The sequence below is a fragment of the Enterococcus durans NBRC 100479 = LMG 10746 genome (genome assembly GCF_001544215.1).
Lineage (GTDB): Bacteria > Bacillota > Bacilli > Lactobacillales > Enterococcaceae > Enterococcus_B > Enterococcus_B durans.
Genome location: NZ_BCQB01000005.1, coordinates 1 through 57,671, shown reverse-complemented (window position 1 = coordinate 57,671; position 57,671 = coordinate 1). Strand labels below are relative to the sequence as shown.

Annotated in this window: 53 protein-coding genes, 1 tRNA gene, 4 pseudogenes and 1 other annotated feature; of the genes and pseudogenes, 48 read left to right on the top strand and 10 right to left on the bottom strand. The window is 37.9% G+C overall.

From position 1 onward, the window contains the following. Positions 1–60: 60 nt before the first annotated feature. Both ED2_RS15595 and ED2_RS02545 read right to left on the bottom strand, forming a co-directional pair. The gene (locus tag ED2_RS15595) at positions 61–222 is read right to left on the bottom strand and encodes a hypothetical protein (protein ID WP_005879324.1); all 162 of its coding nucleotides are present in this window, start codon (positions 220–222) and stop codon (positions 61–63) included. 15 nt (positions 223–237) lie between these two features. Continuing rightward, the gene (locus ED2_RS02545; protein ID WP_016176938.1) at positions 238–1,260 is read right to left on the bottom strand and encodes a lactonase family protein; all 1,023 of its coding nucleotides are present in this window, start codon (positions 1,258–1,260) and stop codon (positions 238–240) included. 139 nt (positions 1,261–1,399) lie between these two features. On the opposite strand from ED2_RS02545, the gene ED2_RS02540 reads away from it, so the two are divergent. Both ED2_RS02540 and ED2_RS02535 read left to right on the top strand, forming a co-directional pair. Next, on the top strand, positions 1,400–1,753 hold the full coding sequence (locus tag ED2_RS02540; protein WP_060789687.1) for a PTS glucitol/sorbitol transporter subunit IIA: 354 nt from the start codon (positions 1,400–1,402) through the stop codon (positions 1,751–1,753). An 8-nt stretch (positions 1,754–1,761) separates the two neighbouring features. Beyond that, the gene (locus ED2_RS02535) at positions 1,762–2,919 is read left to right on the top strand and encodes an AI-2E family transporter (RefSeq protein WP_005879317.1); all 1,158 of its coding nucleotides are present in this window, start codon (positions 1,762–1,764) and stop codon (positions 2,917–2,919) included. Positions 2,920–3,042: 123 nt separating this feature from the next. On the opposite strand, the gene ED2_RS02530 is transcribed toward ED2_RS02535, so the two are convergent. Then, entirely contained in the window at positions 3,043–3,663 is a 621-nt protein-coding gene (locus ED2_RS02530) for an NAD(P)H-dependent oxidoreductase (protein ID WP_016176939.1), read from the bottom strand. A 222-nt stretch (positions 3,664–3,885) separates the two neighbouring features. On the opposite strand from ED2_RS02530, the gene ED2_RS02525 reads away from it, so the two are divergent. The 22 genes and pseudogenes from ED2_RS02525 (at position 3,886) to ED2_RS02415 (ending at position 27,090) form a co-directional block, all read left to right on the top strand. Next, positions 3,886–4,530: a TetR/AcrR family transcriptional regulator gene (locus ED2_RS02525; RefSeq protein ID WP_005879313.1), complete on the top strand. Its 645-nt coding sequence runs from the start codon at positions 3,886–3,888 to the stop codon at positions 4,528–4,530. Between the two features lie 15 nt (positions 4,531–4,545). Beyond that, positions 4,546–6,276: an ABC transporter ATP-binding protein gene (locus ED2_RS02520; RefSeq protein WP_005879310.1), complete on the top strand. Its 1,731-nt coding sequence runs from the start codon at positions 4,546–4,548 to the stop codon at positions 6,274–6,276. Further along, positions 6,269–8,155, top strand: a complete 1,887-nt coding sequence (locus tag ED2_RS02515) for an ABC transporter ATP-binding protein (RefSeq protein ID WP_005879308.1) — start codon at positions 6,269–6,271, stop codon at positions 8,153–8,155. The genes ED2_RS02520 and ED2_RS02515 overlap by 8 nt, the downstream gene beginning before the upstream one ends. A gap of 195 nt (positions 8,156–8,350) precedes the next feature. Next, positions 8,351–9,223, top strand: a pseudogene (locus tag ED2_RS02510) (VOC family protein). A gap of 164 nt (positions 9,224–9,387) precedes the next feature. Continuing rightward, positions 9,388–10,413 (top strand): serine hydrolase domain-containing protein, encoded by a 1,026-nt coding sequence (locus ED2_RS02505; RefSeq protein ID WP_005879304.1) that lies wholly within the window; start codon positions 9,388–9,390, stop codon positions 10,411–10,413. 38 nt (positions 10,414–10,451) lie between these two features. Continuing rightward, entirely contained in the window at positions 10,452–11,402 is a 951-nt protein-coding gene (gene manA / locus ED2_RS02500; protein WP_005879302.1) for a mannose-6-phosphate isomerase, class I, read from the top strand. Between the two features lie 391 nt (positions 11,403–11,793). Further along, complete coding sequence (gene rbsK / locus ED2_RS02495) at positions 11,794–12,702, top strand: ribokinase (RefSeq protein ID WP_005879299.1); 909 nt, start codon at positions 11,794–11,796, stop codon at positions 12,700–12,702. 18 nt (positions 12,703–12,720) lie between these two features. Then, complete coding sequence (gene rbsD / locus ED2_RS02490) at positions 12,721–13,116, top strand: D-ribose pyranase (protein WP_060789686.1); 396 nt, start codon at positions 12,721–12,723, stop codon at positions 13,114–13,116. Between the two features lie 21 nt (positions 13,117–13,137). Beyond that, positions 13,138–14,025 carry a ribose/proton symporter RbsU gene (rbsU, locus tag ED2_RS02485; protein WP_016176942.1) on the top strand — a complete coding sequence of 296 codons (888 nt, stop codon included), beginning with the start codon at positions 13,138–13,140 and terminating at the stop codon, positions 14,023–14,025. A 129-nt stretch (positions 14,026–14,154) separates the two neighbouring features. Then, positions 14,155–14,409, top strand: coding sequence for a hypothetical protein (locus ED2_RS02480; protein ID WP_005879293.1), 255 nt, complete (start codon positions 14,155–14,157; stop codon positions 14,407–14,409). A gap of 332 nt (positions 14,410–14,741) precedes the next feature. Further along, a complete protein-coding gene (locus ED2_RS02475; protein ID WP_005879291.1) occupies positions 14,742–14,942 on the top strand; it encodes a hypothetical protein in 201 nt (66 codons plus the stop codon). Positions 14,943–15,021: 79 nt separating this feature from the next. After that, positions 15,022–18,036, top strand: a pseudogene (locus ED2_RS15935) (SpaA isopeptide-forming pilin-related protein). A gap of 144 nt (positions 18,037–18,180) precedes the next feature. Continuing rightward, positions 18,181–19,383, top strand: a complete 1,203-nt coding sequence (locus tag ED2_RS02460; RefSeq protein WP_016252603.1) for an immunoglobulin-like domain-containing protein — start codon at positions 18,181–18,183, stop codon at positions 19,381–19,383. After that, positions 19,355–19,723, top strand: coding sequence for a hypothetical protein (locus ED2_RS02455; protein WP_016176946.1), 369 nt, complete (start codon positions 19,355–19,357; stop codon positions 19,721–19,723). Before ED2_RS02460 ends, ED2_RS02455 begins: the two co-directional genes overlap by 29 nt. 1 nt (position 19,724) lies before the next feature. Then, positions 19,725–19,928 carry a hypothetical protein gene (locus tag ED2_RS02450; protein ID WP_016176947.1) on the top strand — a complete coding sequence of 68 codons (204 nt, stop codon included), beginning with the start codon at positions 19,725–19,727 and terminating at the stop codon, positions 19,926–19,928. A 22-nt stretch (positions 19,929–19,950) separates the two neighbouring features. Beyond that, the gene (locus ED2_RS02445; protein ID WP_005879284.1) at positions 19,951–20,784 is read left to right on the top strand and encodes a VirB6/TrbL-like conjugal transfer protein, CD1112 family; all 834 of its coding nucleotides are present in this window, start codon (positions 19,951–19,953) and stop codon (positions 20,782–20,784) included. A 22-nt stretch (positions 20,785–20,806) separates the two neighbouring features. Next, the gene (locus ED2_RS02440) at positions 20,807–21,190 is read left to right on the top strand and encodes a PrgI family protein (RefSeq protein ID WP_005879282.1); all 384 of its coding nucleotides are present in this window, start codon (positions 20,807–20,809) and stop codon (positions 21,188–21,190) included. Then, on the top strand, positions 21,129–23,624 hold the full coding sequence (locus tag ED2_RS02435) for a VirB4-like conjugal transfer ATPase, CD1110 family (protein WP_016176948.1): 2,496 nt from the start codon (positions 21,129–21,131) through the stop codon (positions 23,622–23,624). Before ED2_RS02440 ends, ED2_RS02435 begins: the two co-directional genes overlap by 62 nt. A 181-nt stretch (positions 23,625–23,805) precedes the next feature. Then, the gene (locus tag ED2_RS02430; RefSeq protein WP_231373184.1) at positions 23,806–25,338 is read left to right on the top strand and encodes a peptidoglycan amidohydrolase family protein; all 1,533 of its coding nucleotides are present in this window, start codon (positions 23,806–23,808) and stop codon (positions 25,336–25,338) included. Beyond that, positions 25,307–25,486 carry a hypothetical protein gene (locus tag ED2_RS02425; protein WP_005879275.1) on the top strand — a complete coding sequence of 60 codons (180 nt, stop codon included), beginning with the start codon at positions 25,307–25,309 and terminating at the stop codon, positions 25,484–25,486. Before ED2_RS02430 ends, ED2_RS02425 begins: the two co-directional genes overlap by 32 nt. Before the next feature lie 101 nt (positions 25,487–25,587). Next, positions 25,588–26,010, top strand: a complete 423-nt coding sequence (locus tag ED2_RS02420) for a hypothetical protein (RefSeq protein WP_229090050.1) — start codon at positions 25,588–25,590, stop codon at positions 26,008–26,010. A 48-nt stretch (positions 26,011–26,058) separates the two neighbouring features. Then, on the top strand, positions 26,059–27,090 hold the full coding sequence (locus ED2_RS02415; RefSeq protein ID WP_016176951.1) for a hypothetical protein: 1,032 nt from the start codon (positions 26,059–26,061) through the stop codon (positions 27,088–27,090). A gap of 274 nt (positions 27,091–27,364) precedes the next feature. Here the strand turns inward: ED2_RS02415 and ED2_RS02410 are convergent, their stop codons facing one another. Next, the gene (locus ED2_RS02410; protein ID WP_005879270.1) at positions 27,365–28,063 is read right to left on the bottom strand and encodes a type 1 glutamine amidotransferase; all 699 of its coding nucleotides are present in this window, start codon (positions 28,061–28,063) and stop codon (positions 27,365–27,367) included. Next, the gene (locus ED2_RS02405; RefSeq protein WP_005879268.1) at positions 28,056–29,408 is read right to left on the bottom strand and encodes a Mur ligase family protein; all 1,353 of its coding nucleotides are present in this window, start codon (positions 29,406–29,408) and stop codon (positions 28,056–28,058) included. The genes ED2_RS02410 and ED2_RS02405 overlap by 8 nt, the downstream gene beginning before the upstream one ends. Positions 29,409–29,697: 289 nt before the next feature. Between ED2_RS02405 and ED2_RS16260 the strand changes: the two are divergent. Continuing rightward, a pseudogene (locus tag ED2_RS16260) lies at positions 29,698–29,832 on the top strand (DUF3788 family protein); the annotation flags it as partial. 71 nt (positions 29,833–29,903) lie between these two features. Here the strand turns inward: ED2_RS16260 and ED2_RS02400 are convergent. After that, positions 29,904–31,298, bottom strand: coding sequence for a TrkH family potassium uptake protein (locus tag ED2_RS02400; protein WP_408582047.1), 1,395 nt, complete (start codon positions 31,296–31,298; stop codon positions 29,904–29,906). 157 nt (positions 31,299–31,455) lie between these two features. Between ED2_RS02400 and ED2_RS02395 the strand changes: the two genes are divergently transcribed. The 11 genes and pseudogenes from ED2_RS02395 (at position 31,456) to upp (ending at position 41,769) form a co-directional block, all read left to right on the top strand. After that, positions 31,456–32,187: an epoxyqueuosine reductase QueH gene (locus ED2_RS02395; protein ID WP_016176953.1), complete on the top strand. Its 732-nt coding sequence runs from the start codon at positions 31,456–31,458 to the stop codon at positions 32,185–32,187. Positions 32,188–32,341: 154 nt separating this feature from the next. Then, on the top strand, positions 32,342–32,833 hold the full coding sequence (locus tag ED2_RS02390; RefSeq protein WP_005879262.1) for a hypothetical protein: 492 nt from the start codon (positions 32,342–32,344) through the stop codon (positions 32,831–32,833). Further along, complete coding sequence (locus tag ED2_RS02385; RefSeq protein ID WP_005879261.1) at positions 32,830–33,612, top strand: DUF6681 family protein; 783 nt, start codon at positions 32,830–32,832, stop codon at positions 33,610–33,612. The genes ED2_RS02390 and ED2_RS02385 overlap by 4 nt, the downstream gene beginning before the upstream one ends. 176 nt (positions 33,613–33,788) lie before the next feature. Further along, positions 33,789–34,358, top strand: a complete 570-nt coding sequence (gene lepB, locus ED2_RS02380; RefSeq protein WP_005879259.1) for a signal peptidase I — start codon at positions 33,789–33,791, stop codon at positions 34,356–34,358. A 233-nt stretch (positions 34,359–34,591) separates the two neighbouring features. Beyond that, entirely contained in the window at positions 34,592–35,176 is a 585-nt protein-coding gene (locus ED2_RS02375) for a thymidine kinase (protein WP_005879257.1), read from the top strand. 2 nt (positions 35,177–35,178) lie between these two features. Next, complete coding sequence (gene prfA / locus ED2_RS02370) at positions 35,179–36,252, top strand: peptide chain release factor 1 (RefSeq protein ID WP_005879255.1); 1,074 nt, start codon at positions 35,179–35,181, stop codon at positions 36,250–36,252. Continuing rightward, positions 36,245–37,084: a peptide chain release factor N(5)-glutamine methyltransferase gene (gene prmC, locus ED2_RS02365; protein WP_005879253.1), complete on the top strand. Its 840-nt coding sequence runs from the start codon at positions 36,245–36,247 to the stop codon at positions 37,082–37,084. Before prfA ends, prmC begins: the two co-directional genes overlap by 8 nt. 191 nt (positions 37,085–37,275) lie before the next feature. Then, positions 37,276–38,301: an L-threonylcarbamoyladenylate synthase gene (locus tag ED2_RS02360; RefSeq protein ID WP_016176955.1), complete on the top strand. Its 1,026-nt coding sequence runs from the start codon at positions 37,276–37,278 to the stop codon at positions 38,299–38,301. Between the two features lie 145 nt (positions 38,302–38,446). After that, positions 38,447–39,691, top strand: a complete 1,245-nt coding sequence (glyA, locus tag ED2_RS02355; protein ID WP_005879248.1) for a serine hydroxymethyltransferase — start codon at positions 38,447–38,449, stop codon at positions 39,689–39,691. Positions 39,692–39,968: 277 nt separating this feature from the next. Further along, a pseudogene (locus tag ED2_RS02345) lies at positions 39,969–40,902 on the top strand (alpha/beta hydrolase). A gap of 237 nt (positions 40,903–41,139) precedes the next feature. Then, on the top strand, positions 41,140–41,769 hold the full coding sequence (gene upp, locus ED2_RS02340) for a uracil phosphoribosyltransferase (protein ID WP_005879244.1): 630 nt from the start codon (positions 41,140–41,142) through the stop codon (positions 41,767–41,769). A 182-nt stretch (positions 41,770–41,951) separates the two neighbouring features. On the opposite strand, the gene ED2_RS02335 is transcribed toward upp, so the two are convergent. After that, positions 41,952–42,194, bottom strand: coding sequence for a hypothetical protein (locus ED2_RS02335; protein ID WP_005879241.1), 243 nt, complete (start codon positions 42,192–42,194; stop codon positions 41,952–41,954). Between the two features lie 119 nt (positions 42,195–42,313). On the opposite strand from ED2_RS02335, the gene ED2_RS02330 reads away from it, so the two are divergent. From ED2_RS02330 to ED2_RS02315, 4 genes are all read left to right on the top strand, one after another. Beyond that, positions 42,314–42,386 (top strand) — tRNA-Thr (locus ED2_RS02330). A 493-nt stretch (positions 42,387–42,879) separates the two neighbouring features. Further along, positions 42,880–43,653, top strand: a complete 774-nt coding sequence (locus ED2_RS02325; protein ID WP_016176958.1) for a MurR/RpiR family transcriptional regulator — start codon at positions 42,880–42,882, stop codon at positions 43,651–43,653. A 100-nt stretch (positions 43,654–43,753) separates the two neighbouring features. Further along, entirely contained in the window at positions 43,754–45,319 is a 1,566-nt protein-coding gene (malX, locus tag ED2_RS02320; protein ID WP_025481356.1) for a maltose/glucose-specific PTS transporter subunit IIBC, read from the top strand. Positions 45,320–45,341: 22 nt separating this feature from the next. Continuing rightward, positions 45,342–46,571: a MalY/PatB family protein gene (locus tag ED2_RS02315; RefSeq protein WP_016176960.1), complete on the top strand. Its 1,230-nt coding sequence runs from the start codon at positions 45,342–45,344 to the stop codon at positions 46,569–46,571. Between the two features lie 44 nt (positions 46,572–46,615). Here the strand turns inward: ED2_RS02315 and ED2_RS02310 are convergent, their stop codons facing one another. Next, positions 46,616–47,560, bottom strand: coding sequence for a glycosyltransferase family 2 protein (locus ED2_RS02310; RefSeq protein ID WP_005879232.1), 945 nt, complete (start codon positions 47,558–47,560; stop codon positions 46,616–46,618). Between the two features lie 235 nt (positions 47,561–47,795). Between ED2_RS02310 and ED2_RS02305 the strand changes: the two genes are divergently transcribed. Continuing rightward, entirely contained in the window at positions 47,796–48,281 is a 486-nt protein-coding gene (locus tag ED2_RS02305) for a methylated-DNA--[protein]-cysteine S-methyltransferase (RefSeq protein ID WP_025481357.1), read from the top strand. Positions 48,282–49,079: 798 nt separating this feature from the next. On the opposite strand, the gene ED2_RS02300 is transcribed toward ED2_RS02305, so the two are convergent. Further along, the gene (locus ED2_RS02300) at positions 49,080–50,120 is read right to left on the bottom strand and encodes a YeiH family protein (RefSeq protein ID WP_005879228.1); all 1,041 of its coding nucleotides are present in this window, start codon (positions 50,118–50,120) and stop codon (positions 49,080–49,082) included. A gap of 159 nt (positions 50,121–50,279) precedes the next feature. Beyond that, positions 50,280–51,242 (bottom strand): TDT family transporter, encoded by a 963-nt coding sequence (locus ED2_RS02295; protein ID WP_016176962.1) that lies wholly within the window; start codon positions 51,240–51,242, stop codon positions 50,280–50,282. 477 nt (positions 51,243–51,719) lie between these two features. Here ED2_RS02295 and ED2_RS02290 point away from each other — a divergent pair, with 477 nt between their 5' ends. From ED2_RS02290 to ED2_RS02260, 7 genes are all read left to right on the top strand, one after another. Next, positions 51,720–52,559 (top strand): LysR family transcriptional regulator, encoded by an 840-nt coding sequence (locus ED2_RS02290; protein ID WP_016176963.1) that lies wholly within the window; start codon positions 51,720–51,722, stop codon positions 52,557–52,559. Positions 52,560–52,727: 168 nt separating this feature from the next. Continuing rightward, the gene (locus ED2_RS02285) at positions 52,728–53,915 is read left to right on the top strand and encodes an FtsW/RodA/SpoVE family cell cycle protein (protein ID WP_005879222.1); all 1,188 of its coding nucleotides are present in this window, start codon (positions 52,728–52,730) and stop codon (positions 53,913–53,915) included. Positions 53,916–53,921: 6 nt separating this feature from the next. Beyond that, positions 53,922–54,278: an arsenate reductase family protein gene (locus ED2_RS02280; RefSeq protein ID WP_005879220.1), complete on the top strand. Its 357-nt coding sequence runs from the start codon at positions 53,922–53,924 to the stop codon at positions 54,276–54,278. A gap of 1 nt (position 54,279) precedes the next feature. After that, positions 54,280–54,618 (top strand): glycine cleavage system H family protein, encoded by a 339-nt coding sequence (locus tag ED2_RS02275; protein ID WP_060789685.1) that lies wholly within the window; start codon positions 54,280–54,282, stop codon positions 54,616–54,618. A gap of 85 nt (positions 54,619–54,703) precedes the next feature. Next, positions 54,704–54,969 (top strand) — a binding site (T-box leader). A 65-nt stretch (positions 54,970–55,034) separates the two neighbouring features. Next, positions 55,035–56,069 (top strand): methionine ABC transporter ATP-binding protein, encoded by a 1,035-nt coding sequence (locus ED2_RS02270; RefSeq protein ID WP_060789684.1) that lies wholly within the window; start codon positions 55,035–55,037, stop codon positions 56,067–56,069. Continuing rightward, positions 56,062–56,748, top strand: a complete 687-nt coding sequence (locus ED2_RS02265; RefSeq protein WP_005879214.1) for a methionine ABC transporter permease — start codon at positions 56,062–56,064, stop codon at positions 56,746–56,748. Before ED2_RS02270 ends, ED2_RS02265 begins: the two co-directional genes overlap by 8 nt. A 23-nt stretch (positions 56,749–56,771) precedes the next feature. Continuing rightward, positions 56,772–57,626 carry a MetQ/NlpA family ABC transporter substrate-binding protein gene (locus ED2_RS02260; protein ID WP_005879211.1) on the top strand — a complete coding sequence of 285 codons (855 nt, stop codon included), beginning with the start codon at positions 56,772–56,774 and terminating at the stop codon, positions 57,624–57,626. The last annotated feature ends 45 nt before the right edge of the window (positions 57,627–57,671 follow it).

The window sequence follows — 57,671 nt, the reverse complement described above, 5'->3', positions numbered from 1 at the left end:
CCATCCCCGTTCGTTTTAATTATGGTTTTGATTCAGTGTGACTCAAATCAACACGCTTTTTTAATTTTCCACATTTCTTACATAATCATCAAAATACTTGATCAAATCATTTTTTATTTTCTGATAGTCTTCTTCACTGTAGACTTTGTCCTCAAGTTTTCCTTGAAAAAAAGGAATCTCCAAGTCTTCTCGTAGACGATCTAAAACTTCTTCTTTATCCATTTCGTTCCTCCATGATCAGTCAAAATAAACGCAGACACATTCTGGCGCATAAATATCTTTTTGGCGTACTGACAGTAAACCAGTAGCTGCATCACGAGAATAAAGAGTAAGATTATCCGTGTTTTGGTTTGCACATACTAGATAGTTATTCTCTGGATCCAGTGCAAAATCTCTTGGAAAATCCCCTTCAGTTGAAATGATTTGAATGTTTTCTAAGGTGTACTCATCAGGCGAAACAGCAAACACCGCAATTGAATTATGCCCACGATTTGAAGCATAGACATAATTGCCATCTTTAGAGATACGGATCGCAGCGCCACCGTTTTCTCCTTGGAAATCTTCGGGTAAAGTACTGATTTTTTGTTTTTCAGTAAAGCTTCCGTGTGCTGCATCATATTGTAGTACGCGGACTGTACTATCTAATTCGCCAAATAAATAAGCAATCTTTTGATTTGTCGGATGAAAAACAAGATGACGTGGGCCAGTTCCGGGTTCTGCAACGAATTCAGCCACAACAGTCAATTTTCCTTCTTTTGACACATCGTACGTATAGACACGATCTGTTCCCAGATCACAAACAACTAATCGATCATCAGGCGTCAAGTCTGTGTAGTGGACATGAGCATGGTCTTGATTTTTGTGCGGACCAGTTTCTTCTTGATGAAACACTGCATCTGTAGCTTCTAATCCACCATTCTCAAGAATACGGTAAACATTTACTTCACCTTTGTGGTAATTTGCGCCGTAAACAAGCTGTCTTGTTTCATCAACGGCTACATAGCACAAAGGAGCTCCTGATTCTGTTACCGCATTCAAAAACTGAAATTCATGATCGTATGCACCAGCTCCGCCTAGTCCATCGATACTTGTGACAGTGTAAAGATTACCAGCCTTGCTTTTCGTCAAATAAGTAGGGCTATTTTCTTTCGTTGCTAATTCTAGACCTGTCAATTCACCCTTTTCGTTATCCAGATTGATTGTATAAATTCCTTCACTGACACGTCTTGTATATGTCCCTAAAATGATTTTTTCCATCATTTTATCCCTCCTGAAATTTTATGAAATAGGTTTCTTTTTTTATTTTAGCACATAACTATTCATGGCGGTTAAACAAAAAGAATATGTTATACTTGTTTTGTACGCAAAGAAATTTTTTTGTAGTGAGGGAGAGAATGTTATGATTCATGCAACGATAAAAGAAATTGGCGCCAAAGCAGTGAGCGTTCAAGAACCGATCTTGATTCTATTCGATCAAACAGCGACATCTGCCTTGCGGAATTATTCAATTATTCAAGAAATCAGTTCAAAAGAAGCCTTTCAATTGAAGAAAGGTGGAATGATCTCTTTTGATCAGCAAGAATATACAATCGATTATGTGGGAACGATGGCGAATGAAAATTTGACTTCTGTTGGACACGTTACGTTGATTTTTGAGAGTCATACGGAAGACAGTGGTATTGCAAATGGTATCTATTTATCACCACATCAACTTCCTGAACTCCATGTAGGTACAGAGATTAAATACAGGTAGGTGGAAAAATGGAAGAAAAAAATAAAAAATCAAGACCTATTTCTTGGTTCTGGCGTTGGTTCTTGAATAATCAGGTCGTGACGTCATTACTAGTGGTGCTTTTAGTCTTACTTATCGTTTTTCTATTTACGAAAGTATCCTATTTATTTGAACCAATCTGGCAGTTTTTAGCGATCGTTGGCTTGCCGATTATTTTAGCGGGTATTTTGTACTATTTGATGAATCCAGTGGTCGATTATTTAGAGAAACAACGAATACCGCGAATCTACAGTATCATTGGATTATTTGTTCTCGTTGTGGCTTTGATCGTTTGGGGATCAGTGGTTATCATTCCTAAAATCCAAGAGCAAACAGTCAGTTTTGTCGGTAATTTTCCTAAATATGTAGATACGATCGATAATAAATTGACGGAGATTTTAAGGGATCCGCTATTTAATCAGTTTAGAGATCAATTGGAATCTGCGGGAGAAAAGTTCGTAAGTTCAGCTGGAGATATGTTACAAGATATCTCTAAAAGTACCGTTCAAAGTTTGGGTAGTTTTGTCGGGGCTGTAGCGACGGTCTTGGTTGCTGTGTTGACGATGCCATTTATTCTCTTCTATCTATTGAAGGATGGGAAACAGCTTGCACCGTATTTTGTTAAATTCTTGCCAACTCGTATGCGGAAACCCACATTAAAAGTGTTAGGGGAAATGAATGATCAAGTGTCTTCTTATATCCGTGGGCAATTAACTGTTGCGTTTGCTGTAGCCATCATGTTTATGATCGGTTTTGCGATTATTGGTCTGGATTATGCAGTTACTCTAGGGATAGTCGCAGGATTTTTAAACCTTATTCCTTATCTAGGATCATTCTTAGCAATGATTCCAGCAGTGTTTTTAGCAATCGTTGCAGGGCCAGTGATGTTAGTGAAAGTGCTGATCGTCTTTGCTGTGGAGCAAACAATCGAAGGGCGTTTGATTTCTCCACTTGTTCTAGGAAATCAGCTAGCAATTCATCCTGTCACCATTTTACTAGTGTTGTTGACTTCTGGTAAATTATTTGGGATCATCGGTGTGATTTTAGGGATTCCGGTATATGCTGCTGCGAAAGTGATCATTTCACATGTCTTCGAATGGTACACTACTATTTCTAATTTGTATGAAGAAAAAAACAACGAGTTATAAAAAAAGATTCAAAAATAGGCTGTAATGATCTTTAAAAGCTAGTCCACTAACTTTTTAGAGATCGGTTCAGAAATTCCTATTTTTGAATCTTTTTTCTTTTAAAAATTTTTTTTGCTGATCGATTTAGAACGTTTTACCAAATTCTGTGGCTTTATCCAAAGCTGATTGCATCAATTCTTCAGCACGATCAGGCGCATAGTCGATACCTTCAATAAATAATTGATCGACTTGATCGATACCGACAAAGTTCAAAATCCCTTTGACATATTGTGAAGCAAAGTCTTGACCATTGTAAACTCCTCCGTTTGATTGGATATGCAATGCTTTCTTACCAGAAACTAATCCTTCTGGACCATTTTCAGTGTAGCGGAATGTTTTACCAGCTACATTGACAGTATCGAACCAAGCTTTTAGTTTTGTAGGAATATTCAAATTCCATAAAGCATTGGCGATAACGATTTTATCTGAAGCAAGAAATTGATCCGTCAATTCATTGAAACGAGCAATTTTGTGTTGTTGGCTTTCGGATAAAGTAGAGAATTCAGCGCCTGCACGAAGCGCTTCCCAACCTGAAAGTAATTCCTCATCGATTTCTGGGATATCATCATGGTAAAGTTCTAGGACGGTAACTTCATCGTCCGGATGATTTTCTTTGTAACTATCTAAAAAAGCAGATAATGCTTTAACTGAACGAGATTCTTGTGCAGTTAAAGGGTGACCTTTTACTACTAATACTGATGCCATAATATCTCTCCTTTTATAATTGTTGTTATGTGGCTAACAAAATAAGTTTACTTGAAAGGGAAAAGGCTATCAAGCTTTTTTATAAAGGTTCCATTTCAAATAAAAAAAACAGTTGTTTTCATGAAAAAAATCATGCAAATCACTTGCAAAACAATTACCTGGTGTTATAATGACATAGTGTCATATGACAGTGTGTCATTTTTAGAAGGAAGGAGGCTACCTATGCCTAAGCAGACTTTTTTTCATTTACCTGAAGAAAAAAAGAAACGACTGTTAGAAGCAGCAAGAGTTGAGTTCTCAAGAGTCCCGTTAAAAGATGCTTCTATCGCAAATATCGTGAAGATAGCTGAAATCCCTCGCGGTAGTTTTTATCAATATTTTGAGGACAAAGAAGATCTTTATTTCTATTACTTTGAAACAGTGCGACGTGATAGTTCTAGAGATATGATCCAATTGATGAAAGAAGCCGATGGTGATTTGTTCAAGGGATTCGAACTTTATTTTACAAAGATGATCCGCGATATCTTAGTGGGAGAAAATGCTGCTTTTTATCGAAATTTGTTCATGAATATGGATTATCGTGCTTCCCGTAAAGTGGTGCCCCATGCTAGAGGGGATCAGCATCACTCCCATGAAGAGCATAAACAAGATGCGAAAGAACTGGTTGAGTTGATCGATCGCACTACACTAAAAATCAAAAATGACCATGAGATGGAATTACTGATCCAAGTAGTGATGAGTACATTTTTTACGACAATCGCTCATTCTTATAAAACATTCTCAAAATCCAAAGATTACTCTGTTGAACAAGCAATCGAAGAATTCAAATTGAAATTGTCTTGGTTGAAAAATGGAGTGTATAAATAGAAAGAAGGGTACTACATGCTAAAAGTTTTTAAACGGATATCATTGACTTCGGCGATTGCTGCTACGATATTTATGGTTATCCAAGTCTTCGCAGATCTTTACTTGCCGACACTGACCTCTAATATTATTGATAAAGGGGTAGCAAAAGGAGATGTCGATTATATCTGGCAGACTGGTTTTGTTATGATCGGCTTTTCTTTGATCAGTATTTTTGCGGCAATTGCAAATACCTATTTTGCAACACGAGAATCACAGAAATTAGGAAAACAATTACGTACAGATGTTTATAAAAAATCAGAAAGCTTGACCAAAGACGCCTTTGATAAATATGGAACAGCTTCTTTGATTACACGAACAACCAATGATGTGACCCAGATCCAAATGGTTACGCAAATGTTTCTAAGAATGATGATCAATGCACCGATTACATTGGTGGGTGCAAGTTTCTTAGCTTATCAAAAAGACCATGAATTAACGAAAATTTTCTTAGTTGTTATCCCTGTCATGATCGTTTTGATTGGTGGGATCATGTTTTTTGCTGTTCCATTGTTCAAGAGTATGCAGAAAAAGACAGACCGCTTGAACTTGGTATTTCGTGAAGGACTGACAGGCGTACGTGTTATTCGTGCCTTTGATAAAACACGATTTGAAGAAAATCGTTTTGATTTAGCGAATAAAGATTATACGAATACAGCGATTAAAGTAAATACGATCGTTGCATTGATGATGCCGATGATGACATTGATCATGAGTGGTACAAATGTAGCAATTACCTGGTTTGGTGGTCACTACATAGCAGATATGACTTTAGAAGTAGGGAACCTAATTGCATTCATGACATATGCGATGCAGATTTTGATTAGCTTCATGATGCTGTCAGCCATTTTTATCATGGTGCCTAGAGCACAAGCATCTGCTGATCGTATCAATGAAGTACTAGATGAAGAAGTAGGGATCAATGACCCTAAAGATCCTAAAAAATTGGCTCTTGCAGGAAAAAATGCCACACTTGCTTTTGAGCATGTCAATTATCGCTATCATGGGGCGGAGAAATTAGCCTTAGAAGATATTGATTTTTCTGCCAAATCTGGGGAGATCGTTGCAATCATTGGAGGTACTGGTTCAGGGAAAACGACTTTAGTCAATCTTATCCCACGCTTGTATGATATTGAATCTGGTGCCATCAAGATCAATGGAACAAGTATCAGTGAAGTGACACAATACAACTTGAGAGAATTGATGGGCTTTGTTCCGCAAAAAGCGATGCTCTTTTCTGGAACGATCAGAGAAAATATGCAATATGGTAAAGCAGATGCAACGGATGAAATGATTTGGAAAGCATTAGAAATTGCTCAAGCGAAAGAATTTGTCTCAGAATTAGAAGATGGGTTAGATAGCCACGTAGAACAAGGTGGCGGGAACTTCTCTGGTGGTCAAAGACAACGACTGGCTATTGCACGGGCTTTAGTCAAACCAGCAGATGTCTATGTCTTCGATGATTCATTTTCAGCTTTAGACTTTAAAACAGATGCAAATCTTCGTCAAGCATTGAAACAAAATATGACACAAAGCATTACGGTATTAGTTGCTCAACGTGTAAGTACTGTTATGGACGCTGATACGATCTTAGTATTAGATGAAGGAAAATTAGTCGGTAAAGGAACACATGATGAACTACTTAAAACAAATGAAACGTATCAAGAGATCGTTCATTCGCAATTGAGAGAGGAGGATCTACATGAGTAAAGAAAATACGAAACCTTCTCGTGGACCAATGGGTGGCGGACATGGACCTGGACGCAACATTGGCGTTAAAGGAGAAAAACCTAAGAATTTTTGGGGAACAGTTAGACGATTATTTGGGTATATGTCCAAACGGTTAGTTGCGATCATTGCCGTTTTTGTGTTGGCGATTGCAGCTGTAATCTTCCAAATCCAAACACCTAAAGTATTAGGGAAAGCGACAACGGAAATATTCAATGGTGTCATGGCAGGTGCTAAACAGATGCAAGCAGGCCAACAGATATCAAAATTTCCGATTGATTTTGACAAAATTGCACAAATCATTGCGACAGTTATCGTAATGTATTTGATTTCTGCGGTATTCAACTTTTTACAACAATTTATCATGACTAGAGTTTCACAACGAACAGTGTATGAACTACGACATGATCTAGAAGCAAAAATGAACCGAGTACCTATTTCTTACTATGATACACATACAAATGGGGACATCATGTCTAGAGCCATCAATGACATGGATAACATTGCAAGTACGCTTCAACAAAACTTGACGCAATTTGTAACGAGTGCCGTCACATTGATCGGGGTTATCGTCATGATGCTTTCTATCAGTTGGCAGTTAACGTTGGTCGCATTATTGATGATTCCTTTAAGTTTGATCATCGTCATGATCATTGCGCCAAAATCACAAATATTCTTTGCTGATCAACAAAAGAGTCTAGGACTTTTAAATAATCAGGTAGAAGAAACGTATAGTGGACATACGATCGTTAAAACATTTAACCATACAGCAAAAGACCAAGAAGTCTTTGAAGAAGAAAATCAAAAACTATACGCGGCAGGCTGGAAAGCTCAGTTCATTTCAGCAATCATCATGCCTTTGATGAACTTTGTTAAAAACTTGGGTTATGTATTTGTTGCTGTTCTTGGGGGTGTCAAAGTTGCGAATGGGAATATGTCCCTTGGTGATGTTCAAGCCTTCTTGCAATATACGACACAATTTTCACAACCAATCACGCAGTTAGCGAGTTTGATGAACACGATCCAATCAACAGTTGCTTCTGCAGAACGTGTTTTTGAAGTCTTAGATGAAGCAGAGATGACAGAGGAAAAATCAGGATTGCCAGTAGAAAAAGATACACCTTACAAAGTACGTTTTGAAAATGTACAATTTGGCTATTCTCCAGATAGTTTATTGATGACTGATTTCAGTTTAGATGTAAAACCGGGAGAAATGGTTGCTATCGTAGGACCTACAGGGGCAGGGAAAACCACCTTGATCAACCTGTTAGAACGATTCTATGATGTTTCGGGCGGAAGCATTCGTTACGATGGTGTTGACACGAGAGATCTTTCACGAGATGTCTTACGTGCACAGTTCTCTATGGTACTTCAAGATACTTGGTTATTCACAGGGACGATCTATGACAATATCAAGTATGGGAACGAAGATGCAACAGATGAGCAAGTAATCGAAGCTGCTAAGGCAGCCCATGTCGATGACTTTGTTCGCAAATTACCAGAAGGCTATAATACAGTATTAAACGAAGATGCCAGCAACATTTCTCAAGGTCAAAGACAATTGATTACGATTGCGCGAGCATTCCTTGCTAATCCAGATGTCTTGATCCTTGATGAAGCTACCTCTAGTGTAGATACACGAACTGAGATCTTGATTCAAAAAGCGATGAATCGTTTATTAGAAAACCGAACAAGTTTTGTGGTAGCTCACCGTCTGTCAACGATTCGTGATGCAGATAACATTATCGTTATGAATCATGGTTCGATCGTTGAAACAGGTAATCATGATACTTTGATGGAAAAAGATGGTTTTTATGCTGATTTGTATAATAGTCAATTTTCAGAGGAAGAAGCTTCATAAGTTGAAAATTAACGCACGAGACATAGATTGTTTCGTGCGTTTTATTTTTTATAACTATCGTTTTTTCACTATTTTATTAAAATTATATGAAAAAGCGAGAATTCTCACATTTTTTTTTATAAAAATCTATTTATCGCTTGAAAGAAATGGGAACCATCGTTAAAATAAAGCTTGACGTAGAGGGGAGCAAGAATGATGAAAGATTTTAAATTGGGGTCTGCTACCTATTTGAAAAGCGTGGCAATCCGGGTGAAAGACCGAGATAAAATGATTGATTTTTATAAGAATACAATTGGCTTTGATTTGAAACGGGAATAAAACGAACTAGCTATTCTAGGAACGGAAGAGCGTGACAGTGAAATGCTATTGCTTGAAGAAAGCCCCAGAGCAGATGATCACTTCGGGGAGATCAAAAAGCTCAACCGCTTCTCATTGATTATTCCAAGTGTAGAAGAAATGGCAGATATTCTATGCCGTATCAGCAAGACGAATTACGTAATTGAAAAAGCATTAGAAGACCAAGGCCGTATGGGTATCTTATTAAAAGATCCAGAAGGTAATGAATTAGAGATCTATCACGAAGATGGAACAGTAGAGAAGTCTGTAGATCCAGAAAATTTGGATCAAGAATCGTTGTTGCGAAAATCTGAAGAAAAGTATGAAAAATTATCAGCAGGCTCTTATTTTGAAAAAATCCACTTAAACGTAATCGATAGTGCCAAAGAACGTAAGTTTCTTGAAAGCTTACTTGGTTTAAAAGTCCATAATGAAAAAAACGAATGGTATGTTTTAAATGAAGGGGACTTCCATGTTGGTCTGACTGAAGCAACGAGTGAAGCAATCCAACTTCCGACCCACGAAGTGATTGGCTTAGACTTTTTGAAGTTTGTGATCAGCCAAGAGAATATGGAAGAACTTGTCCAACATTTAAAAGAATATTCAGTTGATTTCTTCTTAGATAAAAAGCACACAGTATTGACCATCTATGATGCAATCGGAATCGAATGGTGGTTTGTGACAGATTCTAAAGAAGAAAAAAATAAATTAGCGTGTGAAAGTTGCTCCTAGCGTATTGATATGTCATACGTAGGAGTTTTTTATTTATATTTTTCATCCTTAGTTTTTAGCATAAAAGTCTAAAAATATTGGAAAAATCTTGCTTCTCCTGAAAGAAAGCTATATGCTTTGGGCATGGAACGAAAGAGTATCCTTCGAAAGAAAGGGAGAGGAACATGTATCCAGAAACAAAACAATTGATTTTAAAAAAATTAGAAGAAGGCTATTATCCTGGTGTCGTTGGCGCATTCATCCGAAAAAATGAAGTTGAACGTTTCTTTGCTGGAAACGCTCAGGTTGTCCCGGAGATCCAGCCTATGGAAGAAGACTTGCTTTTTGATGCAGCATCTTTGACAAAAGTGATTGCGACAACTAGTTTGGTCTTGCGTTTGTGGGAAGATGGAAAAATTGAGTTGGATCGTCCGCTTGCAGATTATTTACCAGCTTTTGACAATCAAACGATCACGATCCGGCACTTATTGACCCATACGTCTGATATCCAAACGTGGATTCCTGATCGTGATCAACTTTCACAAGAAGAGTTGATTGCTGCTTACCTTAAACTTCAACCAGGAGATCAGTTAGGAAAGGCTGTGAAATACACTGATGCAGGCACGATCTTGTTAGGGTTCATGTTGGAAGAGATTTTTCAAGAACCAGCAACAGAATTGTTCCAAGAACAAGTGTTGGAACCATTAGGGATGATGAATAGCCTCTTTTTACCCTATCCATCCAAACGAATCGTACCAACGCAACAATTGGCATCAGGAGAAGTCTTGCGGGGGATCACACATGATCCAAAAGCAAGGGTCTTAGCAGAACATGCAGGCAATGCGGGTTTATTTATCGATTTAGAAGATAGCATCAAATTTGTCAAAATGTATCTGGATAAAGGGAAAACTGCGAATGGTCAGTTTTTAGAAGAAAGAACGATCCAAGAGCTTTTGCAAGATCAAACACCACTTCAAAATGGAGATCGATCATTGGGATGGGATTTGAAAAGAGATGTGACCGATCATCATCCAATTCTCTTTCATACTGGTTATACGGGTACATTTTTATTGATTGACTTGATCGATCAAACAGCGTTCATCTTTTTATCCAATCGTGTCCATCCAGAAGACCATCGTGAGGCGTATATTGAATGTCGCGATGAGATCGTTGAAAATTTTTTGAAAGAGAAAGCGTTATTAAACAAATAATGCTATAATAATCATGAAAATCGAGAGGAGTTAGAATGATGCAAGAACCTATTTTTTTAAAACCAGTCTTTCAAAAAAAAATCTGGGGAGGTAGCCGGCTGAAATCCGTATTTGGTTTTGATATCCCTAATGACAAAATCGGGGAAGATTGGGCAATCAGCGCACATCCACATGGCGTTAGCGTTGTAGAAAATGGCGAATTCAAAGGTCAAAAATTAGATGATCTATGGAAAGAACATAAGGAGTTATTTGGTCATCCAACGGAACCAGTTTTCCCATTGTTAATCAAAATATTGGATGCTGAAGATGAACTTTCTGTACAAGTCCATCCAGATGATGCCTATGGAATGAAACATGAAGGAGAACTAGGAAAAACAGAATGCTGGTACATCATAGATGCTGAGCCAGGTGCTGAGATCATTTATGGGCATCATGCGAAGACCAGAGAAGAATTGGCTGAAATGATCAAAGAAGGCCGCTGGGACGATTTGTTGAAAAAAGTTCCCGTCAAAAAAGGTGACTTTTTCTATGTTCCTAGTGGAACGATCCATGCAATCGGCAAAGGAATCATGATTTTAGAAACACAACAAAGTTCAGACACGACTTATCGTGTGTATGACTATGATAGAAAAGATGCAAGCGGTCAGAAACGGGAGCTACACATCCAACAATCGATTGATGTGACTACTGTACCTGCAAAAACACCAGAATTACAAATCAAAGAAGTTCGAAAAGGACAATCTTCTATTGTTACTTACTTAGAAACTGAGTTTTTCAATGTGTATGAATGGGATATCAAAGGGATCACTTCCTTCAAAAAACAAGCACCTTATACATTGGCGACAGTAATCGATGGCGCTGGGGAATTGATCGTGGATAATCAGACATACCTGTTAGAAAAAGGAACAAGCTTCATTCTACCGAACGAGATCAACGAATGGACTGTTCAAGGAGAACTAACAATCATTGCCTCTGAACCAGGGAAATAATTCGTGTAAAAGTAACAGTGATAGAAATGTTCTTTTCTTTGAAAAAACCGTATAGAAGCAAGTGGTCGGACCAGAGGTATTTCACTCCGAGAAATAAGTAGAGATTCACGGGCTTTCAACTTTTTGTGAATTTCAGTTTATTTCTCGTAAGAGTTGTTTCTGTGCCCACTGTTTATTCTTTTTAGAGCGTGAAGCAAAAGTATTCCCTACTTTTGCCTCACGCTCTTTTCATCGTATGTTTATGTCAGAAAATTACGAAAAATTACACTTAGTAGCAGAGTTCTTGAAATCACTTTCAATCTGTGGTATATTCTTTTTGTGTAGTTAAAACGTTTTAATTGTTGTTAAAAGAGTGTTTGAACTAATTTATAATGTAAATGGAGTGGTGAAAATGAACACTGTAACAGTTATCGGTAGTATCAATCTAGACCGTACGATTCGAGTAAAACATATGCCTAAACCTGGAGAAACGATCCATACAAGAGAAACTTTTTCAGCAGGTGGAGGAAAAGGAGCAAATCAAGCTGTAGCCGCTAGACGTTCTGAAGCAGATACTTATTTTATTGGAGCAGTAGGAACGGATGAAGCTGGAAAAACAATGAGTGAGCTGTTAAGCCAAGAAGAAATCGATTTAACTGGTGTGGCTACATTAGAAAACCAAGCGACTGGTCAAGCCTATATCATCGTTGACGATCAAGGTGAAAATAGTATCATGATCCATGCGGGCGCAAACAACGCGTTTACCCCAGAACAAGTTAGAAAAAGCCAAGCAATCATCGAAAAGAGCGATTTTATCATTGCTCAATTTGAAAGCGCTGTAGAAAGCACGATTGAAGCTTTCAAGATTGCGAAGAAGGCAGGAGTCAAAACGATTTTGAATCCTGCACCGGCATTAGAAAATGTACCAGAAGAATTACTAAAAGTAACAGATATGATCATACCGAATGAAACAGAAACAGAGATTTTAACTGGTGTGACGATCAGTGACGAAGCAAGTCTACAAGCAGCAGCATCTAAACTTCATGCGTTGGGAATAGAAGTCGTGATCATCACGATTGGAAGCAAAGGAGCTTTTTACGCGCTAAAAGATGGAAAAAATGGTATCGTTAAAGCGTTTAAAGTAAACGCTGTGGATACAACGGCAGCTGGTGATACATTCATTGGTGCAATGAGTAGTCTATTGGCAAAAGATTTTAGTAATTTGGAAGAAGCAATTCGTTATGGAAATAAAGCTTCCTCACTTACGGTTCAACGTTTTGGCGCACAACCATCGATTCCTTATAAAAAAGAGTTGGATTAAAGAAAGGATGTTTTTAGTATGAAAAAGTCAAAAGTAATCAATTCAGATATTTCTCGAGTTATCGCACAAATGGGTCATTTTGATAAATTGAGTATTGGTGATGCAGGAATGCCTGTACTAATGACTACTGAAAAAATCGATCTAGCTGTGGATAATGGTATTCCAAGTTTTATGCAAGTACTGAATAATGTTTTAGAAGAATTAGAAGTTCAGCGCATTTACTTGGCAGAAGAAATCAAATCAGAAAACCCTCAAGTATTATCAGAAATCAAAGAACGATTACCAGAAACGCCGATTACGTTTATTCCTCATAGTGAAATGAAGGCAGATCTAAATAATTGCCATGCATTTATTCGCACAGGGGAAATGACACCATACGCGAATATCATTCTTGAAAGCGGCGTTGTATTTTAAAACAAATAAGGAGGATATAGAATGAATGCGACAGCACTTTTAATTGGATTAGGACCTCTGTTAGGTTGGGGATTATACCCGACGATTGCTTCTAAGCTTGGCGGTCGTCCAGTCAACCAAATTTTAGGCTCTACTATAGGAACACTGATTTTTGCAATCGTTTTTGCAGCAATAAAAGGAATAGGTTTACCTACAGGAATGGATTTAGTCTTTTCGATCTTATCAGGTGTTGGCTGGGCAACGGCACAAATCATCACCTTCCAGTCATTCACATTGATTGGTTCTTCTCGTGCAATGCCGATCACGACCGCCTTTCAACTGCTAGGTGCATCTTTATGGGGTGTGTTTGCGTTAGGTAACTGGCCAGGAACTACAGCAAAATTACTTGGTGCATTTGCTTTAGTATTGATCATTTTAGGTGCTTGGATGACAATATGGTCAGAAAAGAAAGATAAAGAAAACAGCAATTTGTTGAAAAAAGCAGTTCTATTGTTGGCTATAGGGGAAATTGGTTATTGGGCTTACTCAGCTGCACCTCAAGCAACTTCGATTGACGGGATGCATGCCTTCTTACCACAAGCAATCGGAATGGTGCTAGTCGCAGTAGTCTACACAGCAGTTTTAAGTTTCAAAGGGAACGAAAAATCAGCGTTTACTGAAGTAGTTTCTTATAAACATATCTTTTCTGGTTTCTTCTTTGCCTTTGCTGCATTGACTTATCTTATCTCTGCTCAACCTGATATGAATGGTTTAGCTACTGGCTTTATTCTATCACAAACATCTGTTGTATTAGCTACTTTAACGGGTATTTGGTTCTTAGGACAAAAGAAAACGAAAAAAGAAATGACAATTACAGTTATTGGTCTCGTGTTGATTTTAGCAGCAGCTACTATCACTGTATTGATTTGATCGAAGAAATAAATTCACATTAAAAAGAAGGAAGAGTGCACGTTGCTTGTTCAAAGCGATGTGAACTCTTTCCTTTTTTTTTGGAAGAATCTCAATTAATTCGTAACTATAGAGTGAGGAGGGATATATGTGTTAAGGATCTGTTCGAAAAAAGCTATTCGAAGTAAAGCATTAACTGTCCGTTTATTTAATGGTTCTACTTGGGCCAATTTAGGAAATGGTTACTTTATTGATCGTGAAACAAAACAGGAGCTGCCTGATTATAAACTTTATCGGCACATTAAAACAGCCGTGTCTTCAGGAGGGATGATTTTTGCCAAAAGAATGAATCCGACACAAGCATTGCAGTACACAGAGAGACCGCTTAAAGTGAAATCTTGGTGATTTCCTAGTCTGTTCTTTGAAAATTGCATAAAAAGAGCATCATTCGTATCAGATACGATGAGATGTGGATGATTGACTGTCAATCCATGTTGGTGCTCACTAAAAAGGCAGTACTGTCAGTGATGGTAAACTGGCAGATCAAGTGTCCTTATAAACGATTGGTGAAAATGGAGCAAATAATTGCTAGTGATAGCTATTTGTTTGAAGAAGGATTTCTTACGTTTGTTTTTCTCAAGGTTTATTCGTGTCACTGGTTGTCTATTCCCTAAAATAGTCAGGTTGGCATTTATCCAAAAAGTGTCTATGCCAAAATGCTGAAAAGGAAGTTGAATATGACTGAAATACAGCAGTTGATAGCATTCATGCGTAGTGGTAAAAGAAAAACCATCAGTTTATCTGAGTATGAACGATCTGTTCATAAAGAAGGTTGGTCAACGGGCAGTAAAGCAAAGCTGATCAATCAAGTCCAAAAAAGTGGGATCTTACGCTATGAACGGTGTAAAAAAGGCTATGTGATCCGACTAGTTCGTTAAGTGAGAGTGCAATTTCACAAGTTAAAGGAACCTAATTTATAAAACAAACTTATCAATCAATGATAACGGGAGTGATTCAATGAAGAAAAATAGACAGTTTTGTTTCCGATTGCTTATTCTGATTAGTTTACTGATTCCTTCCATTCTCGGAAGTTCCTCAATTATAGCGTTAGAAAAAATGACAGATGAAAAAGAACAGCAAACAACTTTTTTGCTGGAAAACCAATTGATGCAACAAGAAAACGGTAAACTGTATACGACAGTTCCTTCCAACTATATCCACTCTTCGATTCACGATAAGTTCGGAAGAATAGACACTCGGGATAATCAAATCATACATGTAGATCCCAATGCACACATTGCAAATATCGATATTTACTTATCCAATGGCGGTCGCGAGTATGGCTGGTATGGAAAACGAGTAAATGGCGAGATTGCACTATGCATCGAGCAAGGAGCAGCACTTAGCATAGGAAATAATGGGGGATACACAGTATCCCCGCAAAATACTGAACAACTGAAGAAAATCTCCTTGGTCACCTATTATGGGATCATCGTCACTGGACATACACTGCAAAAAGAATTGATGACTCAAATTTTAGCTTGGGAACAGCAAGGAATTTATCCAACCAGTATTTCGGGAGTATTTACGATGGCAGACTACCAAACATTTAAAGCAAGTGTGATGACAAACGTCAATAAATTTTTTGTCAAACCAAGTTTTGATCGCCAAATAGTTGAATTGAAAGTCGGCGAAAGCAAGACGATTTTAGATACGACGGGGTCTTTTAGTAATTATGAATCCTCTCCTTCTGCTATAGCCCCAGGACTTATGGTAAACAAGCAAGGAAATCAATTGACGGTCACAGCGACCAAGGAAGCAAACAAATCCGGAAATATCGATTTTCACTATGCCATTGCTAGTAGTTACCGTGGAATACCACTGATTTACCAGCATCCTTATACGCAAAATATGATGGTAGGAAGAATAAATGATTTAACGAAGATAAGTTTAACTGTAAATGTCATGAAAAACGGCAATGCCCGTGTTCGCAAAGTAGATGAAACTACGAAGCAACCACTGGCAGGTGCCGTTTTTCGTTTTGCGACTTCAACTGGTCAAGTACAAGAAATCATGACCAATGCCGATGGCTAAGCTACTTGGAATGAGTTGTTAGTAGATACAAAAGTGACGATACAAGAAATCAAAGCGCCAGATGGGTACATTTTGGATACGACACCACACACAATGACGATCAAAGCAAATGAAACAACGACTATCATCAAGGATAACCAAGAGCAACTAGCAAATCTACGAGTGATCAAAGAAGATGAAGAAACTGGCAATACCCCACAAGGAGCGGCACAGCTTATTGGCGCTGTTTATGAATTAACAAATGGCCAAGGAGAAACTGTGGGGCAAATAACAATGGAAGAAACGGAAGGAATCGTCCAAGGGCAAATAAAAGCGTTGAAACTAGGTACGTATACACTACAAGAAATCGAAGCTCCTAAAGGCTATACTCTTGATCCCACAAAGTATACCGTACACCTCACGTATGCTGGGCAAAATGAAACAGTCGCTATCCATAGCAAAACGGTGAAAAATCGTGTCATCAAAGGGCATATCGAAGGCTATAAATTTGGATCTCGTCCGTTGATACCACGTACGGTTCTGGAAAATTTACATCAATTGTTGACAGAAGATCGTGGGATCAAGCCACCACTGGCAGGTGTGAAATTAACCGCAACGTCCCAAACAACAGGAAAGAAGTATGTGGAAACGACGCAAGAAAATGGGTATTTTAAGTTTGAGGCTCTCCCTTACGATCGCTATATCGTCGAAGAAACAAAGGGGGTAGATGGTTATTTGTTGATTGAACCATTTGAGGTAGTTGTTACAGAAGATGGCTATACACATTTTTTCTTTTTAGAAGATAAAATCATTGAATCCCGGTTACATATCATCAAAGTAGATGAGGATACAGGAGAAGCGATTCCGTATGCAGGTGCGCAATTTAAAATCTTCGATACTTGGGCAGATGATGGTAAAGAGGCATTTGTCTCTATGCAAAAACCAAATGATACTGAAAGTACAACCATTTTTGAAACGAATATAAAAGGAGAAGTTCTGACAACTGACAGTTTACCATGGGGAAATGAACGTTACGAACTTCATGAAATCAAGGCACCAGAAGGATATCTACCATTAGAGAACCCCATCATTTTCAGTATCACTGAAAATGAGACGAATCCACTCATTCGATTAGAGGTACCGAATCGACTAGCACGTCAACCTATCAGAGTGATCAAACGTGACCGATTAAATGACCGCCCCTTAAAAAATGTCCTATTTGAATTGTATAAAATCGAGCAGGATGAGGAAACGAAAGAAATATTGATGGGTGAGTATGCCACAGATAAAGATGGAAAAATAGAAGTAGAATCATTGCCTTATGGAAAGTATAAATTTATAGAATCAGAACCCCTTGAAGGGTATCTCCCCTTAGAAGCGGCATTAGATTTTTCGATCACTGTAGAAAAAGATGGCGAATGGATCGTTCTAGAAGCCTATAATGAGCGTGAAGAATTAGTGATTTCTTCCTTATTTACTGATGCGTATGGCAAAAAGGAAATCGATCCAACAGTAACCAATCGTTTGAAAGATATGGTCTGGATAAAAGGAGAAGGGCTTGAGATCGGTCATATGTATACAGTGGTCACACGATATAAAAATACTAAAAATGGTCAAGTCATCAGTGAAAATGTATCTACCTACACAGCGCAAAGTAAAGAAGATACCTTTGAAGTACTTCTTGAATTAAAAGCAAATGCATTGAAGGATGGGGAGCAGCTGACAGCGACCCACATCTTTTACTATGAAGAGGAAAAAAAGAATGAGGTGGCTCGTGAAGATGATCTGACAAACAAAGAGCAAACAATCCAAATGAAAAAAGTAAAAGAGCCTAAAAAAGAACAACCGATGTTACCTAAAACTGGTGATACTAGATCATTGATAGTCACATTCATAGGAGTTGGACTCGTTGCTTTGGTTAGTAGTCGAATCTATGGTCAACGAAAGAAAAGTAATTAATTGCTCAAGAGACCAAGAAAGGGTGTTAGACAATAAATGAAAAAGTTGCTCTTAGCTAGTCGATCTGAAAAAACAACAAGAAAGAACTATTATATTTTTATCAGTACACTGTGTGGATGGTTAATCGGATTAGGAAGCTGTCACATGATCAATGCAAAGCACCACCAAGAACAATCTGTTGAAAAGCAAATTACTGGCGTTTTAACAACGACAAAAAAAGAGACAACGGAAAACGAAACGATAGAAGAAAAACAGGATCCTGTTTCTTCAGTAATCGAACACTTTGCATCAATCGATCAAGTAACAGAGCAAAGTAAGCCTGATATTCGGCAATTAGAGAATACAACTGAGCATTTTACCACGATGCTTGTAAAAGAAAAAAAGAAAGTTGTTCAATCAGAAAGTACTATTAATGAGCAATCAAATCCGCTATCTCAGCCACTCGAATCTAGAGTCAATAATAAAGATGACTCTGTCACCACAATGTGGCAAGCAGCTAAACTAAACCTCCATTCGGCCTATCTCGTTGTCGAACAACATAGTTTCTTTGAGCCTTCTAACTATTTCACGATCATTCACGGGAGCGATCCGTTTCCTAACGTCAGTTACACCAATGTGGATACATCCATACCTGGTGAACAACAGGTGCGTATCCAAGTCACCGATTCTAAAGGACTTGTAACGACAAGTGAATTCACTATCATGATCAATAGCATACCAAAAATAACGGTTGAACAGCCACTTTTGTTTCAAAAAATAGGTCAACCACTGGATTTAAGAAAAGGAGTCTTCGCATCTGATAACGAAGAAGGAGATCTGACTTCCGCTATTCACGTTGAAACAAATCTAGATACAACTGTTGAAGGCGAGTACGAAGTGATCTATACGGTGAAAGATCGACATGGTGCACAACATGTGGCCCATGTAGAAATACGGGTAGTCAATGATGCACCAATCATTTCAGCACCTGTCGTAATCGAGCAGGTGATCAACGAGTCATTCAACATCTTCAATTATGTGGAAGTAACGGATGCAGAAGATGGAAACATCCCATTGAATGAAACCAATATTGTTGAAACTAATTTCATCCCAAATAAAGAAGGCATCTATTATTTTAAAATCGGCAACGTAAAGGATCAATATGGAAAGCTGGCAGTGGAAAAAATAGTTGAAGTCACCATAACAAATGAGGCACCTGAGATCATCCAAGCAGATATGAAAGTGAATGTTTTTTCACAACTATCGAAAGAAGCTTATTTGGCACAAGTGATTGTTTCAGATCGTGAAGACTCCGAAAAAAAACTAACTGTTGAGGTAGATGAAGATTCATGGAGTCAAGACCAGTGAACTAGGTGAATACCGTGTTTTACTTCAGGTGACGGATACGAATGGAAAATCTTCGAAAGCATACGGAGTGATCACTGTAATTAATGAACCACCTGTTTTTTTAGGTGTAAAGGACCGAGAAATGGTTGTAGGTGAAGCATTTGATCCATTAGCAGGGATCACAGTTCATGACAAGGAAGAAAAGCTACTTCCAGAAATAGAAGTAAGCGGGACATTCAATAGTACTTTACCTGGTACGTATCTCGTGTATTTAAGTGTCAGAGACTCTTTTGAACGTGTAACGACCAATTATCAATTAAAGGTTCTTGCAACAGAAGAAAATATGGAAACGGGGGAGTGAGATGGACTATTTTGAACAGGCAATGGCATTGTTTTCCAAAGGAATACTTGGTTCTGGAAGTTTACTTACTGTATGGGGGATCATCCAACTAGGCATGTCGATCAAAGAACATAACGGCCCAGCAATGCAACAAGCTATCTTTCAAATTGTTGGCGGTGCAGTGATTCTCGCAGCAGGTTCTTGGATAGCAACGATTTCGATATAAGGGGAGGAGCAACGCATTATTCATGGATAGAGCCATCGAGTTTGTTTTAAAGACGATTGCAGAACAGTTGAATTTTTCAAATGATCCCCAAAGTGTATTAGTACAAAATCTAGAGACCTACTTACCAGATATTTATCACTATAGTTTGCTGATCATGGATATTGTGGTGAAGCCTATTGCCTATTCGGTCTTAGGCTTTTTATTGCTTTTAGAATTCCATCAGATTGCTCAAAAAATTTATAGTAATTATTCGGCATTCGGAGGATTCGAATTATTCCTACCACTTTTTTTAAAATTAGGGCTCAGTTTATTGGTGATGCGGAATTTAACCGTGTTTATCCATGCGATTGTTGGTATTAGTACAATCATCAATGTTGGGATCGGTGAGCTAGGCATACAAGCTGAGATGGACCAAGTAGTTGATTTCTCCTTGATCATGGAGCAAGAACAAGCAATGAATTTTTTTGAGAAACTAACGCTTTTACTACTGTTATTCATTCCCTTAGTCTTATCTCTACTGACAAATATCATGACAAAAATCGTTGTATTTTTGCGTTTTTTTGAGCTGTATTTCTACTTTAGTCTTTCTCCTATAATTTTAGTGACGTTTATTCATGAAGAAATCAATCAGATCGGTAAAAATTTTTTTCGAATGATCTGTGCCGCTTCGTTACAAGGTGTCTTATTGTTCATGGTACTGAGTTTTTATCCACTGTTGGTACAAACCCTTTTTTCAATTCAAGAACGCCAAGGATTGATCACTGTCATCTGTATCATCTCGGGGAATTGTTTGACTTTATGCATCAGTTTATTCTATACGAACAAGTGGGCGAAGGCGATAATGGCTGTCGCTTGATAGACTGCAGTAGGAGGTGAGAATGATAGCAATTGAGGTCCCGGTTAGAAAAGAAATTTTGCTATACAAAGAAAAGCTGTTTTTTGGATTTTCATTAAGACAATTTATATCAATGATGATAACCTTGAGTATTACGCTAATCGTCGGTCTTTTGAATCATTTTACTTGGCAATTTTCTATTGATGATCTCGGTATCGGTTTGATGGCAATTAGTTCACCCATCTTATCTTTTGGTTGGATCAAACCTAATGATCTGCCTATGGAAAAATATCTGCAGATTCGTTGGCGTTATGTTAAACTCGACAGCTATTATACTTATCCATCTATCATGGAGGTGAGATTGGATGAGACCTTGGCAAAAAAGGAAACAAAAAGAAGCAAGAAATATACAGAATACAGCAATTAAGAATTCTAAATTTTTACGCGTACTAAAAAAGCAAAAACAACAGCGTGGAAAAAGACAGAAAAAGCAGGCACCTAAACGTGATGTCCAATCAATGCTACGTTATGAAAAGATGTTTGAGAGTGGGATTTGTGAATTGAGTACAAATTACTATTCCAAGAGTATCCAATTTTCTGATATCAATTATCAAATCGCCTCTAAGGAAGAACAACAAAGTATTTTTACTAAATACTGCGCATTGCTGAACAGTTGCGAAGAGACGATGCACTTGAATGTTACACTCGTAAAAAAGAAAATCAGAAAGGGAAAATTAAAGAAGGAGCTTTTCTATAAAAAAATAGGCAATGCGTATGATGAGTATCGCGAAGAATTGAATGATCTATTGAGTAAAAAAATCCATGCAGGCGAGAACAACTTTATCAAAGAAAATTATTTAACATTCACCATGCCTGCCAAGGAACTGGATCAAGCAAAACAGTTATTAGCTAGAGCTGAACAGACATTGAGCGATAGTCTAACAGAAATCGGTTCGAAATGTCAAAAAATGGACGGATTGAGTCGATTACGGCTGATACATCATTTATTACACTCAACTGCTTCTTTTGATTTCAACTATTCTGATCTTATCTATAACGGATTATCTACAAAAGCAAGCATTGCACCTATGAGTCTAAATGTTAAAAAGAAGAATTATTTTGAAATAGAAGAGTCATATGGACAAATACTATATTTAAAAGACTATCCTGCTAATTTAACAGATAAAGTTATTTCAGGATTGCTGGAGATTCCTGAAGAAATGAGATTGTCTATTCATATTGATCCCATCGCCTCTGACCAAGCGAATCATCTTATACAAAGAAAACAAGCCTATATGGAAGGAGATAAAGTTGCTTCCCAAAGAAAAGCGCTGCAAAAAGGATATGATCCATATTCTAGTATTCCCTATGAGCTGACAACCAGCATTGATGAAGCAAAATTATTACTCGATGATTTGAGAAAAGCAGGACAAAATTTATTTTTTGTTTCTATTTTCGTTTATTTTAAAACAGATAAAAAAGAGCTGTTAGCGGATATTGCAAAGCAGGTGCTACGCATAGGCAGAAAGTATGGCTGCGGCTTTAATCATTTAGACTATTTACAGATGGAAGGTTTGAATTCTGTTCTTCCTTTTGGCAAAAATTGGGTCATGACTCAGCGGACCCTTACAACTACAAGTACTGCAATCTTTCTTCCTTTTACAGCACAAGACCTTAGTCATGAAAATGGAAAATATTATGGAAGAAACGAATTAACAAAAAATGCTATTCAAATTGATCGTAAGCGATTGAATACACCTAGCGGGATGATTTTAGGAAGTTCAGGGTCAGGAAAAGGTGTAGCAAAAAAATATGAAGAAATCACTACGCTATTAAAAAATCCAGAAGACGAAATCATTTCAATGGATCCAGAAGATGAAGATACGCGGATCGGAAAAGCTTTCGATGCACAAATCATCAAAATTGCACCAAATACAGATACTTTCATAAATCTATTAGATATTTCAGGTGATTTTCAAGGTGAAACAGATCCAATAAAATTGAAATCCGATTTCATTCTGACTGCTTTTGAAGCATTGATTGGGGGTACTGTGGGCTTGAATTCTGCACAACGTTCGATCATTGATCGAGTGACTCGGCTGACTTATGTCCAGTATTATCATTCAGCGAGAAAAAGCATGCCGACACTGGGAAATGAATGGTTTTCCTTATTAAAAGAACAGCCAGAAGAAGAGGCACAGGCGCTTGTCTTGGACTTAGAATTGTATATTGAAGGATCATTAGCTATTTTTTCTCGTCCAACCAATATCCAGTTGAATAAGCGATTTATTATCTACAATACCAAACAATTAGGTAGCCAATTAAAGACTTTTGGCATGATGGTTGTATTAGAACAAGTGTGGAATCGAGTGGTTCGTAATCGCGAAAAAGGGATTACAACTTGGATTTATATCGATAAGATGCAATTGATGCTGAGCGATCCTTATTGTGAAAACTATTTTTTTGAATTGTGGAGTCGTATTCGAAAATGGGGAGCTATTCCGACAGGGATTACGCAAAATGTAGAAACTTTACTACTCTCAGACAAAGCACGACGAATGTTGAGTAATACTGAATTCATCATTATGCTAAAACAAGCAAAAAGTGATTTAGATGAACTGGCTTTGCTTTTTCACTTATCTGCTGAACAGCAAAAGCAATTGATCCATCCTGCGAAGGGCGCTGGGCTGATACGAGCAGGTCAGGTGATACTACCATTTTCCAATATCGTAGAATCACCTTCCAAACTGTATGAATTGATGACGACAGATCCAGAGGAAAGGATAAAAGTAAAACAAGATGCAGCTCAAGAAAAGAGAAGTGAGGGACAAGATAAAGCAGATAGAGGAAGTACGGAATAGAATTTTTCTCAGGAAAATAAGTAAATCACGTGTAGAAAGAACAGTAAATTTTTTCTTTTTTCAGGGAAGACGAAGTAACAAAAAAAGAGAATGGAAGAAATCATCGACACAAAGTTTTTTATTGAAATTTGCAGCAGTCCTTACACTTTCATTGATAGTTATGATAATGGGGATCTTCAGCATGGTTTCTTCAATGGTGACCCAGGCGGATGAATTAGAGTTGACAAAGGTTTGGACATATTTAACAGAATTAGATGCAGACAAGACACTGATTCTCAAAAAACATTCAGGCACTAAAATCAATCACGAGCGTACCGAGCATGTAGCAAAGACAATCAAAAGTGATATTGATAGCATTCTTTCCTATTTAGATATACAAGCAGATGAATTCCAGTTAGCAAATCAAGCATTCAAAAGTAAATTGAACTTGTTACATGATCAATTGTGGGAACTTGATCCAGATACCAAGAACAGCCAACTAAGGACTCGGTATTTGAGCCAAATCATCGAGTGGTCAGAGGAATTGAAACAACGGCTGCATCTTAAAATGGAAGTTGGACCATACCCCCATCTAGTTGAATTGCATTCGCCCTTCAAAGAAGAAAACATACAGATCAATCAGCGCTATGGCTATTACGTGAAGGATCAGGTAAAGGCGTGTTTCAACGGAATCAAGCTACAAGCAAAGGAGAATGAAGAAGTTTTTTCTCCTTTAGCTGGTAAAGTAATCATCGCCGATGGTGCGATTCACGTCGAATCACATGATCGGAAACTACGGTTGACAAATGTTTCGCCACTGGTCAACAATACCTCGGAAATCAAAGCAGGTGATCTTATAGGGAATGTGATAAAAGAAAATGAGTTGACGATTGAATATTCAAAAAAAGCAAACATGGTAAATCCTAGCTTTTATTTTCCACAAGTAGAATATGTGGAAAAACCGGATGAAATGCTAGATTTTCAAAATCAGTCATTTGATGAAGGACGCTTTCGTCAAACCATTGCCCTACATTGTCATGCTTTTAGTGACAAAGCAGACAAAATCATCACAGAAGCAAAGAAAAACGGTCTTTCACCTGTCATTTTTGCTGCGATCATGATCCATGAAAGTGCTTGGGGAACAAGCCAGGGAATTATTGAAAACAATAATCCAGCCGGTTTGATGTCTGAAAATGAGCTTGTTAGCTATCCAAGTTTAGACGAAGGGATTGAAGCAACGGGAAGAACGCTAAAAAATTTGATTGTGGAGCGACAGCTTACAACGGTGGAACGACTTGGCAGTGTGTATTGCCCAGTAGGTGCAGACAACGATCCAACAGGACTGAATCATTACTGGGTGCCAGCTATCAAGCAACTGCTAGTTCAGTTAGGAGGAAGTACAGATATGAGTTTGTTCTGGAACTCTGGCTCGTCTTTCGCTCAACAGCTTTTAGTGAAAGCAAAAAGTCTGCATCAAACAAATGTCCAATATTCACAAGGAAGCAATCGAGGAACATGGCCATATCATGACTGTTCTTCTTTCGTGATATGGGTAATGAATGAGCTAGGGAGCAACATACCTTTTGGAAATACAGAAACTTTATATGGCTTGGAAGGAACAGTTTTGAAAGCAATCACTCGCAATGAGATTAGAGCGGGTGATTTATTTATTTGGGGAGAAAAGGGAGGTTCAGCCGGTGATTATGGTCATACAGGCTTTTTTTTTAGACAATGAAGGGCAAACAATCTTACATTGTACACCTGCAACGAAAAAAGGGTTTGGTCAGAAAGGAGATATTGTGATCACACCATTTGAAGGCTACTATGGAGATGCACAGGCAGCCCCAGTTTATTTTTATCGGATCGTAGAAAGGAACGACTAATGATGCGTCATAAAAAAGCTTTTGTTTTGGCTGGGTTATTTTTTTGTTTAAGTACAAGCGTGATGATCAGTATAGGAAGATCACTTGAAAAGCGGGCATATTTGCAAGAAAAAGCACATGATCCATCGGTAGAAGCGCTGAAAGATACACAAGTAAATAAATTTTTACTCTCATTTTTTTCATTTAAAACAAGTGGAGAAAATTATTCAAACTATGAGATTTTTTTGACAGAAAAGGCAAAAGAAAATGAAAAATCAAAAATTGACCAAGGAAAATCAAATCCGCATTTTTTTAGTCACTCTGTATTTCTTGACAGTAAAAATTATATTCGAAAAGAAAATGATCGGCGTTTCGAAGTTATAAGTGAAATAAAGAGAAAAATTGATTTAGTCAATCAAGAAGGAAACGTAGTGACAAGAAATCTTGAAAAAATAGTAACGTTAAAGATTACTTATTTGTATGATGAAGTAAAAACTGATTTTTTGGTAGACGACTATGAATATTTGGAATTCTCAAATCCTTGATAGCAGACAATAAAGTGAAGCGTGGTCCAATGAAAAAGGGTGTTTTTAGTGGCAAAAGAAATCGTACTGATTGATCGGATACAAAGACTAGGGATAGAAGAAGACCGATTACCAATTTTTGAGGCACTAACGCTATTAGAAAACATAAATAAGCAAACAGTGAATCATTCAGGCAGTTGTCGAATACGGATCTATAATCGAAGAAATCGACTGTTGTATACGTTAGAATTGCAGTTTCCTTTCAAAGATCCCATCGAAGAGATCATCGCAGCGCATGTCAATACAGTAGAAATGGATGAAACTACTGTAAAGAAAGGGAGAATTAAGGAGCGTAATAATCCGTTAAAAATGCGAAATGATACAAAGACTGGTAGATTCAATACATTTGCTAAACGATGCATTCTTTTGAGTATCAGTATAGCGACTTTCATTATTTTGGGAAAACTCATCTTAGACTATTTTTTTGTTCCTTCTGAAAAAACAGCAAGCGAAACGTTGGTAAAACAAGACAGCTGGGAACAATTACTACAAAAAAAAGCCTACTTTGAAGCAGTAGAAGCTTATCCGCAACAGCACGATGAATTGGTCGACTATCTAGTTGAGGAAAAGGAATATGTCTGGTTAAAAAAAATAAATGATCGATTTCCATCGGAAAATGCTCAGTTTGATCTAGCATTTGTGGCGAAAGAATGGCAAAAGGTGATCGGACATTATCCTAAAACGTTGTCAGAAAGACGGCAAGTAATGCTGGCATTGGCCTACCTTGAATTAGAGATGTTGGCAGAAGCAGAATTATTGAATAAACGTTTGAAAAGCGATGAATTATCCAGAAAATTAGATGAAGGCTATCAACGGCAAGCACTAGCCTTTCTGAAAGAAAGAAAAATCTCAGAAGCCCAACAAGCGCTTGAATTGATTAATCAGGAAGAGGAAAAACAAATTTTACGTGCATATATCGATCAAGCAATGATCATCAATGATTTCATTGAGCTTTATGAGAAAAAAGAGGATCATAAAAACAGTTCTTTATGGCAAGAGAGATTAGAAAAAATAGGGGAGGGGGCTGTGGAGACAGAGTGAAGGGTTAGTGTTCAACTTAGGTGATAGCACAAAAAAATGGACAAAAAAGAGACAAGGGAACCATTCATTCGAACGAGGCTGGGACAGAGGTGTTTAAATCCAAGAAATAAGAAGAAATTAACGAAATTGCTTTTCAAATTTTTGTGAATTTCGGCTTATTTCTTGGAGTTGATTCTGCTCCCACCGTTTATTCGTTTTTAAAGAATCGGACAAAAGTGTTTTTTACTTTTGTCCCACGCTCGTGTGTCAGAATCGATTCTCTGTCTCTTAATTGTTATGCAAGTGCTTCTTGCAACGTTGGTAAATCTAAATCTTTTCCGTATCGTTGTTCCAAGGATAAGCGAATCAGACGTTCTGCCAGATGTTCGTTTCTAGCAAGGATCGGACCATGGAAATAAGAACCGTAGACATTCTTATAGATCACACCTTCGGATTTATCTTCTCCGTTATTCCCTTGGCCTTGAACGACTTTACCTAATGGACGTTCACCCTCACCTAAAAAAGTTCGCCCATTGTGATTTTCGAAACCATAATACGTTTCATCGAATTCTTCATTATGGATCACGATGTCCCCGATAAAACGATTGTTCTCTTGGCTTAGTGTGTAGTGATCCAGCGCACTGATTCCTTGTATCTTTTCGCCGTTTGCGCCCATATAGTAATGGCCTAAAAGCTGATAGCCACCGCAGATAGCCAACATTACGCCATTATTCTCGATATAGTTTGTCAATGCTTCTTTCTTCTCTTGGATATCTTTTGAGATGATCAATTGCTCAAAATCTTGTCCTCCGCCAAAGAAGACTAAATCGTATTTGTCAGGATCAAAAGGTTCATGGATGCTGACGATTTCAGTATGGCAGGTAATCCCTAACTTTTTTGCTACATATTTGAGCATCAATAGATTTCCGTTATCACCATAAGTATTCATGAGATTTCCATAAAGATGAGCAATAGTCAATTCATAATTAGCCACGATTCATCCCTCCCTTAATAAATCCTTGATTTGCTAGTTCTTTACGCAACTGTAAGACAGCTGTATAAGTAGCTAAAATATAAACATGGTCAGTCGGTAGTTTTTTGATTGCTTCAATCGTTTCCGCAATTTCTTTCGTTTCCGTGATTTTTTCCTCTGGTACACCCGCAACTTTTAGACGTAATGTCATATCCGTATGACGGTCACCACCTGAAACGACAGCAGGGATATCCATAGTTGCAAAATCTTCGAAGTTCCCATCCCAAATCCAACTAACGTCGATTCCGTCTGCATAATTAGCATTTAATAATGCAACAAGTGAGAACGGATAAGGTGCCAAACCGATCATGTCGATCACCTGATTGATCCCGACAGGATTTTTTACAAGGACCAAGGTGCATTTTTTCCCTGCGATGTCGATGATTTCTTGTCGCCCAAAGACTTTTTCATCATAGCCAAGTCCTTGCTTGATCTTTTCAGGAGTAACGCCGTAATATTCTGCAACAGCGGTAGCTGCTAATGCATTGTAGACATTGTACATTCCGCCGACTTCGATGCTGTATTCATGGTCATCGATGACGAAATCAGCAGATACATTATCCATTCTTACCATGTCAGTCAAGCGATAATCTAATTCAGGTCGCTTAAAATCGCAGTTTGGACAGTAGTATTTCCCCAAATTAGCATAAGTGATCATTTTATAATGTAAGAGATGATGGCAATTCGGACACAAAACACCATCTGTATTGTAGTGAGCCAGTTGTTCACGGTCTTCTTCATGATCAAATCCGTAATACTTGCGTGGATTAACTGTGTCAACAGAATTGAAGATCGGTGAGTCACCATTGCTGATGATTGTAGCTTCTGGAGACTTTGCCGCACCATCAACGATCATTTTATAGGTCGTATAGATTTCCCCATAACGATCCATTTGATCACGGAAGATGTTAGTGAATAAGAATAATTCTGGTTTGATGTACTCTGTCACTTTACTTAAACTAGCTTCATCGATTTCTAGTACAGCGAATTTCTTTTGTCCCTTTTTTTGTTTTGCTTGTAAAAAGGTGGAGACGATTCCTTGGACCATGTTAGCTCCTGTCGGATTCGTTAAGACTTCGTCGTATTGCTGACGTAATATATTTACAGTTAAGGCTGTAGTGAGTGTTTTTCCGTTTGTACCGGTTACTACTACTACTTGATAATCCTTAGCTAAGGTATCTAAAAGATGTGGATCGATCTTAAGTGCAAGTTGACCAGGTAAACTTGAACCTCCTTTTAAGAAGGTTTTTAATGCCCATTGTGATGTCTTTCCGACAGCAATCGCAAATTGGCTGCGTATTCCCATTATGTAACCTCCAAAAACGTCTTAGCGACGAGTAAATTCAACTAATAATACCATATGTTCAAAAAAAGGTTAAATTGCTTTTCTTTTTTTTAAGAAATGATTACGATACCAAGGAAGAAAAACGAAAAAGAAACGCGATCGTGCCATGTTTCACTCCGAAAAATGAGAGATCACGGAATTTGTTTTCAAATTTTGTGGATTTTGACTTACTTCTGAAGGAGATGTTTTTGATCCACTGCTTTTTCGTATTTAGAAGAGGTCGAGACGAAAGTCGTTTAGGTTTGAGAAATTGGATGAAAAAAGGCTGGGACAGAAGTGTTTAACTTCGAGAAATAAGAAGAAATGAACGAAAATTGCTTTTCAAATTTTTGTGAATTTCGGCTTATTTAAGAAGGAGTTGCTTCTGCTCCCGCCGTTTATTCGAGAGTCTGTAGCAAACCTGATTGTTAGATTTGTCCCACATTCCACGCTACTTATTCGAACAGAGTGAAGAGATCAACCGATAATGATTTTTTCAGTTGGGTATTCGTAACCTAAATCTCGTGTTTCTTTAGGAACAAAGAGCATCAGCGTATAAAGCATGCCGATGCGGCCGATGAACATCAGGGCCGCAATCGTAATTTTGCCAACAATCGATAAGTCTCCAGTGATCCCTAAAGAAAGACCAGTGGTTCCAAAAGCAGAAGTGACTTCAACGATGATTGAAATCAAGGTCTGATTTTCAGTTGCGGATAAGAAAACGATGCAAAAAAAGCACATTCCCAAAGATAACATGAAGACAACAACAGATTTTCGCACATCATCTTCGTCGATTTTTCGACCGAATATATTGATGTTATCTTCACTTTTAAGGAACGAATAAAGGTAAAGGCCAATGATCGCAACAGTTGTTGTACGGATACCACCACCAACTGAACTAGGGCTACAACCGATAAACATGAGTAAGGAGAAAACAATCAATGTAGTGATTTGGAAATTTCCTAAATCATGGATCTGCAGACCAGCATTTCTTGTGGTCATAGAATAAAACATCGAATTGATCCACTGGACACTTAAACTAGCATCTTGAAATAGATGATCTTTCTCAAGAAGATAGATCAAGATGGTTCCTCCAATGAACAAGATGACAAAGGCTAGTACGGCTAATTTTGTAAAAAGGGAAAAACGAAATGGTAGCTTGGCTTTCGATCGTTTGTAAAGCAACCATTCACGAAATTCCATCAAGACAGGGAAGCCGATCCCTCCGATAAAAATCAAAAACATGATAAGGATCAAGAAAAGATAATCATGTGCAAAGGGTTCGATGGACTGGCCTGTCACATCAAAACCAGAGTTAGTCACAGCAGATATGGATTGATAGAATCCATAAAAAATGGCATCACGCCAATGGTCAAAATAGCCTCGATAATAAAAATAAATCGAGAAGAATGTACCAAAAATGATTTGGAACCACAGCAAGATCGTAAATGTGATCCGAATCAGACGAACGATTCCTGATAAACGTGGTTGATTCATGTCTGTCATGATCAATTTTCTTTGTCTCAAAGTAATTCTCCGTTTAGAAAAGATGATGAACGCAGTAGAGATCATCATGATACCCAAACCACCGACTTGAAACAAAACTTCAAGTAAAATGACACCATTATCATTAAATACGGAACTGATATCAAAAGTCGTCAGTCCAGTAACACTAACTGTACTGATAGCCATGAACAACATATCAACAAATGGAACATGACTATCTGGTTGACGAAAAATAGGAATATAGAAGAGCCCTAAAGAAACAATCGTCATCAATACATAATAAAAAACAATGATCTGGATGGATGAAAAATGGGTTGTAGCATAACGCTGACTTCGCCGTTTTAATTTTCGATAGAAAAGGTTCAATTGCAAGATGCGACCCTCCTTTATAGGTTATTTCTTCTAGTATACCGAGGTTGGAAAAAATACTCAAAGAAATTCTAAACAAATACGACGTTATCTTTCGATTTAAGAGTAAATAGCCTATAATAAGAGATATTTGAGTAGAGTGGGGATCTGGACTATGATTGATGCAGAGTTGATTGTTGAAAAAATGAAAAACAAAAAGATAAATTATGATACGGTTTTGAAAAAAATGATTCAGCAATGGGAGAAAGAAGGAACGAAACCTAAATTATTGATTCATACTTGTTGTGCGACTTGTAGTACACATACATTAGAATTTATGTGTCAGCATGCGGAGGTCACTTTATTTTTCTCAAATTCGAATATCCAACCTAAAAGTGAGTATTTAAGACGACTCCATGAGCAAAAGCGTTTTGTCGATGCATTTAATGAACAAATGAATAATCATGTAGAGTTGATTGTTGATGAATATCGACCAAGTGTATTCAATAAAATGGTTTTAGAAAATAAGTTAGCAGATGAAAGAGAAGGCGGAGCAAGATGTAGCGCTTGTTTCAATATGCGCCTCGATCTAGTGGCGCAAAAAGCCCAAGAACTTGGTTATGATTATTTTGGGAGCGCACTAACGATTTCCCCTAAAAAGAATGCAGCATTGATCAATCAAATCGGCATGGATATCCAAAAAATCTACGGTACCCATTATCTTCCCAGCGATTTTAAGAAAAATAAGGGATATGAACGTTCCATCCAGATGTGCAAAGAGTATGATATCTATCGTCAATGCTATTGTGGCTGTGTGTTTGCCGCGAAACAACAAGGGTGTGACTTGAAACAAGTGAATCGTGAAGCAAAGGCATACCTAGCAGAGTCAACAGTCACTTTTGACTAAAGCTATAATAAAACTTTCAAACAAACGTAAGAAAAAAATAATAAATTTATGGTAAATATAAGATATAATAACTATTCTGTGGCACGTAAGATTTGGCACATAAACTGGATAGAAAAATGAAAAAGCTATAAATAAAAACAAAGGATGAGATATGATGCGAAAAGTAGCACCTATTTTGAAACCAATAGCGGTTTTGACTATTTCAACAATTGTGGCTACTGCAACCGGTGTGGTCAATAGTTCGAGTTATCGTGCCCCATCAAGTTCTACTACGACAGAGGAGACAACGCCCGCTTCGACTACAGGGGATACAACAACGCAAACAAGTGAAACGAGTGATGAGTCTACGACTTTATCAAGTGTTTCGCAAGATACGACAGACACAACAAGTACAACCACATATTCTATTGTTCCTTCAAGTAGTACGGATGAGGATAACAACCAAGAAAATAGCAGCTTAGAAGATACGGCGACAGATGATTTTAACGGTGGAAGCAGTACGGATACAAGTACAACCACTACGCCAAGCAGCACAACACCAAGTTCGTCTATACAAAACAATGGAGATGCGACAGCAAAAAATGCTGCACCGACTCAAAACTCAAAGGCACAGACGAATAACCAGCAAGCAGGTGACTCACAATGACGTTTTTATTAGATATTATCAATAGTGTGCATAAATTTTTAGGCTACCTAGATATTAGTCCGAAATATTTGAATCGCGGTTACACGATTTTAAGTGTGATCCCAACGCTCTATCTTTTGCGTATCGTTTATGGACTATGGCAAAATCAAAATTATTTACAATTTTTCCTATATGGAATCGCCTTTTTGATTCTTGTTTATTTTATCATTTTAAATGTTTTCTACTATTTTCTTGATAAAAATGTGAAGGCAGATGTTACGCAATTATTTGTGAAGTATCTGCCAGATGAAGTATTTAATATCCAAGATGAAGAAAATACAATGGCAAATAATGGAACGATTGACAAAGTAAATACACAGGAAGCTGTAGTTTCTTACGATGAAGACTATCAATTGAAATTAGCCGAGAACATGCGCTATCTGATCGGTAATGGTGAGATCAAGGTCAACGATCTTGGAAGAATGGATGGCTTTTTAGTAGATCGCAATACGTTATATCCCTATTATTATGTAAAAAAAGTTTCTGACAAAGAATACATTTTAAATATTGGGCGTAGTTATTCTGAGATGGAGCCAGTTGGTCGAATGACTGTGGCATCTGCTGAAGATACGATCGAACCAGTGGGACTATTTATCGTTGGTGGTGATTTTGTCAAAGATGGTTTAAGGTACCATGAACCTTATCGTTTGAAACTGATTGTCAAAAAAGAACAACCAGAGGAAGCAGAAGAACCAATGATTTACAGTAGGAGTCAACGAAGAAAACATTCCCGTAACTGATAAAAAAAGGATAAAGGCTGGAACTAAAAAAGCTGTTCCAGTCTTTTGCTACACTTAAAAAAACATCTGATAGTATAAACTGAATGTGCACTTATTCTTTCCTTTAGTTTCTAAAAAAGGTAAAATAAAATGGGACACGAATAAAAGGTTAAAAATAAAAATACGGGAGGTATTTTGTGAAAGAATTTTTGAAAAATTGGGGTATTCTGATCCTAGTACTAGCAGCCCTTCTATTAGCGCGTGTTTACGTATTCACACCAGTCACTGTCAATGGACATTCAATGGATCCAACTTTGAATGATGGACAGCGATTGATTTCATCAAAAATTTCAAAATATGAGCGTTTTGACATCATCACAACCAAAGAACCTGGCGATGAAGATCGGATGATCGTGAAGCGTATCATCGGCTTACCAGGAGATACAGTAAAAATGGAAAATGATCAGTTGACGATCAATGGAAAAAAATATGATGAGCCTTACTTAGCTGAATTCAAAAAAGAATTTGCTGATGATAAGCTACAAGATGAATATTCCTATAGCCAAGCTTTTCAGGCACAAGCAGAAAATGCACAAAAATTTACAAGTGATTTTGACTATACGGTGCCTAAAGGAGAGTATCTGGTTCTGGGTGACAACCGTCTGATTTCTAAAGATAGTCGGATGTTTGGATTTGTCGATAAAGATATGATCCAAGGAAAAGTTGTTTTCCGTTACTGGCCACTCAATGAAATCAACGTCATCTGATAGAGAGTAAAAATGAGACAATCACTGATAGAAGTGACTGCCTCTTTTTTTCTGTCTTTTCTGACCTCGGGGATAGTGATAAAAACTAGTGAAAATATCCCTTTTAATCAGTTATAAAACTCTATGCACTTGATTTTTGGTAACGAACCAATCAGGACTGAAAATTCTCACTGTAAAAAATGATGAAAATCAAGTATAATACCATAGGAACAAACTGGAAGGTGAACGAGGGAATGGCACAACTATTTTTTAAGTATGGCGCAATGAATAGCGGCAAGACAATCGAGATTTTAAAAGTAGCACATAATTATGAAGAACAAAATAAACCAGTTGTGTTGATGACAAGTGGTATCGATACAAGAGACGGCGTAGGAGTTGTTTCTAGTCGAATCGGTTTAAAACGAGAAGCAATGCCGATTTTTGAAGAAACAGATGTCTATGATGTCATTTTAAAAATGGAAAACAAACCGTATTGTATATTGATTGACGAGGCGCAATTCTTAAAAAAAGAGCATGTTATTGCGTTCACGAAAATTGTTGATGAATTAAACATTCCGGTGATGGCGTTTGGCTTGAAAAATGATTTTCGAAATGAATTATTTGAAGGATCAAAATATTTATTACTTTATGCAGACAAAATCGAAGAGATGAAGACCATTTGCTGGTTTTGTCATAAAAAAGCGATTATGAATTTACATTATATTGATGGGAAACCTGTATATAAAGGGGACCAAGTCCAAATTGGTGGCAATGAAGCCTATTACCCGGTTTGCCGGAAACATTATTTCCACCCATCGATTATTACAGAAGGAGAATAAGCATGTACGATCAATTACAATCAATTGAAGACCGTTACGAAGAGCTTGGTGAATTACTAAGCGATCCAGAAGTGATCACGGATACAAAACGATTTATGCAATTGTCAAAAGAAGAAGCAAATACTCGTGAAACAGTTGAAGTCTATCGTCGCTACAAGGAAGTCGTTCAAGGAATCAAAGATACCGAAGAGTTGCTTGGTGAAAAATTAGACGATGATATGGCTGAAATGGCAAAAGAAGAACTTTCTGAATTGAAAAAGGAAAAGGAAGAATTAGAGGAAAAAATCAAGATTCTACTACTTCCTAAAGATCCTAATGACGATAAAAATATTATCATGGAAATTCGTGGAGCCGCAGGTGGGGATGAAGCAGCCTTATTTGCTGGAGACCTATTCAATATGTACCAAAAATATGCAGAATCACAAGGCTGGAAAACAGAAGTCATGGAAGCAAGCATCACGGGTATTGGCGGATACAAAGAAGTGATCATGATGATTACAGGGGATAATGTCTACTCTAAATTGAAATACGAAAGTGGTGCTCACCGTGTACAACGTGTACCATCAACAGAATCCCAAGGTCGGATCCATACATCAACAGCAACAGTCGTTGTGATGCCCGAAGCAGAAGAAGTCGAAATCGATATCGAAGACAAAGATATCCGTACAGATATTTATCATGCATCTGGAGCTGGTGGACAGCACGTCAATAAGACAGCTTCAGCGGTTCGTTTAACACACTTGCCTACAGGAATCGTCGTTGCGATGCAAGATGAACGTTCTCAATTGAAAAACCGAGAAAAAGCAATGAAGATCTTACGTGCACGCGTGTACGATAAAATCCAACAAGAAGCACAAAGCGAATACGATGCAAATCGTAAATCTGCTGTAGGTACAGGAGACCGTTCCGAACGAATCCGTACGTACAATTTCCCACAGAATCGTGTGACAGACCACCGTATTGGATTAACCATCCAAAAACTCGATCAAATACTTGCCGGAAAACTTGATGAAATCGTTGATGCACTTATCATGTACGATCAAACATCGAAATTGGAAGCAATGCAAAATGGGTAAGACCACATATCGAGAAGTCCTCTCACGGGCTTCTTCTTTTTTAGAATCCAAAACGATCGAAGGATACAGTATCCAATTTCTGTTTCTTGAAAGAAAAAAATGGAGTAAAACAGATTGGTTGATCCATATGAATGACCCAATATCAACAAAAGATCAAGAAATGATCGATCAAGATATGGCACTGCTTTTGAAACACTTGCCCCCACAATACATCTTAGGGTATGCGGATTTTTATGGTCATCGTTTAAAAGTGACAAAAGACACGTTGATCCCTCGACCAGAGACCGAAGAATTAGTCCAACTGTGTTTAGACGAGACTTCTGATGAACGATTAGACGTTGTTGATATCGGTACGGGTACTGGTGCGATAGCAATCAGTTTAAAAGCGAAAAGATCTTCTTGGAATGTCTCGGCTGTTGATCTATCAGAGCAAGCATTAGCAGTAGCAAAGGAAAATGCGAACCAGGAGTCTGTCGATATTTGCTTTTACCATGGGGATACATTGGCTCCAGTGAGTGCGGAAAAATTTGATATCATTATTTCAAATCCGCCATACATCAGTATCGCTGAATGGGATCTGATGGATGAAAGTGTTCGGACATATGAACCGAAAATGGCATTATTTGCAGAAGACCAAGGATTAGCAATCTATAAAAAAATTGCTAAAGAAGCAAAAGACTTATTGAAATCAAAAGGCAAGATTTTTTTGGAGATAGGGTTTACGCAAGGTGCTGCTGTAAAAAGAATTTTTGAAGACGTTTTTCCTGATAAAAAAGTGCGTATCAGAAAAGATCTATTCGGAAATGAACGGATGATCATCGTAACAGATTAGTTGTGGATGAAAATATTTTTTTCTGTTTTTTTATTATAAAAAAACATTGATTTAACAAGGATGTAACCGACTTTTTAACTTATCAACAGACTTATCCACTATTGACAAAATAGTTATCAACAGTATGTTGATAAGAAGTGGATAAAGTGGAATAAATCAAGTATTCAATAAAAATGGGGTGTGGATAGACTGTGGAAACAAAATATTATAACGAAGAAGAATTAAATGAAGCTGCGCAAGCATTAAAGTCGGGTGATCTGGTGGCATTTCCAACAGAAACTGTGTATGGGTTAGGTGCGAATGCTCTTTTGCCAGATGCTGTCAAGCAAGTGTTTTCAGTAAAAGGACGTCCACAAGACAATCCGTTGATCGTCCATGTATCATCATTTGAACAGGTGAAAACGTATGTGGATAACTTTCATCCAGCGACGGCAAAAATTGTTGAGAATTTTTGGCCTGGGCCACTTACTTTGATTTTTGAGATTAAAAAAGGCAGTCTTCCTTCAATAGTGACTGGTGGTTTATCCACAGCAGCTTTTCGCATGCCAGATAACAAAAAAACTTTGACTACGATTGAGCTGGCTGGAGTTCCTCTGGTCGGTCCGAGTGCCAATACATCTGGAAAACCTAGCCCTACGACTGCAGCTCACGTTTTCCATGATCTACAAGGAAAAATTACAGGGATTATCGATGATGGCGCTACTCGAATCGGTGTAGAATCCACTGTGATCGATCTCAGTGATCCAGCAGCTGATCCTATGATATTACGTCCTGGCGCTGTGACTAAAGAACAATTGGAAGCAGTAATTGGCGGTAACGTAACGATCGATCGCCATTTAGTGCAAAGTTCTGAAACACCGAAATCTCCTGGAATGAAGTATAAACATTATGCACCAGATACCCAAGTGATGATGGTTCGTCCAGAGGATTGGCAGGAGGCAGTCCATTGGGCAAAAGAAAAGGCATTACGTGTTGGTGTGATTGCAGGCCCAACGATTGCGGAAGCTGTTCGCTTTGATGTAGCGGCTGTATATATGTATTTCAATGATTCTGTTGAAGCGGCAACTAAAGGATTATTTGCTGGATTAAGAGGGCTGGATGAGGAAAACTTGGCGCTTGATCTGATTTTGGTAGAAACTTTTCCTGAAGATGGTCTAGGCAATGCGTATATGAATCGCCTCAAAAAATCGGCGAACCAAAAATATTTTGAAAAATGATCTTACGTATCTTGTTCCCAGCTTTTATTATGATACAATGCAATAAAGTAAACTCAATTGAAAAAAAGATGAGAGTTTACAGGTTGAACTGATTTTTGTTTGCTAGAAAATCTGTTTGATACACAATATAGAGGAGCTGTTGTTTGTGGTAGACTACAAAACGTTTGACCCTGATTTATGGGCTGCAATCGCAAAAGAAGAACAAAGACAAGAAAATAATCTGGAGCTTATTGCTTCCGAAAATTTTGTTTCTGAAGCAGTGATGGCAGCTCAAGGAAGTATATTGACGAATAAATACGCAGAAGGTTATCCTGGACATCGATATTATGGTGGCTGTGAATTTGTTGATATCGTTGAAAATTTGGCAATTGACCGTGCAAAAGAATTATTTGGCGCAAAATTTGTAAATGTTCAACCTCATTCCGGATCCCAAGCAAATACGGCGGCATATCTTGCCTTAGTAGAACCTGGCGACACGATTTTAGGAATGGATCTTTCAGCAGGAGGCCATTTGACACATGGGTCCCCAGTTAATTTTAGTGGTAAAACGTATCATTTTGTTGCCTATGGAGTAGACCCAACAACAGAAGTCATCGACTATAATGTGGTTCGGATCTTAGCAAGAAAACATCAGCCAAAGTTGATCGTTGCTGGCGCGAGTGCATATGGTAGAACGATCGATTTTGCCAAATTTAGAGAAATCGCGGATGAAGTTGGTGCAAAATTAATGGTCGACATGGCGCACATCGCTGGATTAGTAGCAACTGGTATGCACCCAAGCCCAATTCCTTATGCAGATATCACAACAACAACGACACATAAGACGTTACGTGGACCTCGTGGTGGAATGATTTTGACCAATGATGAAGCATTAGCTAAAAAAATCAATAGTGCTGTCTTCCCAGGGATTCAAGGTGGACCATTAGAACATGTGATCGCGGGTAAAGCAGCGGCATTCAAAGAAGCATTGATGCCTGAGTTTAAAGAATATAGTGAACAGATCATTGCTAATGCAAAAGCCATGACAAAAGTGTTCAATCAAGCAATCGGTACCCGAGTAGTATCTGGCGCAACAGACAATCACTTAGTCTTGATCGATGTGCGTGGGTTGGAATTAAATGGAAAAGAAGCAGAAAGTATCTTAGATAGTGTCAATATCACTGTCAATAAAAATTCAATTCCATTTGAAACGCTAAGTCCGTTCAAAACCAGTGGTATCCGTATCGGCACACCAGCAATCACTACACGTGGATTTAAAGAAGCAGATGCCACTAGAGTAGCAGAACTTGTCGTGAAGGCTCTACAAGCAAAAGAAAATGAAACACAACTAGATGAAGTGCGAGCAGGCGTACGTGAATTAACGGAAAAGTATCCTTTATATAATAAATAAAACATATGGTTGAAGATGAGCAGTGGTGTACCGCAAGAAATAAGCAGAAACGTACGGAATTTATTTTTCAAGTTTTACGAATTTCGCTTTATTTTGCGAAAAATTGCTTTTGGAACAATGTTTACTCAAAAAAGAGGGGTGTGGACAAGCATTTTGTCACGTCCTTCTTTTTTTCGAAGCCAATTCGAAGTACAGACTGATTTTTTGACTTTTTCCCCTTAGCTATCTAGTATATGAGGTGTAATTTGGCTCTTTATCAAAACAAGGGGGAATCACGATGACCGAACGAATTTCATTAGAAAAAGGAGCAGTTGAATTTAGCGATGCCAATGCACCTCACCCCAGAATTTATGAATTACCGCCAGAAGAAGGGCGTGCGCTTTTAGAAAAAGTACAAGATTCATCAGTTGATAAATTACCAGTAGATGTTGAAGATCTGATCGTAGATACAAAGGATTGGGGAAAAATCAATGTTCGGTTCGTGCGACCAGAAGGAAATGTCGATAAGCTACCAGTCCCATGGTGCGGGTTGGGTATTTGGCAGCGCTCAGACCCACGATAAATTAATTCGGGAGTTAGCTGTCCGAACAAATTCAGTGGTAGTATTTCCTGAATACAGCCGTTCACCTGAAGCAAAATATCCAGTAGCTATCGAACAAAATTATTTTGTTTTACAAAAATTAAGAGAATTAGCAGAATCAAAAGGATTAGATCTTACGAAATTGAGTGTAGCAGGTGATTCAGTTGGCGGTAATATGGCCACTGTTATGACTCTTTTGACGAAACAGCGTCAAGGTCTGCCTATCCATAAACAATTGTTGTATTATCCAGTGACAGATGCCAATTTCGATACAGATTCTTATCAAGAATTTGAAGAAAATTACTTTTTGACTAAAGAAGGTATGAAATGGTTTTGGGATCAGTATACAACAGATGAAAAAGAGCGTGCAGAAATCACAGCCTCCCCATTGCGTGCTTCTTTAGACGAATTGAGAGATCTGCCACCAGCAATGATTTTAACTGGGGAAGCAGATGTGTTACGCGATGAAGGAGAAGCATACGCTCGAAAACTTAGAGCAGCAGGGGTTCCCATTACACAAGCACGTTTCCAAGGAATCATCCATGACTTCGTGATGGTCAATGCGATGGATCAAACCAAAGCGGCCCGAGCAGCAATGGCTCTATCTACACAATGGCTAAAGGAAGACTAGAATGATATCTTCTGTGTAGCATATCTTGTAATGTTTTATAGTAACCAGAAACAGTAAAAATAACAAATAATAAGTGGTAAGTTAACTTTTTTGTTATTTTTTACTGTTTTTTTAGTGTGATCGATTTGTTTTTTTATTTGGGCTATTTTCTTTAGAAAATTCATGAGTTATACTAGTCAATTGACGTAATTTGTTTTACAATTAAAAAGAAACGACAGAACAAAGGAGACCAGAAAAATGGGCAAATTTCAAGTGATCGACCATCCATTGATCCAACACAAACTAACTATTATTCGAGACAAAGATTGCGGGACAAAAGTCTTTCGTGAGGTTGTTGACGAGATTGCTATGTTGATGGCATATGAAGTATCACGTGATATGCCGTTGGAAGATGTTGTCATTGAAACACCAATCACAAAATCAACACAAAAAACGTTATCTGGTAAAAAAGTAGCAATCATCCCAATCCTTCGAGCAGGTATCGGAATGGTTGATGGTATCTTAGAATTGATCCCAGCTGCAAAAGTAGGTCATATCGGATTGTACCGTGATGAAGAAACACTTGAACCACATGAATATTTCGTTAAATTACCGGAAGATATCGATGCACGTCAATTATTTGTTGTTGATCCAATGTTGGCAACAGGTGGTTCAGCGATCATGGCGATCGATGCATTAAAAGAACGTGGAGCATCAAACATCAAATTTGTATGTTTAGTTGCTGCTCCAGAAGGTGTGAAAGCTTTACAAGAAGCACATCCAGATATTGATATCTATACTGCTGCATTAGATGAAAAACTAAATGAACATGGATATATCGTACCAGGATTAGGCGATGCTGGTGACCGTTTATTCGGTACGAAGTAAGGTTTTTCCACGGATCAACCTAAACAAATCAAAATAAAATACGCAAGACGAGGTTCAGAATGAAGCGAGCCCAAAAAGTTAGATTTTTGGTCTAACTTTTTGGGCTCGCCACAGAACTCATTTCGTCTTGCGTAATTTTTTATATAATAAAAAACCATCCCAAAGCATAGAGATGGTCAGTGTCAAATCTTCTTCAATTCTTTGTAGTTGATAATTACTACACCCTTGCTTTGCGTCATCAAATTGGCATTTTCGTCAGTTTCATCAATCTCAACAACAGCGGAATTTTTAAGTTGTTTTGAAATCGTTCCAGTTTGCGGTTTTCCATGAATCGTGAAGGTCACATGTGTATCAATCGTAAATTTTTCCCCAAATTCTGATGGTACGATGGTTGTATCAAATTTTCCAAAAGTTGCCATTTTCATAAAACCTGCCTTTCATATCAATTATACCACGTTTTATGAAAAAAATCATGAAATAAGTAAAAGTTTACAGTTTTGGCTTTACATTCAATCCAATTCCGTTTATAATTTCATATGGGAACGCCAGCTTAGCTCAGTTGGTAGAGCAACGCACTCGTAACGCGTAGGTCGTAGGTTCGACTCCTATAGCTGGCATCATATAATAGAAGCTGTCATATCAAGGTTTTACCTTGAGTATGATGGCTTTTTTGTTTGCATTTTTTTAGTTCCGTGGGCAGAGTTGTGGGCAAGAATATGAAAATTGAACAAGAGAAAAATACATTATTGAGAAGAAAAAAATGACAAAAAAATAGAAAACTGAAAGTTACTGTGAATCCTTGTGATTTCTTTATAGATATATCAGAACAAATAAATATACTAAGTAGTATTTATAAAAGAAATACTCCAGACTATGCGTATTATATTTGTGAAAATAGACCAAGGATTGGAGAAATTATTGGATAAGAAAAGTTGGAAAGTGAATGAAGAGCATCTTCTGAAAATACTAGTTATTCATGTGGTTTTTATAGGAGCAACAAGGAATAAAATTATTTATACTTTTGTACGATTTAATGTAGATTTTACATAATAGTTAGAGTAATATTTAGAAAATGAAAAATCGATCAAAAACAAGAAAAGAGGCGATTGAATGAACAAAGTATATAAACGAATCCAATATAAAATTCCAAAATTGAATCAAGTTGAAAAGAACGTTCTTGATTATTGTTTGTGTACGTCTGAAAACATTTTTTCAATGACGGCCGCCGAATTAGCAAGCAAAACATTTACCAGTCAACCGACAATTACTCGAATGGCGAAAAAATTAGGCTTTCAAGGTTATCAAGAATTTAAATTTGCCATCAAAAATAATCTTCATTTTGAACAAGAAGATGTCCATGAAAATGAGCAAACCTCCTTGAGTCCATTGATCAATGAACTTTTCCAACAAATGCTCACTACTTTTGAAGAACTTGACTTGGTACAAATCGATCGCGCGGTAGAAATGCTCAAAGAAGCGAATCGAATTGAGATTTTTGCTTTAGGGCAAAGTATCCCTGTGGCAGTTTCAGTGAATCGTAAGTTGCATTTTTTAGGGAAAAACGTAGGACATTCGACTGATTGGGATGAACTGACTGCAATCAGTAAACAATTGACCGAGCAAGATCTAGCGATTTTTATTAGTCATAGCGGCGAAACGATGGGAATGATTAACTATGCGGAATTATTAAATAAACGAAACGTTCCTATTCTTTCTTTTCTAGGACAAAAAAGAAGTACTTTAGAAGCTGCCTCGACAGCTGCATTTATTGCAGAAATAATGACGATCTACCACCACGATATTGACTTAAGCCCAAGAGCTTCATTAGATATCCTTCTTGATATTGTGATGATCCAATATGCGAAACAAATGAAAACAGAATAGCCATTCCGATTTATGAATATTCATTCTTCTTTCTTATATAGACTTGTAACAATCTTAGGAATCGCTTACATTTATTTTAGAAAAAAGAAGAGGAGGATGAATGATGCAAAAGGGGAAAAAAGCTAGTTACATGGAGATTTTTCAAGGATTAGGAAAAACATTTATGTTGCCAGTAGCCCTATTAGCTTTTATGGGGTTGTTTCTAGGAATAGGAAGTGCATTTTCAGCAGAATCTGCGATCGATGCTTTTCCTTTTTTAGGGGCAGAATGGTTACAAGTTATTTTTCGGTTTATGTCGACGATTGGAGGTTTCGCTTTTAGTTATTTGCCAGTCATGTTTGCGATGGCTATTCCTCTAGGATTGGCACGAAAAGAAAAAGGAGTAGCGGCTTTTTCTGGCTTTGTTGGGTATGTCGTGATGCAATTATCGATTAATTTTTATTTACAACAGACGAACCAATTAGCGGAGAGTGCCCAATTACGAGAATCAGGACAAGAAATGGTGTTTGGTATCCAGACACTATCGATGGGGGTCCTTGGCGGGATCATTGCAGGTTTGATCGTTTATCAGCTACACACAAGATTCTATCAGTTTCAATTACCAGATAGTTTTGCCTTTTTCTCAGGAACGCGTTTTGTACCGATCATTACTTCGGTCACGCTAGCAATCGTAGGGGTGATGATCCCTATCATTTGGCCAATATTTGCGATGGCCATCACTGGGATCGGTCATCTGATTCAACGATCAGGTCCATTTGGTCCGTTCTTGTTCGGTGCAGGGGAACGTTTATTACTTCCTTTCGGGTTGCATCATATCTTGGTTTCGATGATTCGCTTTACAGAAGCGGGTGGAAGCCAACTGATCGATGGGCAACAAGTATTTGGCGCATTGAACATCTTTTATAGCGAATTGCAACATGGACTATCTATCTCACCAAATGCTACAGCCTTTTTATCTCAAGGAAAAATGCCTACATTCATGTTTGGCTTACCTGCGGCTGCTTTGGCGATGTATCGAACGGCAAAGCCTTCGAATCGACCTATGATCAAAGGATTATTGATTTCAGGTGTGATTGCGACTTTTGTAACGGGTATCACTGAACCCATTGAGTTTTTATTCCTATTTTTGAGTCCGTTACTATGGATTTTCCACGTGATCATGACAGGTGCTGGTTTTATGCTCATGAGCTTGTTAGGTGTGACGATTGGAAATACAGATGGTGGGATACTGGACTTTATCATTTTCGGTGTGATGCAAGGTTCTTACACAAAATGGTGGATGGTGCTGCTTGTTGGTGTTGTGTGGTTTGCAGTGTATTACTTTGTCTTCAAAACAGTGATTTTACGTAAAAATTTGAAAACACCTGGTCGCGAGGATCTAACGGCTGAGGCAGAATACACAGAAACGGAAATGGCGCACAGAGTCAAAGGCGGATTTGACGCAGAGGAAATATTGCGTGCACTAGGAGGAACAGCAAATATTACTTCACTTGACAATTGCATCACACGTCTACGGTTAGTTGTGAATGATGGTTCCCTTGTGGATGACAATCGGTTGAAAAAACTGGGGGCTTTAGGTGTCATTCATTTGGATAAAACCAATGTTCAGGTGATCATTGGTACGAAAGTCACCACGGTCAGAAACCAATTAGATGCAATTTTATAAGAAGAAGGCAGGAGTGAAAAAAATGTTTTTCGATGAACAAATCAATCGTAGAGGTACCCATTGCACACAGTGGGATTATATCGAAGATCGTTTTGGAAAGAGCGACTTGTTGCCCTTCACTATCTCAGATACCGATTTTAAAGTTCCGCCGGCAGTCGAACATGCTTTGAAAGAACGGATGGAACACCCAATTTTTGGTTATACAAGATGGAATCATGACGATTTCAAGGAAGCTATAACAAATTGGTATGTTCATCGTTTTGATACTGTTATAGAAAAAGAGTGGCTTGGGTATAGTCCGTCTGTGATTTATAGTGTCAAGCAACTTATTACGTTGTTGAGTGATCAAGGGGATGGGGTAATCATCCAGACTCCAGCGTATGATGCATTTTATAAGACGATCATCGGAAACAAACGAAGAGTTGTTACCAACGATTTGATTTATGATAAAGGAAAATACCATCTTGATCTAGAGGATCTAGCTTTGCAAATGGCTAAAAAAGAAAACAAGATCTTATTGCTTTGTAGTCCACATAACCCAACGGGAAGGGTGTGGGAAAAACAGGAATTAATAGCGATAATCGAACTGGCCAAAGCATATGACGTCTTCATTATTTCAGATGAGATACACATGGATATTTTGAGAAAAGGGCATAAGCATACTCCTTTAATTGATTTAGTTCAGGAAAGGGTGGCTGTTGTTACCTCTGGGAGTAAGACGTTTAATTTTCCGGGTTTGATTTTCTCCTATGTACTGATTCCAGATGAAGGATTACGCCAACGATTTTTTGATCAACTAAAAGGGGCAGATGGATTAAGTTCTACAAGTATTTTTGGTTTAGTGGCAACGATCGCTGCTTATAAAAAAGAAGCGCAATGGGTAGATGAGCTGAATCATTATATTGATGAGAATATCGCGTTTGTGACGAGTTATTTAAAAGAGCAGCATCCTGAGGTCATCGTTACGCCAAGTGAAGCGACTTATTTGATGTGGTTGGATTGTGGTGCGTTACCTTACAGTATGGACGAGTTGCAAACAAGACTAGTCGATGAAGGGAAAGTCGCTATTATGTCAGGAGCTACTTATGGTCCATCTGGTAAACAATTTTTACGTTTGAATGTTGGGTGTCCTAGACAAAAATTGGAAGAAGGCTTACGTCGATTGACTAAAAGCCTTCAAAAGGACTTCATGTATGATGTATCGTCATTTAGCGAAAGAAGTGATGATCAAATCATTCAGCGGATGGACTAAAGATCAGCAAAAAAACTGTCTCGAATAATTCGAGACAGTTTTTTTTAGTTTTCTTTTTCAATTCGAGGTGTTTTCTTTTCTGTTTCTCGAATGATATAAACTGGCCGTTGTTTGGTTTCTAAGAAAATTTTACCAATATATTTTCCGATGATCCCTAGACAGAGCAATTGGATTCCGCCGATAAATAAGAGGATGGATACCATAGAAGGCCAACCAGCAGTTGGATCTCCAAATAATAGCGCACGAAAAATAATAAATATTATTGCGATCCCTGAACCAACGCAAGATAAGGCTCCTACAAAGGAGGCGATTGTTAGTGGAGCATCAGAGAAATTGATGATCCCATCGATCGAATAATTGAATAGTTTCCAAAATGACCATGATGTTTCGCCAGCAACACGTTCACGATTTTCAAAGGAGATGTATTCTGTTTTGAAACCCACCCAGCTAAAGAGGCCTTTTGAGAAGCGATTGTATTCAGTCAATTCTAATACGGCGTCGACCATTTGGCGAGTCATCAAGCGAAAGTCTCTTGCGCCATCCACCATTTCTGTATCACTGATTTTGTTGATCAATCGATAAAATGTTCGGGCAAAGAAACTGCGAATCACTGGTTCGCCTTCGCGTGTCGAGCGTCGAGTTCCTACACAGTCGATATCTGTAGTAGTTATTTTTTCAATCATGACTGGCAGTAGTTCGGGTGGATCTTGTAAGTCCACATCCATCACTGTGATCAGTTCGCCAGTTGAAGCTTGTAAGCCGGCATAAAGAGCAGCTTCTTTACCAAAATTTCGGGAAAAAGAAATGAATCTGACGTAGGGATATTTTCCCGCTAGCTGTTTGATAGCTTGTAACGTACCATCTTTCGAACCATCATCAATAAACAAGTATTCAAATTCATGAGGCCCTTTAAATTTTTCTACTTCATCGAAAAAAAGCGGTATCGTTTTTTCTTCATTAAAGCAAGGGACAACAATTGATATTTTCATCGTTTTGATCCTTTCACGTAGAGATTACTTTTGTACTATTATGATTAGTAAACTTACCCTTAAATAACATACACAGATAAGAATAGTTATTTTGAGAAGACATCAGTTTTAGTTTACCATCTGTAGGAAATTTAATAAACTTTTAAATTGCAAATTTCATAAAAATAAAGGAAGATAAATGAAAATATGTAAAAGTGGGGGAAGTCTAGGTCAATGAAGATCATTAGACGATGAGATGAAAATGAAAACAACAATCGGCGATGTATGGTTGGCTGCGGACAATAGCGGGTTGACAGCTGTTTCGTTTCAACCAATTGCTGAAGGACAACAAGCCAATCAAGAAATTTTGCTGCTGGGAAAAAATCAAATCCAAGAGTATTTTGGAGGGCAACGACAATCATTTGATGTGCCACTATCAATAAATAAAGGAACAATTTTTCAAAAGAAAGTCTGGCAAGCACTACAAGCTATTCCGTTTGGTGAAATACGGACTTATAAGGAGATTGCGATAGCTGTAGGTAGCCCTAAGGCAGTACGAGCCATTGGACAAGCCAATCGTACGAATCCTTTGCCAATCGTGATTCCTTGTCATCGAGTTATTGGTCAAAATGGGCAATTAACAGGGTATATGGGAAATACAGAAGAAGGGATTGCGATCAAACGTCAATTGTTAATGTTAGAAGGATATTTTTCGGAGAATGAAGAAGGTGTTTCTAAATAGAAAATAGCTGTAGGCAAGAATGAGGTGCGCTCCAAAAGTTGTATGTGTAAAGGACAATTTTGGAGGCGCACTTTAAAAGTAGTTGCCTCACGCTTAAAAAATGAATAAACGAGCAGAAATAGTTCCTTCGAATATTCCAAAATTCTTTTTATAAATTTTATTTTTAGTATCCCCTTTCATTTCCGAGAAAATCGTTATGTATGTTAAATGAATAGATTATTCAGAAGCTTTAAGCGATTGAATCATTAGTTCAGTACTTATTTGTATCCTAAAACTTATTTGAGGTTGGGACAGAAGTGTTTATTTCCGAAGGAGTTGCTTCTGCTCCCACCGTTTATTCGTTTTTAAAGAATGAAACAAAAGTGTTTTTTACTTTTGTCCCACGCTCAAATGAAGAACAGCATTCTTATTTTTACCTTAATAAAAGTAAAAGAACAACTATGGGAAAAATGATGGTGTAAATATTCTCTTTCTCTTGTACATACGAACAATAAATATAAAAATAATTTATTATTCCAAATAAACTGAATACAAGTAGAGTGATCCAAGTGACGATTCCGTGCGTAGGATTGAGATGAGAATAGGACAAAAATCAGGTTTTTTCTGATTTTTGTCCTATTCTCGTCCTAATTATTCTAAGATTTTTATCAACATCATTTGACAATGAGCCAATTTTTTATATTGCTTTAATACTAGAAAAATGCAAGAGCAACTAATAAAGCTGTGTGGTGATGGTTATTTGTTCGATGATCTGTTCTCCAGTTTTTGAGCAAAATCCCTCTTTTCAGAACTTTCTCATCACAATTTCGTTAACCAGATGAAGAGCAATGCCATCGTTGTCTGCAATAAACCAACAGATAGACCATAGGATAGGAAACGAGGGCCTTCTTTCATGAATTTAGCAAAATCCAAACGTAAGCCGATGGCAGCTAAGGCAGTGATCTCAAACCAGTTACTAACAAAATGGGCGGTATGATCGATAAATGTTGGTAGAGTAAACAAGCTATTGATCAAACAAAAAATGACAAATCCTAAAACATACCAAGGTAAGGGCAACTTTCTTTTCGTTTGTTTGGTATGAGACACATTAGTAGTAGCAACTGTTTTTTTCTGCATAAATTTTTCAAATAGATAGACGACAACGACCAACATCATGATGCGTAGTATTTTAAAGAGCATCGCAAATTGGACGACTGAAGCATCAAGCAAGCTGGCACCTGCCACGACTTGACCAACGGATTGCAGTGTTCCGCCTAACAATGCGCTTTTTTCAATCAGATTGTCACCGAAGAGATGCAAACCTAAAAAGGGTAAGGTCAACATCATAACGGTTCCTAGTAAGTTGACCAGGGTGATGATCTGGCCTTTTTCTTCTTCATCTGCGTGGATGACGGGTGCAATAGAAGCAATCGCTGAAGAACCACAAACGGCATTTCCCCCCGCCATCATCAAAGAAGAAGTGTCACTGAAGCGTAGTTTTTTTCCGATCCAATAAACGCCTACAATCGTTACGCTCATCTGTAACAAAACGAATAGGATTCCTTTGATGCCGATTTGAGCAATCGTCTGTGCTGTGACGGTGGCACCTAGAAAAAAGACGGAGCATTCCAGCAACTTGCTTTCAGCAAATTTTGTACCGGTAGCAAGGGAAGCTTGTTTGAAAAAAGTATTTCCTAATAGGATACCTAGCAAGATAGCAATGGTGGCAGCGCCTAGTTGAGGGACTAGCAGTGCCAATAATTTGCTGGCGATAGCCACCAAGAAGGCGAGTAATAACCCCGGCAAGATTTTCCGTATGTTCAATTGTTTGAAGCGATTAATGGGTGAGTGTACATTCATTTCATAAATTCCTTTCATGATCGTTACGCAAAAAAAGAGAAGCGTAAATGATATCTTGATAATAGTAGCATTGTTCCGATTTTTTGACAAAATGTTGAAAACGCAAAAATTCTTCTGCCCTTTCCATTTTTTGAAAAAGACAGAAGTTGTGTAGATGTATTAAATTTTTTTAGGGAATAAGTGGCGATTTCCTCCATGTTCCTTTAATAGGAAGAGTAGGTAATGACCTAGCACATAAAGGACCATCACTGTAGCGATCCCACATTCGATCACTTTCAAAATGTTTAAAACACCTGTGTTCATTCCCAATGAATCAAAGTAATGGACGGCTGTGAATAGAGCAGTTGCCGAGATTACCAACGGGAAAGTAAAGGCTGCGTAACTTGGGTAGAAATGTAATTTCAATAGGTGCGGTAACATTGAAAGAACGATAAAATACAAAATTTGAGACAGGATAAACAGTCCAAGAACTAAGTAGAGGTTTGGCTGTGCAAAGTTTTTCAAGTATCCTGTTAAACACAGTGATCCTGGTGCCGCAACGATCGTGATCAGTGGCAAGGTTGGCTGTGCCATATTTTTAACAAAAAAGACACGCTTGATGATGATTGGTAGTAAAAAGGCGTAACAGGCAAGGGAAATCCAAAAGAAGATTTTACCGATAAGTGGGAAGAAATTTCCAGCTGTTACAGTAATTACACCAAAGCCCACATAAATGATGAACCAACTTGGGTAAATGGCTTCAATCGATAGATCTGCTTTTACGACATGATGATACGTAAAGTAAAGGACCAACACGATTTGGAAGACCACTGCACTCAGCCAAATCGCCTTCACGAGAGGCGTAATACTCGTAAATGAAACGAAGTAAGTACAGATGACCATCAATGACATAGTGAATGTTGGTGAAACAGAACCGATAATTGGGTCGTGTAACATTTGTCTTGTATGTTCAAATAGAATGAATAATTTAATAAACATCAAAACCATCAATACCATACTTATACCACCGACAAGATTACCTAATGAAACCAAATGATATTCTTTGAATAGATTTCCTAAAGAAGCTAAACCAAGAATTAGTCCGCAAATAGGAATTGGAATAATCTTCAAAAAATTCTTCATTTACATTCTCCTTCTATAAATTTTTTGTGTCAGAAACTGAATCAAGAAACTCAAGGTGTAGCGATAAGTAATTTGGAAAGGGTTGATAGTAATTCGAACAAATTAAACTGTTCAGTGGGAAATAAACAAATATGTTAAGAGTTTTTTACTTATCGCTACGAGCGTGGGACAAAAGTAAGAAACACTTTTGTCTCATTCGTTAAAAACGAATAGATGGTGGGAGCAGAAGCAACTCCTTCTTAAATAAGCTGAAATTCACAAAAATTTGAAAAGCAATTTTCATTAATTTCTTCTTGTTTCTCGGAGTTGAACACTTCTGTCCCAGCCTCCTTCCTTGAGCAACTATTGGAAAAAGAAATTATTCTCTTTCCAATTTCAAGCGATGTGCTTTACACTTACTATTATAGTCATATTCTGTTATATTTAAATCAAATAGTTATTATAGTAATTATAATAAAAAGTTATGGAAGCGAGCTTATGTTGAAATTATTGACAACTTTTCGTGTGGTTTACGAAACGAGAAACTTTTCACGTACTGCAGAACTATTGTTTTTATCCCAACCAGCTGTTTCTAACCAAGTGAAACAGTTAGAAAGAGAGCTAGGCGTCATTCTTTTTGAAAGGAATGGCAGAAAAGAAATGAGACCGACAAAACAAGCGGATCTTCTCTATGAACGAGCGTTGATCCTGTTGGAAGAATGGCAAGTAACACAACAGCAACTATTAGATGAACAAAATGAAGAAGAAGTATGTCGGATCGTTGCTTCGCATACATTTGCAGTATATTTGTTGCCGAAACTTTTGCGTTATCTGATCCCAAAATTCCCAAAAGTAAATTTTGTTGTAGCTTTTGCCAATTCCCATGACTCGTTGGATCAAATTGCGAAGCATGACGCTGATTTTGGTTTTATTGAAAAACCCTTGGAAACGTCAGGAGTACAGCGGTTTTCTTTGATGGAAGATGAATTGGTGATTGCTGGTGATCCAGAAAGTAAACTTTGGCTAGTCAGACAATCGACTTCTGGTGTTTTTCACTATACCCAACGCTATTTTGAAGAAAAAAATATTCATGGAAAAAAGATGCTCGTTAAAAGTAATGAGGTGATTGCTGCCTTACTAAAAGAAGGAGTCGGACGATCGATTTTATCGAAACGTGCGGTACCAGAAGGCGTGAAGTTTGAATCTTTGGAGTATAAACGGAAATTTTACCTCGTTCAGCGAACCAATCTAGTTTCAGAAGTTCTCCAGTCGATTGCCAAAGAAATACTTGTTTACAATGAAATCTATCAAAGAAAAGAAAAAGACCATCGAGAATAAAGTCGCTTTTCTTTGGGATTTCTGCAAAGAAACAACTTGAAAATGAGATAGATATGCTTAAATGAGGGAGAGTTTAAAATTTCTCAAATGTCCTTGCTTTAACTTTCTTTTATTTAGGGAGACCGCTATAATAAAGAACAGTATGGTTTTTAAGAAAAGGGATGAAACATGGAAAAAAAAGTAAAAGCTTCTAACGATAACCGGATCGATTATGGCGTGATTTTACCGGTCTTTTTATTATGTTTGATTGGTTTACTGTCTTTATACGTTGCGCTTAGTCATGATCCCAACAATCCGTCAGTAATAAAGGGCGTAGGCATGCAACTTCTTTGGTACTTAGTCGGATTGGTTGCTATTATAGTGATTATGCATTTGAATTCAAAATGGATCTGGAAACTGACTCCTTATCTATATGGGTTAGGATTAGTAGTCATGGCGCTCTTATTGAAATTTTATGATCGTAATTTAGAAGCGTCTACAGGTTCGAAAAACTGGTTTAGTTTTGGTTCCTTCACTTTTCAGCCCGCTGAATTGATGAAAATCGCGTATATATTGATGATGGCACTGATCGTCACGAAACATAACACGCAACTAAAAGAACGGACAGCAAAATCAGATTTTTGGCTGATAGGGAAAATGTTGATCGTGACACTCCCTGTTTTAGCACTGATCATGGCCCAAGATGACTTTGGGACGATGCTTGTCTTTTTAGCTATTTTTGGAGGAATATTCCTCATGTCAGGAATTTCTTGGCGAATCATTGTGCCTGTGATTGCTTTAGCTGTTCTTGTTGGCGCAGGAACGATTTTTTTAGTTACTACAGACGGCGGAAGAGAATTGCTCTATAAAGTGGGCTTTAAATCGTATCAGTTTGCCCGCATCGATTCCTGGCTCGATCCGTTTCACGATACCTCGGGCATGAGCTATCAGCCTGCTCAAGGGTTATTAGCCATCGGAACTGGTGGTTTGTTTGGGAAAGGATTCAACGTAAGTAATATCTATGTGCCCGTGCGTGAGTCAGATATGATCTTTACAGTCATTGGTGAGAATTTTGGCTTTATTGGCGGCGCCTTTGTCATTTTCTTGTATTTTATCTTGATTTATCGTATGATACGGGTCTGCTTTGATACGAATAATGAATTTTATGCGTATATCGCAAGTGGCTTGATCATGATGCTCTTGTTCCATGTCTTCGAAAACATTGGTGCAAACATTGGCTTATTACCATTGACCGGGATTCCTCTTCCTTTTATCAGCCAAGGGGGATCATCCATTTTAGGAAATATGATCGGTATCGGTTTGATCTTATCAATGAGATACCAAAATGAGGCACCTGCAAAAACTTCTAGGAGGTAACAACAGTTGTATCGTTTTTATTGGTACCCTAAATGTTCAACTTGCAAAAAAGCAAAAGCTTGGTTAGATGCACATCACATTGACTATCAAGTCGTTGATATGATTGCAGATACACCATCAGCAGAAACTATCGAAGAATGGCTCACCCATAATGAAATACCGATGCGCCGTTTGTTCAACACAAGCGGGATGAAGTATCGGGAGTTAGGGCTGAAAGATCAAATCGCTGATTTTTCAGTAAAAAAAGCTAGTGCTGTTCTTTCTACTGATGGAATGCTCATCAAACGTCCGTTGATCGTCAAAGACAAACAACTCGTCGCAATTGGCTTTAATGAAAAAACATACGAAGGAGTATTGATATAAAATGGCTGGGAAACACTTGAAGAAAAAAAATAATCTTTGGATATTGTTCAATGGCAAAGAATATTGTGTTGGCTTAACGAATGAAGCGCAAGAAGAACTTGGGGATATCACTTTTGCGAATTTACCAAAAGAAGGACAAACGTTTAAAAGCGGTGAACCGTTGATCGAAGTGGAAGCAGAAAAAGCAGTCAATGAATTTGCTAGTCCATTGTCAGGGACCATTTCTTCTGTGAATGAAAAAATCAATGAAGACATCAACATCTTTAATGATGAAGATGAAATGAATGCATGGATCTTGAGTTTCAAAGAGGTCGATCCAAAGGAATTTGAAGAAATATAAAACAAGAACTTTCAGAAAATAGTAAAAAGCTTTGGGTAAAATATTGACACGTAATTTTACAACTGCTATAATCAGAACAATCATAGATAAAGCTTTGAAAAGAAGAGTACATGTCATAGACGTTTGAAGAGAGCCCTGTCTGCTGAAAATGGGTAACGAACATGAGATGGAAGATGGTCTTAGAGCAGAGTAAGTGAGCCATGGCAAACTTACTACGGGAGTGCCCGTTAAAGCACAGCGGTATACGGAACTGTTTTTGAAGAATTCTATCCAAGTACTGTTTAAGGTTGTTATTGTGAAATAGCAGCGAATCAAGGTGGTAACACGGAAGTTTAAGCTTTCGTCCTTTTGCTTAAAGCAAGGGGACGAAGGCTTTTTTGTTTCTAAGTAAAAAATAAAAGGAAGATGTGAGCGATATGTCATTGATCCAATTAACGAATGTCAAAAAAACATTCGGCGGAAAAAATGGAACGATCCAAGCAGTAGATGATGTTTCATTAAACGTTGAAAAAGGTGATATTTATGGAATCGTCGGTTATTCCGGAGCGGGAAAAAGTACGTTAGTTCGACTACTGAATGGGTTAGAACTACCCACTAGCGGAGAAGTCATCGTCAACGGTCAAGAAATCACTAATTTGAAAAATAAAGACTTAAGAAGTTTTCGTAAAAAAATTGGGATGATTTTCCAACATTTCAACTTGTTATGGTCACGAACAGTGTTAGAAAATATTCAGCTTCCTTTAGAATTGGCTGGAGTCCCTAAAGCAAAGCGTAAAGCACGTGCGGAAGAATTACTCGGTCTTGTTGGTTTAGAAGGACGAGGAAACGCATATCCTTCTCAATTATCTGGTGGTCAAAAACAACGTGTCGGGATTGCCAGAGCGTTAGCCAATGACCCAGAAATCCTGCTTTGTGATGAAGCAACTAGTGCATTGGATCCACAGACGACAGAAGAAGTGCTGGATCTCTTGTTAGCGATCAATAAAAAATTGAATTTGACGATCGTTTTGATCACACATGAAATGAACGTCATTCGTAAAATCTGTAATAAAGTAGCAGTGATGGAACGTGGGAAAGTCGTTGAAGAAGGCGATGTCTTGACGGTCTTTAGAAATCCAAGACAAGAAGTCACAAAACGGTTTGTACAACAAGATATCGAACCTGAAGCAGATTCGAGTGAATTGTTAGCGACATTGATCAAAGAAAACCCTAAAGGACGCTTAGTCACTTTGACATTTAATGAAAAGAATGCCAATGAACCAGTGATTTCACAGGCAATCCGTAAATACAATGTGGATATCAATGTGGTCTACGGAAAAATCAAACAAGCAAAAGAAGGCTCTTTTGGTTCTTTGACCACTCTGATGACAGGAGAGGAAAAAGAATTGGATCAAGCAGAATTATTTATTAAAGAACAAGGTGTTGGGGTGGAGGTGATCCATCGTGGATAAAAGTTTTGCAGAAACGTACCTAGATTTTAGTAAAATCAATCCAGAAACAATGGAACAGGCGATCATCGATACTCTCTATATGACTTTGATCTCCATGGTCTTAGTCACGATTATCGGGCTGATCTTAGGCTTGATCTTGTACTCTATCGGGCGGAAAAATAAGCCATATGCACGAATCATTTATGGGATTGTTTCAATCATCAGTAATATTTTCCGTTCAACGCCGTTCATGATCTTGATGGTCTTGATCATTCCATTTACAAAAGCAATCGTGGGAACAATGTTGGGTGCTGAAGCAGCAATCCCAGCGCTAGTTCTATCAGCAGCTCCTTTTTACGCACGATTAGTTGAAATTGCTTTTCGTGAAGTAAGCCCAGGTGTAGTGGAAGCAGCTGATGCAATGGGTGCCAGTTATTGGGAAATCATCTGGAAAGTCTTGATTCCTGAAAGTGTACCTGCACTGATTTCTGGATTAACAGTTACAACGATTTCGATGATTGGGTTTACTGCCATGGCGGGTGCAATCGGTGCTGGTGGACTAGGTGGCCTTGCTTGGCAAGAAGGCTACCAACGTGGTAATCTGACCGTGACATTTGTTGCGACTTTAATTATATTAGTCATTGTTTTTATTGTTCAAGGAATCGGTGATTTCTTAACGAAGAAAACAGATAAAAGATAGTAAGATATAGGGGGATATAGGATATGAAAAAGAAAATTTTTGGATTTGCAGCAGCATTATTGCTGACTGTGGGATTAGCTGCTTGTGGCAACAGCGGCGACACGAAAGACTCAGCATCAAGTAGTAAAAAAGATGATACAACTTTGAAAATCGGTGCTTCACCAACACCTCACGCGGAGATTTTGGAACATGTCAAACCATTGTTAAAAGATGAAGGAATCAAACTAGACATCGTCAAATTCGACGATTATGTCTTACCGAACCAATCATTGGAAGAAGGAGATATCGATGCAAACTACTTCCAACATATTCCTTACTTAAACAAAGAAATCAAAGACAAAGGATATGATTTTGTCAATGCTGGTGCTGTCCACATCGAACCAATGGGCTTGTACTCAAAGAAAATCAAAGATATCTCTGAATTAAAAGATGGTGCAACAGTGATCACTTCAAATTCAGAATCTGACTGGGGAAGAATCATCACGATCCTCAAAGACGCTGGCTTAGTGAAAGTCAAAGACGGTGTTGATTTGGAAACAGCGACATTCGATGATATTTCTGAAAATCCTAAAAACTTGAAATTCAATCACACGATCGATCCATCATTATTAGCTTCAACATATCAAAATGATGAAGGCGATCTAGTGGCAATCAATGCAAACTTTGCTTATGGTGCCGGTTTGAATCCTCTAAAAGATGCAGTGTTGCTTGAAAAAGACAATTCACCTTATGTGAATATCATTGCTACACGTAAAGGGGACGAAAATAGCGACAAAATCAAGAAATTGATCGAAGTCCTACACCGTGAAGATGTGCAAAAATGGATCGAAGACAAATGGGGCGGTTCTGTTAAACCTGTAGATGCAGACGCAAAATAAAAATGTTGAAAAATGATGAGGTCGAGAAAGAAACGAACAATACGC

Excerpts from the sequence above, each read along its gene's own strand:
- ED2_RS02325 (WP_016176958.1), top strand. The coding sequence starts at position 42,880 with ATGAACAAAGTATATAAACGAATCCAATATAAAATTCCAAAATTGAAT.
- ED2_RS02290 (WP_016176963.1), top strand. The coding sequence starts at position 51,720 with ATGTTGAAATTATTGACAACTTTTCGTGTGGTTTACGAAACGAGAAAC.
- ED2_RS02525 (WP_005879313.1), top strand. The coding sequence starts at position 3,886 with ATGCCTAAGCAGACTTTTTTTCATTTACCTGAAGAAAAAAAGAAACGA.
- ED2_RS02305 (WP_025481357.1), top strand. The coding sequence starts at position 47,796 with ATGAAAATGAAAACAACAATCGGCGATGTATGGTTGGCTGCGGACAAT.
- ED2_RS02515 (WP_005879308.1), top strand. The coding sequence starts at position 6,269 with ATGAGTAAAGAAAATACGAAACCTTCTCGTGGACCAATGGGTGGCGGA.
- ED2_RS02445 (WP_005879284.1), top strand. The coding sequence starts at position 19,951 with ATGGATAGAGCCATCGAGTTTGTTTTAAAGACGATTGCAGAACAGTTG.
- manA (WP_005879302.1), top strand. The coding sequence starts at position 10,452 with ATGCAAGAACCTATTTTTTTAAAACCAGTCTTTCAAAAAAAAATCTGG.
- ED2_RS02285 (WP_005879222.1), top strand. The coding sequence starts at position 52,728 with ATGGAAAAAAAAGTAAAAGCTTCTAACGATAACCGGATCGATTATGGC.
- rbsK (WP_005879299.1), top strand. The coding sequence starts at position 11,794 with ATGAACACTGTAACAGTTATCGGTAGTATCAATCTAGACCGTACGATT.
- ED2_RS02395 (WP_016176953.1), top strand. The coding sequence starts at position 31,456 with ATGATTGATGCAGAGTTGATTGTTGAAAAAATGAAAAACAAAAAGATA.
- ED2_RS02460 (WP_016252603.1), top strand. The coding sequence starts at position 18,181 with ATGATCAATGCAAAGCACCACCAAGAACAATCTGTTGAAAAGCAAATT.
- rbsD (WP_060789686.1), top strand. The coding sequence starts at position 12,721 with ATGAAAAAGTCAAAAGTAATCAATTCAGATATTTCTCGAGTTATCGCA.
- rbsU (WP_016176942.1), top strand. The coding sequence starts at position 13,138 with ATGAATGCGACAGCACTTTTAATTGGATTAGGACCTCTGTTAGGTTGG.
- ED2_RS02440 (WP_005879282.1), top strand. The coding sequence starts at position 20,807 with ATGATAGCAATTGAGGTCCCGGTTAGAAAAGAAATTTTGCTATACAAA.
- ED2_RS02435 (WP_016176948.1), top strand. The coding sequence starts at position 21,129 with ATGAGACCTTGGCAAAAAAGGAAACAAAAAGAAGCAAGAAATATACAG.
- ED2_RS02375 (WP_005879257.1), top strand. The coding sequence starts at position 34,592 with ATGGCACAACTATTTTTTAAGTATGGCGCAATGAATAGCGGCAAGACA.
- ED2_RS02385 (WP_005879261.1), top strand. The coding sequence starts at position 32,830 with ATGACGTTTTTATTAGATATTATCAATAGTGTGCATAAATTTTTAGGC.
- ED2_RS02335 (WP_005879241.1), bottom strand. The coding sequence starts at position 42,194 with ATGAAAATGGCAACTTTTGGAAAATTTGATACAACCATCGTACCATCA.
- ED2_RS02530 (WP_016176939.1), bottom strand. The coding sequence starts at position 3,663 with ATGGCATCAGTATTAGTAGTAAAAGGTCACCCTTTAACTGCACAAGAA.
- malX (WP_025481356.1), top strand. The coding sequence starts at position 43,754 with ATGATGCAAAAGGGGAAAAAAGCTAGTTACATGGAGATTTTTCAAGGA.
- ED2_RS02545 (WP_016176938.1), bottom strand. The coding sequence starts at position 1,260 with ATGATGGAAAAAATCATTTTAGGGACATATACAAGACGTGTCAGTGAA.
- ED2_RS02475 (WP_005879291.1), top strand. The coding sequence starts at position 14,742 with ATGACTGAAATACAGCAGTTGATAGCATTCATGCGTAGTGGTAAAAGA.
- prfA (WP_005879255.1), top strand. The coding sequence starts at position 35,179 with ATGTACGATCAATTACAATCAATTGAAGACCGTTACGAAGAGCTTGGT.
- ED2_RS02260 (WP_005879211.1), top strand. The coding sequence starts at position 56,772 with ATGAAAAAGAAAATTTTTGGATTTGCAGCAGCATTATTGCTGACTGTG.
- ED2_RS02520 (WP_005879310.1), top strand. The coding sequence starts at position 4,546 with ATGCTAAAAGTTTTTAAACGGATATCATTGACTTCGGCGATTGCTGCT.
- ED2_RS02315 (WP_016176960.1), top strand. The coding sequence starts at position 45,342 with ATGTTTTTCGATGAACAAATCAATCGTAGAGGTACCCATTGCACACAG.
- ED2_RS02300 (WP_005879228.1), bottom strand. The coding sequence starts at position 50,120 with ATGAATGTACACTCACCCATTAATCGCTTCAAACAATTGAACATACGG.
- ED2_RS02535 (WP_005879317.1), top strand. The coding sequence starts at position 1,762 with ATGGAAGAAAAAAATAAAAAATCAAGACCTATTTCTTGGTTCTGGCGT.
- ED2_RS02390 (WP_005879262.1), top strand. The coding sequence starts at position 32,342 with ATGCGAAAAGTAGCACCTATTTTGAAACCAATAGCGGTTTTGACTATT.
- ED2_RS02455 (WP_016176946.1), top strand. The coding sequence starts at position 19,355 with ATGAAGATTCATGGAGTCAAGACCAGTGAACTAGGTGAATACCGTGTT.
- ED2_RS02430 (WP_231373184.1), top strand. The coding sequence starts at position 23,806 with ATGGTTTCTTCAATGGTGACCCAGGCGGATGAATTAGAGTTGACAAAG.
- ED2_RS02540 (WP_060789687.1), top strand. The coding sequence starts at position 1,400 with ATGATTCATGCAACGATAAAAGAAATTGGCGCCAAAGCAGTGAGCGTT.
- ED2_RS02270 (WP_060789684.1), top strand. The coding sequence starts at position 55,035 with ATGTCATTGATCCAATTAACGAATGTCAAAAAAACATTCGGCGGAAAA.
- ED2_RS02425 (WP_005879275.1), top strand. The coding sequence starts at position 25,307 with ATGGTCATACAGGCTTTTTTTTTAGACAATGAAGGGCAAACAATCTTA.
- prmC (WP_005879253.1), top strand. The coding sequence starts at position 36,245 with ATGGGTAAGACCACATATCGAGAAGTCCTCTCACGGGCTTCTTCTTTT.
- ED2_RS02405 (WP_005879268.1), bottom strand. The coding sequence starts at position 29,408 with ATGGGAATACGCAGCCAATTTGCGATTGCTGTCGGAAAGACATCACAA.
- ED2_RS15595 (WP_005879324.1), bottom strand. The coding sequence starts at position 222 with ATGGATAAAGAAGAAGTTTTAGATCGTCTACGAGAAGACTTGGAGATT.
- upp (WP_005879244.1), top strand. The coding sequence starts at position 41,140 with ATGGGCAAATTTCAAGTGATCGACCATCCATTGATCCAACACAAACTA.
- ED2_RS02310 (WP_005879232.1), bottom strand. The coding sequence starts at position 47,560 with ATGAAAATATCAATTGTTGTCCCTTGCTTTAATGAAGAAAAAACGATA.
- ED2_RS02450 (WP_016176947.1), top strand. The coding sequence starts at position 19,725 with ATGGACTATTTTGAACAGGCAATGGCATTGTTTTCCAAAGGAATACTT.
- ED2_RS02275 (WP_060789685.1), top strand. The coding sequence starts at position 54,280 with ATGGCTGGGAAACACTTGAAGAAAAAAAATAATCTTTGGATATTGTTC.
- ED2_RS02505 (WP_005879304.1), top strand. The coding sequence starts at position 9,388 with ATGTATCCAGAAACAAAACAATTGATTTTAAAAAAATTAGAAGAAGGC.
- ED2_RS02295 (WP_016176962.1), bottom strand. The coding sequence starts at position 51,242 with ATGAAGAATTTTTTGAAGATTATTCCAATTCCTATTTGCGGACTAATT.